48 protein-coding genes and 1 rRNA gene are annotated in these 50830 nt (G+C 62.5%); 35 read left to right on the top strand and 14 right to left on the bottom strand.

The genetic code is table 11. From position 1 onward, the window contains the following. The 4 genes from ACYP01_RS17110 to ACYP01_RS17095 form a co-directional block, all read left to right on the top strand. Nucleotides 1-295, top strand: a 295-nt coding sequence (locus ACYP01_RS17110; RefSeq protein ID WP_459681396.1) for an isocitrate/isopropylmalate family dehydrogenase, incomplete at its 5' end; no start/stop codon positions are given. Between the two features lie 206 nt (nt 296-501). Continuing rightward, a complete protein-coding gene (locus ACYP01_RS17105) occupies nt 502-1374 on the top strand; it encodes an ABC transporter substrate-binding protein (protein ID WP_024487476.1) in 873 nt (290 codons plus the stop codon). Then, nucleotides 1374-2330: an amino acid ABC transporter permease gene (locus ACYP01_RS17100; protein WP_019748635.1), complete on the top strand. Its 957-nt coding sequence runs from the start codon at nt 1374-1376 to the stop codon at nt 2328-2330. The genes ACYP01_RS17105 and ACYP01_RS17100 overlap by 1 nt, the downstream gene beginning before the upstream one ends. Next, nucleotides 2327-3088 carry an amino acid ABC transporter ATP-binding protein gene (locus ACYP01_RS17095; protein WP_019748634.1) on the top strand — a complete coding sequence of 254 codons (762 nt, stop codon included), beginning with the start codon at nt 2327-2329 and terminating at the stop codon, nt 3086-3088. Before ACYP01_RS17100 ends, ACYP01_RS17095 begins: the two co-directional genes overlap by 4 nt. 3 nt (nt 3089-3091) lie before the next feature. Here ACYP01_RS17095 and ACYP01_RS17090 read toward each other — a convergent pair whose 3' ends face one another. Beyond that, nucleotides 3092-3937: a class I SAM-dependent methyltransferase gene (locus ACYP01_RS17090; protein WP_459681393.1), complete on the bottom strand. Its 846-nt coding sequence runs from the start codon at nt 3935-3937 to the stop codon at nt 3092-3094. A gap of 337 nt (nt 3938-4274) precedes the next feature. Between ACYP01_RS17090 and rpsA the strand changes: the two genes are divergently transcribed. Next, nucleotides 4275-5762 (top strand): 30S ribosomal protein S1, encoded by a 1488-nt coding sequence (gene rpsA, locus ACYP01_RS17085; protein WP_003944095.1) that lies wholly within the window; start codon nt 4275-4277, stop codon nt 5760-5762. Nucleotides 5763-5941: 179 nt separating this feature from the next. On the opposite strand, the gene ACYP01_RS17080 is transcribed toward rpsA, so the two are convergent. Beyond that, on the bottom strand, nt 5942-6157 hold the full coding sequence (locus ACYP01_RS17080; RefSeq protein ID WP_003944056.1) for a hypothetical protein: 216 nt from the start codon (nt 6155-6157) through the stop codon (nt 5942-5944). Between the two features lie 159 nt (nt 6158-6316). Here ACYP01_RS17080 and coaE point away from each other — a divergent pair, with 159 nt between their 5' ends. Then, nucleotides 6317-7531: a dephospho-CoA kinase gene (gene coaE / locus ACYP01_RS17075; RefSeq protein WP_459681390.1), complete on the top strand. Its 1215-nt coding sequence runs from the start codon at nt 6317-6319 to the stop codon at nt 7529-7531. Nucleotides 7532-7535: 4 nt separating this feature from the next. On the opposite strand, the gene ACYP01_RS17070 is transcribed toward coaE, so the two are convergent. Continuing rightward, nucleotides 7536-8054 (bottom strand): ribonuclease FAU-1 family protein, encoded by a 519-nt coding sequence (locus ACYP01_RS17070; protein ID WP_054187412.1) that lies wholly within the window; start codon nt 8052-8054, stop codon nt 7536-7538. A gap of 86 nt (nt 8055-8140) precedes the next feature. On the opposite strand from ACYP01_RS17070, the gene uvrB reads away from it, so the two are divergent. The 3 genes from uvrB (at nt 8141) to ACYP01_RS17055 (ending at nt 11865) form a co-directional block, all read left to right on the top strand. Then, nucleotides 8141-10303: an excinuclease ABC subunit UvrB gene (gene uvrB, locus ACYP01_RS17065; RefSeq protein ID WP_007728743.1), complete on the top strand. Its 2163-nt coding sequence runs from the start codon at nt 8141-8143 to the stop codon at nt 10301-10303. 45 nt (nt 10304-10348) lie between these two features. Further along, a complete protein-coding gene (locus tag ACYP01_RS17060; protein ID WP_459681387.1) occupies nt 10349-11224 on the top strand; it encodes an SCO6745 family protein in 876 nt (291 codons plus the stop codon). Between the two features lie 188 nt (nt 11225-11412). Further along, complete coding sequence (locus ACYP01_RS17055; protein ID WP_003944055.1) at nt 11413-11865, top strand: universal stress protein; 453 nt, start codon at nt 11413-11415, stop codon at nt 11863-11865. A 1-nt stretch (nt 11866) separates the two neighbouring features. Here the strand turns inward: ACYP01_RS17055 and ACYP01_RS17050 are convergent, their stop codons facing one another. From ACYP01_RS17050 to ACYP01_RS17040, 3 genes are all read right to left on the bottom strand, one after another. Beyond that, entirely contained in the window at nt 11867-12328 is a 462-nt protein-coding gene (locus ACYP01_RS17050; protein WP_003944104.1) for a DUF732 domain-containing protein, read from the bottom strand. An 83-nt stretch (nt 12329-12411) separates the two neighbouring features. Next, nucleotides 12412-14694 (bottom strand): HelD family protein, encoded by a 2283-nt coding sequence (locus ACYP01_RS17045; RefSeq protein ID WP_003944077.1) that lies wholly within the window; start codon nt 14692-14694, stop codon nt 12412-12414. Nucleotides 14695-14826: 132 nt separating this feature from the next. After that, complete coding sequence (locus ACYP01_RS17040; RefSeq protein ID WP_003944048.1) at nt 14827-15759, bottom strand: DoxX family protein; 933 nt, start codon at nt 15757-15759, stop codon at nt 14827-14829. Between the two features lie 245 nt (nt 15760-16004). Here ACYP01_RS17040 and ACYP01_RS17035 point away from each other — a divergent pair, with 245 nt between their 5' ends. Next, nucleotides 16005-16571 (top strand): DUF2716 domain-containing protein, encoded by a 567-nt coding sequence (locus tag ACYP01_RS17035; protein ID WP_459681383.1) that lies wholly within the window; start codon nt 16005-16007, stop codon nt 16569-16571. A 28-nt stretch (nt 16572-16599) separates the two neighbouring features. Here the strand turns inward: ACYP01_RS17035 and ACYP01_RS17030 are convergent, their stop codons facing one another. Then, nucleotides 16600-17286 (bottom strand): MBL fold metallo-hydrolase, encoded by a 687-nt coding sequence (locus tag ACYP01_RS17030; protein WP_030536735.1) that lies wholly within the window; start codon nt 17284-17286, stop codon nt 16600-16602. A 174-nt stretch (nt 17287-17460) separates the two neighbouring features. Here ACYP01_RS17030 and uvrA point away from each other — a divergent pair, with 174 nt between their 5' ends. Then, nucleotides 17461-20421, top strand: coding sequence for an excinuclease ABC subunit UvrA (uvrA, locus tag ACYP01_RS17025; RefSeq protein ID WP_024487477.1), 2961 nt, complete (start codon nt 17461-17463; stop codon nt 20419-20421). 71 nt (nt 20422-20492) lie between these two features. Here the strand turns inward: uvrA and ACYP01_RS17020 are convergent, their stop codons facing one another. Further along, nucleotides 20493-21200, bottom strand: coding sequence for an alpha/beta fold hydrolase (locus tag ACYP01_RS17020; RefSeq protein WP_030536734.1), 708 nt, complete (start codon nt 21198-21200; stop codon nt 20493-20495). A gap of 80 nt (nt 21201-21280) precedes the next feature. On the opposite strand from ACYP01_RS17020, the gene ACYP01_RS17015 reads away from it, so the two are divergent. Then, complete coding sequence (locus ACYP01_RS17015) at nt 21281-21991, top strand: helix-turn-helix transcriptional regulator (RefSeq protein ID WP_047270467.1); 711 nt, start codon at nt 21281-21283, stop codon at nt 21989-21991. 5 nt (nt 21992-21996) lie between these two features. On the opposite strand, the gene ACYP01_RS17010 is transcribed toward ACYP01_RS17015, so the two are convergent. After that, nucleotides 21997-22413: a DUF1801 domain-containing protein gene (locus ACYP01_RS17010; protein ID WP_003944044.1), complete on the bottom strand. Its 417-nt coding sequence runs from the start codon at nt 22411-22413 to the stop codon at nt 21997-21999. Nucleotide 22414: 1 nt separating this feature from the next. Continuing rightward, complete coding sequence (locus ACYP01_RS17005) at nt 22415-22783, bottom strand: DUF1844 domain-containing protein (protein WP_007736262.1); 369 nt, start codon at nt 22781-22783, stop codon at nt 22415-22417. A 369-nt stretch (nt 22784-23152) separates the two neighbouring features. On the opposite strand from ACYP01_RS17005, the gene infC reads away from it, so the two are divergent. The 6 genes from infC to pheT all read left to right on the top strand — a co-directional run bounded on the left by infC (nt 23153) and on the right by pheT (nt 29178). Then, a complete protein-coding gene (gene infC / locus ACYP01_RS17000; RefSeq protein ID WP_003944008.1) occupies nt 23153-23845 on the top strand; it encodes a translation initiation factor IF-3 in 693 nt (230 codons plus the stop codon). 43 nt (nt 23846-23888) lie between these two features. Next, nucleotides 23889-24083 (top strand): 50S ribosomal protein L35, encoded by a 195-nt coding sequence (rpmI, locus tag ACYP01_RS16995; RefSeq protein WP_003944043.1) that lies wholly within the window; start codon nt 23889-23891, stop codon nt 24081-24083. A 63-nt stretch (nt 24084-24146) separates the two neighbouring features. Continuing rightward, nucleotides 24147-24536: a 50S ribosomal protein L20 gene (gene rplT / locus ACYP01_RS16990; RefSeq protein ID WP_003944011.1), complete on the top strand. Its 390-nt coding sequence runs from the start codon at nt 24147-24149 to the stop codon at nt 24534-24536. A 23-nt stretch (nt 24537-24559) separates the two neighbouring features. After that, the gene (locus ACYP01_RS16985) at nt 24560-25390 is read left to right on the top strand and encodes a TrmH family RNA methyltransferase (protein ID WP_007736261.1); all 831 of its coding nucleotides are present in this window, start codon (nt 24560-24562) and stop codon (nt 25388-25390) included. A 170-nt stretch (nt 25391-25560) separates the two neighbouring features. Further along, nucleotides 25561-26631: a phenylalanine--tRNA ligase subunit alpha gene (gene pheS, locus ACYP01_RS16980; protein WP_003944109.1), complete on the top strand. Its 1071-nt coding sequence runs from the start codon at nt 25561-25563 to the stop codon at nt 26629-26631. 60 nt (nt 26632-26691) lie between these two features. Continuing rightward, nucleotides 26692-29178: a phenylalanine--tRNA ligase subunit beta gene (gene pheT, locus ACYP01_RS16975; protein WP_459681376.1), complete on the top strand. Its 2487-nt coding sequence runs from the start codon at nt 26692-26694 to the stop codon at nt 29176-29178. Nucleotides 29179-29236: 58 nt separating this feature from the next. Here pheT and ACYP01_RS16970 read toward each other — a convergent pair whose 3' ends face one another. Continuing rightward, a complete protein-coding gene (locus ACYP01_RS16970) occupies nt 29237-30298 on the bottom strand; it encodes an Lrp/AsnC family transcriptional regulator (RefSeq protein WP_459681373.1) in 1062 nt (353 codons plus the stop codon). Between the two features lie 56 nt (nt 30299-30354). Between ACYP01_RS16970 and ACYP01_RS16965 the strand changes: the two genes are divergently transcribed. The 14 genes from ACYP01_RS16965 (at nt 30355) to ACYP01_RS16900 (ending at nt 46106) form a co-directional block, all read left to right on the top strand. Next, entirely contained in the window at nt 30355-31674 is a 1320-nt protein-coding gene (locus ACYP01_RS16965; protein ID WP_007736253.1) for a flavin-containing monooxygenase, read from the top strand. After that, the gene (locus ACYP01_RS16960; RefSeq protein WP_459681371.1) at nt 31674-32585 is read left to right on the top strand and encodes a bile acid:sodium symporter family protein; all 912 of its coding nucleotides are present in this window, start codon (nt 31674-31676) and stop codon (nt 32583-32585) included. The genes ACYP01_RS16965 and ACYP01_RS16960 overlap by 1 nt, the downstream gene beginning before the upstream one ends. After that, nucleotides 32582-33517, top strand: a complete 936-nt coding sequence (locus ACYP01_RS16955; protein WP_162114720.1) for an SDR family oxidoreductase — start codon at nt 32582-32584, stop codon at nt 33515-33517. Before ACYP01_RS16960 ends, ACYP01_RS16955 begins: the two co-directional genes overlap by 4 nt. Before the next feature lie 117 nt (nt 33518-33634). Further along, a complete protein-coding gene (locus ACYP01_RS16950; protein ID WP_058227037.1) occupies nt 33635-34096 on the top strand; it encodes a hypothetical protein in 462 nt (153 codons plus the stop codon). A 38-nt stretch (nt 34097-34134) separates the two neighbouring features. Next, nucleotides 34135-35205: an N-acetyl-gamma-glutamyl-phosphate reductase gene (gene argC, locus ACYP01_RS16945; RefSeq protein WP_042450492.1), complete on the top strand. Its 1071-nt coding sequence runs from the start codon at nt 34135-34137 to the stop codon at nt 35203-35205. Between the two features lie 32 nt (nt 35206-35237). Then, nucleotides 35238-36476 carry a bifunctional glutamate N-acetyltransferase/amino-acid acetyltransferase ArgJ gene (gene argJ / locus ACYP01_RS16940; protein WP_050656537.1) on the top strand — a complete coding sequence of 413 codons (1239 nt, stop codon included), beginning with the start codon at nt 35238-35240 and terminating at the stop codon, nt 36474-36476. After that, nucleotides 36473-37396 (top strand): acetylglutamate kinase, encoded by a 924-nt coding sequence (gene argB, locus ACYP01_RS16935; RefSeq protein ID WP_007736229.1) that lies wholly within the window; start codon nt 36473-36475, stop codon nt 37394-37396. The genes argJ and argB overlap by 4 nt, the downstream gene beginning before the upstream one ends. Beyond that, entirely contained in the window at nt 37393-38592 is a 1200-nt protein-coding gene (locus tag ACYP01_RS16930) for an acetylornithine transaminase (RefSeq protein WP_007736227.1), read from the top strand. Before argB ends, ACYP01_RS16930 begins: the two co-directional genes overlap by 4 nt. Beyond that, nucleotides 38589-39539 carry an ornithine carbamoyltransferase gene (gene argF / locus ACYP01_RS16925; RefSeq protein WP_021334039.1) on the top strand — a complete coding sequence of 317 codons (951 nt, stop codon included), beginning with the start codon at nt 38589-38591 and terminating at the stop codon, nt 39537-39539. The genes ACYP01_RS16930 and argF overlap by 4 nt, the downstream gene beginning before the upstream one ends. After that, nucleotides 39536-40015, top strand: a complete 480-nt coding sequence (locus ACYP01_RS16920; RefSeq protein ID WP_007736224.1) for an arginine repressor — start codon at nt 39536-39538, stop codon at nt 40013-40015. Before argF ends, ACYP01_RS16920 begins: the two co-directional genes overlap by 4 nt. Nucleotides 40016-40062: 47 nt before the next feature. Next, entirely contained in the window at nt 40063-41262 is a 1200-nt protein-coding gene (locus ACYP01_RS16915) for an argininosuccinate synthase (protein ID WP_003944066.1), read from the top strand. A 3-nt stretch (nt 41263-41265) separates the two neighbouring features. Continuing rightward, complete coding sequence (argH, locus tag ACYP01_RS16910; protein WP_459681365.1) at nt 41266-42708, top strand: argininosuccinate lyase; 1443 nt, start codon at nt 41266-41268, stop codon at nt 42706-42708. Nucleotides 42709-42878: 170 nt separating this feature from the next. Then, complete coding sequence (locus ACYP01_RS16905; RefSeq protein ID WP_459681363.1) at nt 42879-45860, top strand: acyl-CoA synthetase; 2982 nt, start codon at nt 42879-42881, stop codon at nt 45858-45860. A gap of 39 nt (nt 45861-45899) precedes the next feature. After that, nucleotides 45900-46106 (top strand): Trm112 family protein, encoded by a 207-nt coding sequence (locus ACYP01_RS16900; protein ID WP_003944045.1) that lies wholly within the window; start codon nt 45900-45902, stop codon nt 46104-46106. Here ACYP01_RS16900 and ACYP01_RS16895 read toward each other — a convergent pair. The 3 genes from ACYP01_RS16895 to ACYP01_RS16885 are packed head-to-tail and all read right to left on the bottom strand — an operon-like array spanning nt 46103 to nt 48203. Continuing rightward, on the bottom strand, nt 46103-46720 hold the full coding sequence (locus ACYP01_RS16895) for a TetR/AcrR family transcriptional regulator (RefSeq protein ID WP_042450497.1): 618 nt from the start codon (nt 46718-46720) through the stop codon (nt 46103-46105). The two genes, ACYP01_RS16900 and ACYP01_RS16895, sit on opposite strands and share 4 nt — an antisense overlap. Further along, complete coding sequence (locus ACYP01_RS16890; RefSeq protein ID WP_042450499.1) at nt 46717-47472, bottom strand: ABC transporter permease; 756 nt, start codon at nt 47470-47472, stop codon at nt 46717-46719. Before ACYP01_RS16890 ends, ACYP01_RS16895 begins: the two co-directional genes overlap by 4 nt. Next, entirely contained in the window at nt 47469-48203 is a 735-nt protein-coding gene (locus tag ACYP01_RS16885; protein ID WP_287976530.1) for an ABC transporter ATP-binding protein, read from the bottom strand. Before ACYP01_RS16885 ends, ACYP01_RS16890 begins: the two co-directional genes overlap by 4 nt. An 86-nt stretch (nt 48204-48289) precedes the next feature. On the opposite strand from ACYP01_RS16885, the gene ACYP01_RS16880 reads away from it, so the two are divergent. From ACYP01_RS16880 to ACYP01_RS16870, 3 genes are all read left to right on the top strand, one after another. Continuing rightward, nucleotides 48290-48898, top strand: coding sequence for a DNA-3-methyladenine glycosylase (locus ACYP01_RS16880; RefSeq protein ID WP_003944023.1), 609 nt, complete (start codon nt 48290-48292; stop codon nt 48896-48898). A 19-nt stretch (nt 48899-48917) separates the two neighbouring features. Continuing rightward, entirely contained in the window at nt 48918-50195 is a 1278-nt protein-coding gene (gene tyrS, locus ACYP01_RS16875; protein ID WP_007736194.1) for a tyrosine--tRNA ligase, read from the top strand. Between the two features lie 573 nt (nt 50196-50768). Continuing rightward, nucleotides 50769-50830 (top strand): 16S ribosomal RNA (locus ACYP01_RS16870); the annotation flags it as partial.

Here is a 50830-nt window from a genome sequence, read left to right as displayed (position 1 = left end):
CCCGTCGATCAACGCTTCCGAGACGCGGGTCATGGCTCAGGCTGCGCACGGTGCCGCACCCGACATCGCCGGGAAGAATCGGGCGAACCCGACGGCACTGTTCCTCTCGAGCGCAATGATGCTCGACTGGCTCGGTGATGCGCGTGGCGATCGGTTGTTGTCTGCGGCAGCACGCCGGATTTCAGACGCGGTTCGCACGACCATCGCGTCGGGCATCGCGACCGCCGACCTCGGCGGTTTGGCATCGACCAGCGAATTTTCCGAAGTCGTGTACGCACACACTCTGCGTCGCTGATTCTTGTACGACAGGCCGGAATCTTGCGAAGTCGGCGACGGTGGAACTCCTGCCGTAACCTACCGTTCGACTGAATTTCGGATGGACGTTGCAAGTGCGGCGATCGACGAGTGGAGAGCAGAGTCGTGGTCGATGAAAACGCACGGGCACCAAGGCCACGTGGCGTGAGTTATGGCTCGAGCAGTGGCGGGCGTATCCGCGCCAACGTGGTGCGAGTCCTGTTGGTGGGCTTGATCGTCGCATTGTGCGGCGGATGTGTCACCAACAACGAGGGTCTCGTTCCGGAAGGGCCGCCACTTGATGTCCAGAAGGTGCCCGAGATCGCCGCACTTCTGCCGTCCAAGGTCACGGATTCGGGCAAACTGCAGGTCGGGGTCAACATTCCTTACGCGCCAAACGAATTCAAGGACGCGGACGGCAACATCGTCGGTTTCGACGTCGACCTGATGAATGCCGTTGCCGCCGTGCTCGGGGTCGAAGCTGTCTTCAACCAAGCCGACTTCGACAAGATCATCCCCGCTATTCAGTCGGGAAGCTACGACCTCGGCATGTCTTCGTTCACCGACTCCAAGGAGCGCGAGAAGACGGTCGACTTCGTCACGTACTACAGCGCGGGTATCCAGTGGGCCCAGCGGCCGGACAAGCCAGTCGATCCGAACAATGCGTGCGGGCTTCGGGTGGCGGTGCAGACCACGACCACCGAGGACATCGACGAGGTGCCCGCCAAGAGCGAGGCCTGCGTGGCCGAGGGCAAACCCCCGATCGACAAGATCAAGTACGACAGCCAGGACGACGCGGCCAACGCGCTCATTCTCGGTCGAGTCGACGCGCTGTCCGCTGATTCACCAGTGACCGGCTATGCGATCAAACGGAGCAAGGGCCGGATGGAAGCTGCGGGAGAACCCTTCGATTCGGCGCCTTACGGCTGGCCGATCGTGAAGGGCTCCGCCCTCGGTCCCGCCCTGCAGCAGGCAATGCAGTACCTGATCGACAACGGTGTCTATCAACAGATCGCGCAGACCTGGAGTGTCGAGGCCGGCGTCATCGAAGTATCCAAGATCAACGGCGCGGAAAGCTGATGAACATGACAACAACTGAGACCGGCGATCCGGTGCCGATCAAGGCAATTCCACTACGCAGACCTGGTCGTTGGATTGCCGCGGTCGTCGTCGTGGTCCTCTTCGGACTGTTCGTTTACGGCGCGGCGACCAACGAAGCCTTTGCATGGGGGACTTACGGTCAGTATCTGTTCGACAAACGCATCTCCGCTGGTGCGTGGACAACGATCCAGCTGACGGTGCTGGCAATGGTGATCGCGATCGTCCTCGGTGTGATTCTGGCAGTCATGCGACTCTCTCCCAACCCGGTGCTTCGCGCCGCGGCTTGGGGCTATCTGTGGATCTTTCGAGGAACACCTGTCTACGTGCAGTTGGTCTTCTGGGGCCTGTTCCCGTCGATTTACAAGAGCATCGATCTCGGTATTCCCTTCGTACATCAGTTTGCGCACATCAATCTCCAGGACTTGCAGGCAGCGTTTCTGTTTGCCGTGATCGGTTTGGCATTGAACGAGGCCGCCTACATGGCCGAGATCGTCCGCGCCGGCGTGAGTTCGGTCAACGAGGGCCAGACCGAAGCATCTGTTGCATTGGGTATGACGTGGAGTCAGACGATGCGACGAACCGTTCTACCGCAGGCGATGCGCGTCATCATTCCGCCGACCGGTAACGAGGTCATCAGCATGCTCAAGACCACCTCGCTCGTGACGGCGGTCCCTTACAGCTTCGAGTTGTACGGTCGAGCGCGCGATATCTCGGGCGCCAACTTCGAGCCGATTCCCCTGTTGATGGTGGCGGCGACGTGGTACCTCGCAATCACGAGTCTGCTCATGATCGGGCAGTACTACGTCGAGCGTCACTATTCGAAGGGCGCAACCCGAGCACTGACCACACGCCAACTTCAGGCACTGGCCGACGCGCAAGGAAAAGCTACGGTAGTGGAAACGCTTCCGGATACCCCCGGAGGAGAACGCAAATGACACCCATGGTGAAAGCAGACCGAGTTTGTAAGAACTTCGGCGCATTGGAGGTCCTGAAAGGGATTTCGCTCGAAATCGACCCCGGTCAGGTCCTGTGTCTCGTCGGGCCGTCCGGGTCGGGCAAGTCGACGTTCTTGCGCTGCATCAATCACCTCGAGCAGGTCAACGCCGGCCGACTGTACGTCGACGGCGACCTGGTGGGCTACTCGGAGAAGAACGGAAAACTGTACGAACTTCACCCGCGAGCAGCGGCCAAACAACGCCGCGACATCGGGATGGTGTTTCAGCACTTCAATCTGTTCCCGCACCGCACCGCTCTCGAGAACATCATCGAAGCGCCGACGCAGGTGAAGCGCGTCAGTAAGAAGAAGGCTGTCGAACGAGCGAAGGACCTCCTCGATCAGGTCGGGTTGAGCGCCAAAGCCAACGCCTACCCGGCCCAGTTGTCGGGTGGTCAGCAGCAAAGAGTTGCCATCGCCCGCGCTCTCGCGATGGACCCGAAGCTCATGCTGTTCGACGAGCCGACGTCCGCGCTCGACCCCGAACTGGTCGGTGAAGTTCTCACCGTGATGAAGCAGTTGGCCAAAGAAGGCATGACGATGGTGGTCGTCACCCACGAGATGGGTTTCGCCCGCGAGGTCGCCGACCAGTTGGTCTTCATGGACGGGGGAGTTGTGGTCGAGGCAGGCGAGCCGCGGGAACTCCTGGCCAATCCTCAGCACGACCGGACCAAGGCTTTTCTGTCGAAGCTGCTGTAGCCGTCAGGGTTTGACGGCGCTGAAAATTGCAGTGCCCGGAAAGAGTTGGCCGCGTAGGGGACTCCACTGTCCCCATTCGCGGTCCAACCACTCCGGCCATTCGGGCTCGATGATGTCGCGCACCTGAAGTCCGGCCGCGACGATCTCACGAACCCGGTCGCCGATGGTGCGGTGATGCTCGACGTAGGTGGGGACTCCGTTGTCATCGACCTCGACATACGGGGTGCGGTCGAAGTAGGGGAGGGTCGCGGTCAAGCCTTTCGGCCCGGGATCGTCGGGGAAGATCCATCGAATCGGATGGTTGACGGCAAAGACCCACGATCCGCCGGGACGGAGAACCCGGGCGACCTCGTTCATCACTCGCTGCGAATCGGCAACGAACGGGACGGCGCCGAACGCGGAACAGACGATGTCGAAACTCCCGTCGGCAAACGGCAGGAGTTCCGCACTTGCCTGAATCAACGGGACTGCCGGCCCGCCGGCACTCATCGCGTCCTGCCCGCGGGCGAGCATCCCCATCGAGATGTCGAGACCGACGGCCCGAGCACCGTGTCCGGCGAGCCATCGGGCACACGGCGCCGAGCCGCAACCCACTTCCAATATGTCTTTGTCGACTATGTCGCCGAGCAAGTGGTGATCGCCCTCGTGCAGCCCTTCGGGGCACCAGACGAATTCACCTTCCGCGCTGTTCACGCCCAGAAACTCGCCGTGGGTTCGGTGGTAATCGTCGGCGTCGGCGTCCCACCACGCACGGCTGGCGCGGTCGCTGGCACTCGAATCGACACGGACTCGGCCGACGCCGCTGGTACCGAGAATGGAATTGGCAGCGGCATGGCGCTCGTCAGACATGAACAACACAGTAGAACGGGTGATGCGGGCGCAGGGTACCCGGGTTTGCCCGGCAAGATAGCCGACGCGTAGTCTTACTCACGCGAGTGTCTGTCATCCGACCGATTGTCTATACGAGATCTTTACCAAGGTCTCGGAATCAGTCGGACCGAGGGAGCTCGCGGTGCGCTTCCGCGGTGTGGAATGTGATCCGGTATTCGGTTGTTCGTTATTGATGCAGCTGGGTACTTCGATCTAGTACTTCACAAAGTACTTCCAACATTTGTACGCCACAGTTGCGCATCTCGTCCGACAAAATCCATCAACCGACCACAACTCGTCCGGAGCAATTCAACATATGCCCTCCACAACCGTCACCTCGCCGCAGGTTGCCATTAACGACATTGGCTCCGCCGAGGACTTCCTCGCCGCCATCGATGCCACGATCAAGTACTTCAACGATGGCGACATCGTCGAAGGAACCATCGTCAAGGTCGACCGCGACGAGGTTCTGCTCGACATCGGTTACAAGACCGAAGGCGTCATCCCTTCTCGTGAGCTCTCCATCAAGCACGACGTCGACCCCAATGAGGTCGTCTCCGTGGGAGATGCGGTCGAGGCTCTCGTCCTCACCAAGGAGGACAAAGAAGGTCGACTGATCCTGTCGAAGAAGCGCGCTCAGTACGAGCGTGCCTGGGGCACCATCGAGGAGCTCAAGGAGAAGGACGAGGCCGTCAAGGGCACCGTCATCGAGGTCGTCAAGGGCGGCCTCATCCTTGACATCGGTCTTCGTGGCTTCCTCCCCGCTTCGCTCGTCGAAATGCGTCGCGTCCGCGACCTCCAGCCGTACGTCGGCAAGGAGATCGAGGCCAAGATCATCGAGCTCGACAAGAACCGCAACAACGTGGTCCTGTCGCGCCGCGCATGGCTCGAGCAGACTCAGTCCGAGGTTCGCAGCGAATTCCTGCACCAGCTCCAGAAGGGCCAGGTCCGCAAGGGCGTCGTGTCCTCCATCGTCAACTTCGGTGCATTCGTGGACCTGGGCGGCGTAGACGGTCTGGTTCACGTTTCCGAGCTGTCTTGGAAGCACATCGATCACCCGTCCGAGGTTGTCGAGGTCGGCACCGAGGTCACCGTCGAGGTTCTCGACGTCGACCTGGACCGCGAGCGCGTCTCCCTGTCGCTCAAGGCAACGCAGGAAGATCCGTGGCGTCAGTTCGCCCGCACGCACGCCATCGGCCAGATCGTGCCCGGCAAGGTCACGAAGCTGGTTCCGTTCGGTGCATTCGTGCGCGTCGAAGAGGGAATCGAAGGCCTCGTTCACATCTCGGAGCTCGCTGAGCGCCACGTCGAGGTTCCGGACCAGGTTGTCGGCGTCGGCGACGATGCACTCGTCAAGGTCATCGACATCGACCTCGAGCGTCGTCGTATCTCGCTGTCGCTGAAGCAGGCCAACGAGGATTACAACGCCGAGTTCGATCCGTCCAAGTACGGCATGGCCGACTCGTACGACGAGCAGGGCAACTACATCTTCCCCGAGGGCTTCGATCCCGAGACCAACGAATGGCTCGAGGGCTTCGACAAGCAGCGTGAAGAGTGGGAGAACCGCTACGCCGAGGCTGAGCGTCGCCACAAGATGCACACCGCTCAGATGGAGAAGACCGCTGCAGACGAGGCCGCTGAGGCTGCCACCGCTGCTGCCGGCTACTCCTCGGAGACGGCTGCTGCAGACGACGCCGAGGCTCCGGCTGCTGCCGGCTCCGCTCCGGCCGAGTCCGCTGGCGGATCGCTTGCCAGCGATGCACAGCTCGCCGCACTTCGCGAGAAGCTGTCGGGCAACGCATAAGGATTACCGCTTGATCTGATCAGGCGAGATCTGTGAAGAACCCCGCCCCTGCACGTGCAGGGGCGGGGTTCTTCTCTCTGCCAGGTGTCACTTGCGAGCGAAGAATCAATTAAGTGAGTGAACACAAAAATGACCGGCACCGAAGGGTTGCCGGTCATTTTGTACTTCGTGAAGAGAACTCAGTTTGCGGGAGCAGGCACCCAGTAGGTGGCGGTCGCTTCGGCTGTGCGCTTACGCATCGACGCGAAGCTGTGTCGGCCTTGGCTCACGAGCATCGTGAACCACGTACGACGGTGCTCTGCCAGGGCAAAAGCAACTTCGGGAAACTCTATGCAGTGCACGCCGTTCGGCATTCCGAGGCGGTGCTGACCGTGATGGTCGCGATCTGCTCGCATGGCGTCCACTTTCTCGAGAAGGTGCAGGTACAGGTGCGTTCGCTAGAACATAACCGCACGGTCACCGAAATTGTGGTATTTGAGCCTCGAACGCCCCGGCGTGTTCGATCAGTAGGCGTGTCTGAATCTCTCGGGCGCGGAGATGAGAGACTGTCGAGTGTGTTGAGAGTTGGCCTCACTGGAGGCATCGGAGCCGGTAAGTCGACAGTGTCGAAAATCCTCAGCGAACTGGGAGCCGTCATCGTCGACGCCGACCTGATCGCCCGAGAAGTGGTCGAGCCCGGTACTCCGGGACTTGCCGCTCTGGTCGATGCATTCGGCGTCGGGATTCTGTCCGAGGACGGCAGCCTCAACCGACCCGCGCTGGCGTCGTTGGCGTTTGCCGACGACACGTCACGCGGAACTCTCAACGGCATCCTCCACCCACTGATCGGTGCGCGGACGATGGAGCAGATTTCGTCTGCGCCGTCGGATGCAGTGCTCGTTCAAGATATTCCGCTGTTGGTCGAGGGGTCGATGGCGCCGGCATTCAATCTGGTCGTCATCGTCTACGTCGACGAGGAGGAACGAGTTCGACGCTTGGTGGGCTCGCGCGGCATGCCTGAATCCGACGCTCGTGCGCGCATCGCAGCGCAGGCAAATGACGATCAGCGTCGTGCTGTTGCCGACGTGTGGCTCGACAACAGCGGAGAGCCGGGTTCACTCGACGACGTGGTCCGCGACTTGTGGGCGAATCGACTTGTTCCCTTCGAGAAGAACCTCCGCGAGGGCACGGTAGTGCGCGCACTGCCCGAGCTGACTCCAGCCGACCCGTCGTGGCCGGCGCAGGCCGAACGAATCATCGGCCGGTTGTCGTTGGCGTCCGGTGACCGCGCGCGCCGTATCGATCACATCGGATCGACCGCAGTGCCTGGTCTCGATGCCAAGGACGTGATCGACATTCAGATCACTGTCGAGCACCTCGGCGTTGCCGACGACCTCGCGGAAGATCTGGCCGCTGCCGGGTTCCCCCGGATCGAGCACATCGTCGCCGACGACCCGAAACCGTCGTACCTCGGTGGCGAGACCGATCCGGCGGTGTGGGCGAAGCGGATCCACGGGAGTGCCGATCCAGGGCGCCGCGCGAACATTCACATTCGGGTGGACGGTTGGCCCGGTCAGCAGTTCGCGATCCTGTTCCGCGACTGGCTTCGCGCCGATGCGTCGGCGCGTGCCGAATATGCCGAACTCAAGGTCAAGGCAGCCGAGAGTGCCGCCGGCATCGACGACTACGCCGCTGCGATCGACGCCTACCTGGGAGTCAAGACGCCGTGGTTCGACGCCGCTTTCCACCGGGCATGGGAGTGGGCCGAGAAATCAGGCTGGTCCCTCTAACCACTCAGCGCCACGTGACCGGCATGCCCACCGAGGTGAGCCAGGCGTCGAGATCGTGACCGTGGGCGGCGATGCCGTCGATAGCGCGGGCCGCGTTCAGCATCGCACGCTCTGACGTCTTCGGGTCGAGAATCCCGGCGGTGTTCGCCTCGAGCAATTCGTCGACGTCGAGCAATTCGACGCTGCGTCCGGTCTGCACGATCAGGTCGAGGTAGTGGTCCTCGGACGTCCAGACCTGGTCGCCGCGGATGAAGTCGCCGATGTCGACATAGAAATCCCAGTCTCGGATGTGTTCCGGGGTGAAGTGCAGGATCGACGCCCGAATTCCGAGTTCGGGAATGATCCAGGACTCCAGGTAGTGAAACCGGGGATGGTCGGCGTGGCGCGCCATGTACAGCCCCCACGGTTCTTCGCGGTAGTGCTCGACCGGGCGAACGAAGCCCTTGGGATCGACGTTGGTGCGAGCTGCGATGTCGAAGGTTTCGACCTTCGGCCGGTGAATGTGGGGACGTTCCTCGCTCATGGTCGAAGAACCTACCGCCGAACTGCATTTTCGGCTGAACGCGGACGAGCGGGCATTGTGTCGGTAGGTGCGCTTACCCTGGTTTCATGGCGTTTGCTTCCGAACATCCCGTGGTCGCGCATTCCGAGTTTCGGCCGGTTGGTGACATCGAGCGCTCAGACGCGCGCTTCGAGGTCGTCAGCCCGTACGAACCGGCAGGCGATCAGCCGGCAGCTATCGCCGAGCTGGAGAAACGGATCAACGAGGGGGAGAAGGACGTAGTCCTCCTCGGTGCGACCGGTACCGGTAAGTCGGCCACGACTGCGTGGTTGATCGAGAAGCTGCAGCGCCCGGCTCTGGTGATGGCTCCGAACAAGACTTTGGCGGCTCAGCTCGCGAACGAGCTTCGGGAAATGCTACCCAACAACGCGGTCGAGTACTTCGTCTCGTACTACGACTACTACCAACCCGAGGCGTACATCGCCCAGACGGACACCTACATCGAGAAGGATTCGTCCGTCAACGACGATGTCGAGCGGCTGCGCCACTCGGCGACGTCCAGCCTTCTGTCACGACGGGACGTGGTCGTGGTGGCATCGGTGTCGTGCATCTACGGCCTCGGTACACCGCAGTCGTACCTCGATCGCTCGATTCAGCTGGACGTCGGTGTGGAGGTACCGCGGGATGCGTTCCTGCGTCTGCTCGTCGACGTTCAGTACAACCGCAACGACATGGCGTTCACGCGAGGTTCGTTCCGCGTGCGCGGCGACACGGTCGAGATCATTCCGTCGTACGAAGAGCTGGCGGTCCGCATCGAATTCTTCGGTGACGAGATCGAGGCACTGTACTACCTCCATCCACTGACTGGTGACATCGTTCGCCAGGTCGACACGGTTCGTATCTTCCCGGCGACGCACTACGTCGCCGGCCCTGAACGCATGGAGCGTGCCGCCAAGGACATCGAGGCGGAACTCGAAGAGCGACTCGCCGAGCTCGAAGGCAAGGGCAAGCTCCTCGAGGCTCAGCGTCTGCGCATGCGTACGCAGTACGACCTCGAGATGATCAAACAGGTCGGATTCTGCTCCGGCATCGAGAACTACTCGCGCCACATCGACGGCCGTGGCCCTGGAACTGCCCCCGCAACCTTGATCGACTACTTCCCGGAAGATTTCCTTCTGGTCATCGACGAGTCGCACGTGACGGTTCCTCAGATCGGCGCCATGTACGAGGGCGATATGTCGCGCAAGCGAAACCTGGTCGAGTTCGGATTCCGGCTACCGTCGGCAACAGATAACCGCCCTCTGACTTGGGAAGAATTCAGTCAGCGGATCGGTCAGACCGTCTACTTGTCGGCGACACCAGGTAAGTACGAGTTGGGTCAGTCCGGCGGTGAGTTCGTCGAGCAGGTGATCCGCCCGACCGGATTGATCGATCCCGAGGTCATCGTCAAACCCACCAAGGGACAGATCGACGATCTCGTTCACGAAATCCGCGAGCGAGCGGAACGTGACGAGCGTGTGCTGGTTACGACGTTGACCAAGAAGATGTCGGAAGATCTGACCGATTACCTGCTCGAACTCGGTATTCGCGTCCGCTACCTGCACTCGGATATCGATACGCTCCGGCGAGTCGAGTTGCTCCGTCAGCTCCGCCTGGGGGAGTACGACGTGCTGGTCGGCATCAACCTCCTGCGTGAGGGACTCGACCTTCCCGAGGTGTCGCTGGTCGCGATTCTCGATGCCGACAAAGAAGGTTTCCTGCGTAGCTCCACCAGCCTCATTCAGACGATCGGCCGAGCGGCTCGAAATGTATCCGGTCAAGTGCACATGTATGCGGACAAGATCACCGCTTCCATGGCGCAGGCCATCGAGGAAACCGAGCGACGACGCGAGAAGCAGGTCGCCTACAACGAGAAGATGGGCGTCGACCCACAACCTCTACGCAAGAAGATCGCGGACATTCTCGATCAGGTGTACGAGGAGGCAGAGGACACTGCGGCGTCGGTGGACGTCGGTGGTTCGGGTCGCAATGCGACGCGTGGTCGGCGTGCGCAGGGTGAGGCCGGTCGTGCGGTCAGTGCGGGTGTGTACGAGGGGCGCGACACCAAATCGATGCCTCGGGCCGAATTGGCAGATCTGGTCAAGGAACTCACCGATCAGATGATGAACGCTGCACGCGACCTTCAGTTCGAGTTGGCTGGGCGATTGCGAGACGAAATCTCGGATTTGAAGAAGGAGCTTCGAGGAATGGACGCCGCGGGTCTCAAGTAGGTCGCCTCGCGTGCGTTCGTGCTTTCGACCGCTACGGTTTCAGGTATGGATGCACAGACTGCAGGCAAGACCGCGCGGACTCTCGAACTTCTCCATTCCTTGGCTTACTTCGTCCCGGAGACGGAGAAGGAACTTGTCGGCGTCGGGTTGGAGCCTGGCCGAATGGTGTACTTTGCAGGGCGATCAGCTCCGCTCGGCGCTCCACCCGCGACTGTCGTCACGGCCACCTTCTTCAACTTCAATCCTGAATTGATCGCCAGTGTCATCCCACGTGCCTGGGAATTGGCAAGGCCCACAGAGGTTGTCGCCGCGCGGTATCGGGCAATCGACGCGGCGTACGTCCGCCTGCTCGGTGCAGACGTGACAGGTTCGGCGGACATGGCCGAGGCCGCCGAACTCGTGTCGATTGCTGCCCAGAACATTCCTGGAGTGGACGGCCGCCCTCTGTACGCGGGTTGGGCGTCGCTCGACTGGCCGGCCGAGCCGCACCTGCGTTTCTGGCACGCGCTGACACTGCTGCGTGAGTATCGCGGTGACGGCCACATTGCGGCCCTTCAGACCGCGGGATTGAACGGCCTGGACGCGTTGATCACGCACACCGCGACGGGAATCGGGTTTCAGCGCAAATTCGCACAGACTCGCCGCGGATGGTCGCAGGATCAGTGGGACGAGGCCGTCGAGAGTTTGAAGGATCGCGAACTGCTCGATCGTTCGTCCGGCGCGCTGACCGAGGACGGGCAGGACTTGCGTGACGTCGTCGAAGACCTGACGGACGACCTCGCTTTGGCTCCGTGGGATGCGCTGGGTGAGGAGGGTGCCAAGCGGTTGCTGGAATTGGCGACGCCGTGGCGTACCGCCCTGGTCGAGCAGGAAGTATTTCCGGCGGCGCTGTTCGGGCCCCGCTTCGGCAAACTTCGCTGAGTGGTCACCACCGAACAAATGTGTCTGTGACGAAGAATCACATTCACTGTGGGCTTGTGGCGTGTACTGCAAATAACACTATCCGCGGCACAATCCCGCTAATGTCAGCGCAGCGGTTGTCGAGCGGGCGCAACAGCGTTGCGCCCGGTGCCGGCCGTACCGTCCGTCCCGTAACCATGGAGGAATGAATGAGTGCCTACCGGACCGTTGTCGTAGGAACCGATGGCTCCGAGTCGTCACTGAAGGCAGTCGACAGAGCTGCCGCCATTGCCAGTGGCTCGGACGCTCAGCTCGTCATCGCGTGTGCGTACTACCCGGCTGATCCCAAGGACGTGAGCGCTGCCGCTGATGCGTTGGGTAACGAGGCCTACCAGGTCACCGGTTCCGCTCCGACCTACGAGATCCTTCGCACCGCTCGTGAGCGCGCACATGCCCAGGGGGCAAAGGATGTTGTCGAGCGCGCCGTCGTCGGCGCTCCCGTCGAATCGCTTCTCGCTTTGCTCGACGAGGTGAAGGGCGACTTGCTGGTCGTCGGAAATCGCGGATTGAACACGTTGACCGGGCGTCTACTCGGATCGGTGCCTTCCGATGCCGCTCGCAAGGCGACGTCCGATGTCCTGATCGTGCACACCGTTCGCTGAACTACCGGCAGTAGTCGGCCTCGGCCGCATCGACGAACACTTCAGCCAGCTGATCGGCGCTGGGGGGTGTTGTCGATGCGGCCGAGCCGTTTCCGGAGGTGACCATTGGTTCGCTTGCTCCGTTCAGCGATACCGCCCGCAGATTCGCGATGATCATCGCTCGATCCGTTCCGGCCGCGAGCTGCTGGCAGACGCCGTCACCGAGCGCCTGCAACATGTCGTCGGAAAAGGCGGGCGTGACCCCGGTAGACGCAAGCGCCGCCCGCAGCCTTTCTGCCTCGTCTACCGGTTTTTCGGTCGGTGCGGCAGCAACAGCAGCGATGTCGTCGCTGCCTGCAGCAGCCGTCGAACTCGAATCATCCTCTGAGCAACCGGCTGTCACTGCCGCAAGCATCCCGACGCCGATCACCACGCGAGCGATCTTGCGGATGGGTGCGGCGGAACTTGCGGGCAGGCCAAGCACGAGGGGTCATTCCTTCAGTCGTCGACACAAATTGGAGTGACACCACCATTCGTGGTGTCACGCACGAACCTACTCCGTGATGCTCACGAATCGAAGGCCAACTCTGCTGCTTCGACGCCGTCGAGAACCGCGGGGAGCGACTCGACGTGAATGATGCCGAGCCTCTGGGTAGCGCGGGTCAATGCGACGTAGAGGTCGTTCATTCCGCGTGGTGACTCGTCGAGAATGTCGGCTGGTTCGACGATCAACACGGTGTCGAACTCGAGTCCCTTGACGTCCTTGACGGACAGGACGCTTACGGTGTCACTCGCAATGCCCGCCAGATCGGCAACGACCTCGGAACCGGCGATCACTGCGGTGATACCGGGATGCGACTCGGACTCGATGCAACGGCGCACGGTCGATTCCAATTCTTCGGCCGTGGTCTTGAGTGCCCACGGCGCGAATCCGCTGTCGCGTACCGACCGGGGCACGGATTGCTCCGGGTCGATCTCTTCGAGTACACGGTGCGCGACATCCATGATCTCCGAAGGAGTTCGGTAGTTGACGGTCAGTTCGGTGAGCTTCCAGCGCTTGGCGACGTAAGGCTCGAGAATCTTCTGCCAGGACGAGGTTCCAGCCGGATCCCCGGTCTGGGCTGTATCGCCGACCAACGTCATCCAGCGATTCGGTATGCGCCGCATCAGCATTCGCCACGCCATTTCGGAGAGCTCTTGGGCTTCGTCGACGATCACGTGACCGTAGGTCCACGTCCGGTCGCCGGCAGCGCGTTCCGCCGTCGTCTGACGCTGACCTTGATCGTGGCGCTGGGCGAGTTGGCTGGCGTCGATCAAGTCGTACGCCATCAAGATCTCGGGATCCATCTCGTCCTCGAGATCCTGTGGTGCAGAGCCGGTGAGGATGTCGAGGGCGCCCTGGGCATCGGCGATCTGCGCGCGCCATTCACGTTGTGCGCGTTCGCGTTCGGCGGCGTCGTCGACACCGAGAATCTCGGCCAGTTCGTCGAGCAGGGGAGCATCGGCCGCACTGAAACCCGGTCCGACGCTCTGCAGAAGCTCGTCGCGTTGGGCGTCGTCGAGTTGCGGCGCTGCCTTGGCCAACCTCGCCGGCGACGTCCACAGTTCCGCCAGGATTTGCTGCGGCGACAATTCGGGCCAGAGCTTCGCGATGGCGGACATGATGTCAGGGTCCTCACGCATCTCGTCGCGAATGTCGGCGATGTCGTCCCGACTGAGGAGTGACCCACCGTCGACGAGGTTTCCGCCGATGAGTTCGGCCATCTGCAGTGCCAACGCCTCGATGACTGCTGCCACGAAGATCGGGCGCGCCAGGTTGTGTGGGCGACGCGACGACCGAGCACGCCCGCGCGCCTTCGTGACAGTCTTTCGATCCAGCTTCAAGTCGTACGTGTCGAATCGAAGGGTAATCGGCTTCGACGGAACTTCCTGCCGATCCCGGACGGCGTTCTTGAGCACGTCGAGGATCGCGAGGGAACCCTTGATCTCACCGGCGGCGAGGGAATCCGTACGAGTCGCACGCACTCCGGGATACAGGTCCCCGATCGTCGAGAGCAGAACTCCGGTCTCGCCGAGTGAAGGAAGGACCTGGCTGATGTAGTCGAGGAACGTCGCGTTCGGCCCGATGATGAGAACACCGGCCTTGGCCAGTTGCTGACGGTAGGTGTAGAGCAAGAAGGCGGCACGGTGAAGGGCGACTGCGGTTTTACCGGTACCCGGACCGCCCTGGACGACCAAAACGCTCTTGTGCTCGGAGCGGATGATGGCATCCTGCTCACTCTGAATGGTCTCGACGATGTCGTTCATCTGACCCGTACGCGCTGCGTTCAGAGCGTCCAGGAGAGCGCTCTCACCGGCGACGCCGCCGGCTTCGGTCACCACGCCCGCGGCGCGGGCTGCGTCGAGGTCCAGATATTCGTCGTTGATGCCGGTGACGGTGCGGCTCCGACTGCGAATATGGCGTCGCCGCTTCACGCCCTCAGGTGCCGCGGGCGTCGCCAGATAGAACGGGCGTGCCATCGGAGCTCGCCAGTCGAGGAGCAGCGTTTCGTAGTCGTTGTCGGTGTCCAGGATTCCCAGTCGGCCGACGTAGCGTCGCTCGTCGTCGAAGTCGATGCGTCCGAAACACATTCCGTTCTCGGCTGCGTCGTACTTGGCGAGATCCTCGGTGTACATGGCGTTGAAGGATTCGCGTTCACTGCGTGCTTGCGGGGTTCCGCCGGTCTCGAGGAGGACCGTGCTCAAGCGAGTTTGGGCATACTTTCGAAGATCGTCGAGACGGGAGTACAACATCGTCACGTACTGCTGCTCGAGCTCTTGCTCGTTCAGTGACGGGTCCGCGTCGGGCAAAGGATCTCCTAGGCTTGATGAGAAATTCACGCGCTGCAAAAGCGCCAAGACAGTCTAGTTCCCCCAGATGAACTGCCGCATAGATACAGGTCAGGCCACCCGAAGGTGGCCTGACCGTGTTTTTCGGTGCACTCAGTGCGTCAATTCGTCCTTCTTGGCGCGAGCCTTTTCGAGCGCCTTCTCGGCGCGCTTTCGGGCACGCTTACCCAGCACCTCGGTCTGCTCCGACGCCGTTTCGGCCCACTCGTTGCTCTTCTCGAGGGCGAGTTCGGCGAACTCAGAGCTGCGCTTGCTCGCCAGCTCTGCCAGTTCGGCGCTGCGCTCGCGTGCGGTCTCGGCCAGTTCGGAGCCGCGCTTCTGCGCGACTTCGAGGATGTCCGGGCCGCGTTCTTTGGCGACCTCTCCGAATTCCGCGGCTCGCTTGCTCGCGATCTCCGCAAACTCGGAGCTGCGCTCCTTCGCAAGTTCGAGCCAATCCGTGCCGTGTGCCTTCGCGGTTTCGGCAAGCTCGGAACCGCGTTCGGACGCCACCGACAGAGCATGCTCGACGCGATCGCTCGTGTGATCGGTCTGCGATGCGACCAACGGAAGTGCTGCGGCGATAGACGCCTGGGCTTTCTTCGCGGCGCGACGGCCGCGCCAGCCGAGCGACGGCTTGCCCTCGGTGTCGACGGAGGCGATCATCAGTCCGCCGAGCAAGCTGACGTTCTTGATGAAGTTGGTGCGCTGCATCGCTCGCAGTGACGGATCGGTTTCGTTCCAGAAGTCGTGACCGGCAAGCGTGGTCGGTACCAGGCTCCCCGCGAGCACCAACGACGCGAGCCGCGGCGCCTTGCCGGTGGCCAGCAGGGCACCGCCGCCGATCTGGACGGCGGCGTTGATCTTGACGAGTGTTTCCGGATCAGCAGGCACCTTCTGCGTCACTGCTCCTGGCAGCGTCTCGACGGATTTGTCGATCAGCGGTGACGCTTTGGCTGCTCGCTGAGCAGGGTTGCGCAAAGCATCGATTCCCCCGGCGATGAAGATCGTGGAAAGCAGTGGACGAGCAATTCGACGTACCAGCATGTTTCAAGCCTCCCGATGTAGGTTCGTTTTCCACCCTAGCGATCTCACAAGGAATTGGTCCGGTTCGGCGATCCCGGCACGCCTGACCCGGTTGACGGATTCCTGGTCGCCGAAACGCGCTGTACTGCGACGATGACTTCTCCACTGATCCGGACACACCGTTCTGAAGTATCCGTTACCGCGTATCCGCATACGGCGTGTTCGAAGGTGTCACAGTATGCGCACCGTTCGAGCACGATGGTGTTGTGACCACCAAGATGACTCAGAACTTCGGCTCGACCCTTCCCACCGGCTGGGGACAGCTGTCGGACGAGGAGAACGAGAGAAACTGGGCGATCTTTCGTGACCGCTTTGGGTTCACGCCCGGCATCGACGCACGATCTTGGCCCGCCATCGCCGAGCCCATCCCGTCCGTGGTCTTCGATTTGGGTGCGGCGCCAGCTGCGACTCCAGGGGCGTGGGCCGCTCGCGTGGATGCGATCAACGCCGAAGCGTTGCGCTGTTTTGTCACCGATAGGAACGACGATCCCAACTTCGTCGTTCTGGATTGGCAGCATCCGGGCTACACCTTCGACGCGGAGGCACACGCTGCTGCGAAGGAGCTTGCGGAGTGGCGTGTCCCGGTCTATCCGAACGGTGACTACTACATATTCAGTCGGGACGACTTCACGGAAGGGACCTTCGGCCATCCGTGGGAACGCACGCTGTGTGTGTTCGGGGAACGGATGGTCGAAGGACTGGGCCGGACTCTGTCGACCTGGCTTCCGCGACTTCGAGTCAACGGTGAACAGGTCGACAGCCAAGTCGGTTAGCGGGGTCCAGTACGGAACAGGTGAAACGTCACCAACCGCGTTCGCGCCACTCCGCCAGGTGCGGGCGCTCGGCGCCGAGCGTCGTGTCCTTGCCATGCCCGGGGTAGACGACGGTCGCGTCGTCGTACCTTCCGAACAGCTTGTTTTCCACGTCGTCGAGCAGAGAAGTGAACTTCTCGGGGTCGGCGGTCTTGCCTACTCCGCCGGGGAAGAGTGAGTCGCCGGTGAAGAGGTGAACCTGTCCGCTCGGTTCGGTGAGAGCCAGCGCGATGGAGCCGGGCGTGTGGCCGGACAGGTGAATGACGTCGAGGCTCAAGTTGCCAACGGTCACCTTGTCGCCGTCTTCGAGGAGCACGTCCGGGGTGACGGGAAGGACCTCTGCGTCGAGGGGGTGCGCGGCGGTCGGCACCTTGGTTGCGGCGTGAACGTCTTCGAGGGCCAACCAGTGATCGCCGTGCTGGTGGGTGGTGACGATGGAATCGAAAACAGGTGCTTCCTGTTCGATAAGCGCGATGATCTTCTCGGCTTCGTTGGCCGCATCGATCAAGAGAGATTTCCCGGTCGTGGAACAGACGACGAGGTAAGTGTTGTTGTCCATGGGGCCGACCGACATCTTCGTGATGACGGCGCCTTCGACTGTGCGCCGCTGAGGGGCAGAATCGGGGGAGACCTGACCGGTGTAGGAGTCGTCGATCACGATGGGCTGATTCGTCATGAAACGCAGGCTACCTTCGAATAGGGGCAGGTAGAGCGATGGGCTCGCCTGGTGAGAAAAACGTGTCGGTGGCTCGGCCTACGATGACGATCGCTCGAGGACTCGCGTTTGCGAGGCCACTCGAGACTTCTCCGGGGGGACGGCCCCGGACGATTGACAATGAAGGGAATTGGTGTGGCGGATCGCCTGATCGTGCGGGGTGCGCGTGAGCACAATCTGCGAGGAGTCGATCTCGACCTCCCGCGAGACAGCCTGATCGTCTTCACCGGGTTGTCCGGCTCCGGCAAGTCCAGCCTCGCGTTCGACACGATCTTCGCCGAAGGTCAGCGCCGCTACGTCGAGTCGCTCTCGGCATACGCGCGTCAGTTCCTCGGTCAGATGGACAAGCCGGATGTGGACTTCATCGAGGGATTGTCTCCTGCGGTGTCGATCGACCAGAAGTCGACCAACCGCAACCCCCGTTCGACGGTGGGCACCATTACCGAGGTCTACGACTACCTCCGACTTCTCTATGCCCGCGCAGGTTCGGCGCACTGCCCGGTGTGTGGTGAGAAGATCGCACGTCAGACGCCCCAGCAGATCGTCGACCAGGTGCTCGAGATGGAAGAGGGCATCAAGTTCCAGGTCCTCGCACCGGTAGTCCGTACTCGTAAGGGCGAGTTCGTCGACCTTTTCGATCAGCTCAACACCCAGGGCTACTCGCGAGTGCGCGTCGACGGTGTCGTCCATTCGCTGGCGGATCCGCCGAAGCTCAAGAAGCAGGAAAAGCACGACATCGAAGTAGTGGTCGACCGATTGCAGGTCAAGGCGAGTTCGAAGCAGCGCCTGACCGACTCGGTCGAGACCGCACTTCGCTTGGCTGAAGGCATCGTGGTCCTCGACTTCGTCGACCGTGAAGAAAATGCACCTGATCGTGAGCGTCGTTTCTCCGAGAAGCTGGCCTGCCCGAATGGCCACGCACTCGCGATCGACGATCTCGAACCGCGCTCGTTCTCCTTCAACTCGCCCTACGGCGCCTGCCCGGAATGCACCGGCCTCGGTATCCGCAAGGAGGTCGACCCGGATCTGGTGGTTCCCGATCCCGACCTGAGTCTCGAAGACGGAGCGATCGCGCCGTGGTCGATGGGCCAGAGTTCGGAGTACTTCGGACGGTTGCTCTCCGGCCTCGGCGACATCCTCGGTTTCGACATGAAGACGCCGTGGAACAAGTTGCCGGCGAAGGCCCGCAAAGCAATCCTCGAAGGCAGCGAGGAGCAGGTTCACGTCCGGTACAAGAATCGGTACGGCCGTACCCGTTCTTACTACGCGGAGTTCGAAGGTGTGATGCCGTTCCTGCATCGCCGGCTCGAGCAGACCGAATCGGATCAGATGAAGGAACGGTACGACGGGTACATGCGCGACACGCCGTGCCCGGCGTGTGGTGGTGCTCGCCTGCGCCCGGAAATCCTGTCGGTAACTATCGCGGCTGGAGACTTCGGCAGTAAGTCCATCGCCGAGGTCTGTGAACTGTCGATCTCCGATTGCGCGGACTTCTTGAACAGCCTCACCCTCGGTTCGCGCGAAGAGGCGATTGCGGGTCAGGTCCTCAAGGAAGTTCAGGCACGACTCGGGTTCCTGCTCGACGTCGGCTTGGAATACCTTTCCCTCTCGCGTGCCGCTGGCACGTTGTCCGGTGGCGAGGCCCAGCGAATCCGCTTGGCAACGCAGATCGGTTCCGGACTCGTCGGCGTGCTGTATGTACTCGACGAGCCGTCCATCGGCCTGCATCAGCGTGACAATCGACGACTGATCGAAACCCTGACGCGCTTGCGCGACCTCGGCAACACGCTGATCGTCGTCGAGCACGACGAAGACACTATCCGCACGTCCGACTGGGTAGTCGACATCGGACCGTACGCCGGCGAGCACGGCGGCAAGGTCGTCCACAGCGGGCCATACGAAGAACTGCTGACGTGTGAAGAATCTCTGACCGGCGCCTACCTGTCGGGTCGCAGCTTCATCGAGGTTCCGGCCATTCGTCGGCCGGTGGATCGCAAACGCCAGGTCACGGTCGTCGGAGCTCGCGAGCACAATCTCGACGGCATCGACGTGAGTTTCCCGCTGGGTGTTCTCACCGCTGTCACCGGTGTCTCCGGTTCGGGCAAGTCGACGTTGGTCAACGACATTCTCGCGACCGTCATGGCGAACAAGCTCAACGGTGCACGCCAGGTGCCTGGCCGTCACACACGAATCAACGGACTCGATCAGCTGGACAAGCTCGTGCAGGTCGATCAGTCTCCGATCGGCCGGACTCCGCGATCGAATGCGGCGACGTACACCGGTGTGTTCGACAAGATTCGAACCCTGTTCGCGGCCACGACGGAAGCGAAAGTCCGCGGTTACCAGCCCGGCCGATTCTCGTTCAATGTCAAGGGTGGACGCTGCGAGGCGTGCTCCGGCGACGGAACCTTGAAGATCGAGATGAACTTCCTGCCGGACGTGTACGTGCCCTGCGAGGTATGCCACGGCGCTCGGTACAACCGCGAAACGCTCGAGGTCCACTACAAGGGCAAGTCGATCGCCGAGGTACTCGACATGCCTATCGAGGAAGCAGCCGAGTTCTTCCAGCCGGTCACCTCAATTCACCGGTACCTCAAGACGCTGGTCGACGTCGGCCTGGGCTATGTCCGACTGGGTCAGCCGGCTCCGACTCTGTCCGGTGGTGAAGCGCAGCGCGTCAAGCTCGCCGCCGAATTGCAGAAGCGGTCCACCGGTCGCACGGTGTACATCCTCGACGAGCCCACCACGGGTCTGCATTTCGAGGACATCCGAAAGCTCCTGATCGTGATCAACGGTCTGGTCGACAAGGGCAACAGCGTGATCGTGATCGAGCACAACCTCGACGTGATCAAGACGTCGGACTGGGTCGTCGACATGGGACCCGAGGGTGGATCCGGCGGCGGAACCGTTGTGGCGCAAGGTACGCCGGAAGACGTTGCCGCGGTCCCCGAGAGCTACACGGGCAAGTTCCTCAGTGAGGTTCTCACCGCACAGCACGCGCCGGTCAAGGCCAAGCCGATCACCAAGAAGCGTGCGACGAAGGCAGTTGCCGCAAAGAAGGCCGCGCCACGGAAGAAAGCCGCTTCCGTGAGCTAGTAGAACGTGAGCAAGTAGAAATCGGTCAGTGATGCCGGGTCGGAATCGACCCGGCATCACTGCTTTGTCGATCAGGAAGTGCTGGTCTCGAGAATTACGTTGGCGACCTCTTCGGGGCGCGACCACATCGGCCAATGGCCGGTCGGGAGGTCGACGTACGTCACGGGGAGTTTCGCCAGTTCGGCGGCCATCGGATGACCTCCGTCGGCCATCTGGGCGATCACCGCGGAGGGGAACGTGCTGCAAACGACGGTTGACGGCACCTGGTAGCGCTTTTCGTTCGTCAGGACAATCGGCTCACGCGCGGGCCCAGCCGGTTCGGGTACCGCGTTGGCGCGGAACGTCTCCAGAGCTTTCTCGTCGAGTCCTTCGAGGCTGCTGCCGTCCGCTTCGAGCTCTGCCCACGTGGGGAGCGGAATCTCGATGACATCGGAGGCCAGATCCGGTCGCAGCGCTGCGCCGTCGGGCATGGGGCCCGAGTCGACGTAGACGATCCGAGCGACGCGATCCGGGATGCGATCGGTGACGGCGTACCCCACCGGGCCAGCGCCGCTGTGTACGACCAAGACCGTGCGCTCGTCGGAGTCCGATACGGCGTCGACGACTGCACGGACGTGAGCGTCGAAGGTGACCGCTGATCGATCTGTGTCTACTGCGTCGAGCCCGGGCAGTGTCAGGCTGGTCACGCGGGTGTCGGAACGTTCGAGGTGTGGGAGTACTGCATCCCAAGCCCATGAACCGAGCCAGAATCCGGGAACAAGAACGATGTGAGTTTTCATGTACTCACAGTGCACCCGGGTTGGTGACAACAGAGTGTCACCAATTATGTCACCGTTTGGTATCGGAATCTGAGACACTGGTGAACGTGAATCGAGCTGCGAGATTGCATGCTCTCGTCGAGGAACTTCGGCGACAGGGCGATCGAGGGACTACGTGCTCCCGATTGTCCGAGGAATTCGGTGTCACCACCCGGACGATCAAGAGGGATATCGAGACGCTGATGATGTCGGGTGCGGCGATCGAAGCGCGCTCAGGCCCCGGGGGTGGTTACCGACTCGTAGGTCGCGCCACGCTTCCGCCGGTGAATTTCACTGTTCCGCAAGCAGTTTCGATCGCGTTGGCCTTGACGGCGATGGGTGATGCTCCGTTTGCGCCGGATGGACGAGCAGCGCTGGCGAAACTGCTCGATGTGATGGACGAGGAGAGTCGTCGCAAGGTCGCGGAGCTCGGTGGCCGCGTGTGGATTCGCGGTGACGGCGGGGCTCTGACGGATTCGCGCGCGAACCGGCAGGCCGTCGAGCAAGGTCTCGAGCAGAGTCGCGTCGTGTCGTTGCACTACGTGGATGGGGACGGTGCGGAGACGGTGCGGGCAGTTGAGCCGCACATTCTGGCGCAGGACCGTGGGCAGTGGTTTCTCATCGGCTGGTGTCGCCAGCGCGACGCGGTGCGGTGGTTTCGACTCGATCGAATGCGTCGGGCCACGCTGACGAACGATCACTTCACACCACGCGATTCGACCGTCTTCGGGCAACCGCCCGAAGACGCTCGGCCTGTTTCTCCCCGTAGGTGAGTGACTCAGTCGATCATGTTGCGGGCTGCGGCAACGGAATCCGTGATCAGTTCGGTCAGGGCCGTCATATCGACGTCGCTCAGCCGTTTGACGTACAGGCAGCCCTTGCCGATTTTGTGCTTGCCGAGGCGAGCGAGCGTGTCGGTGTAGTCGTCGAAGTTCAGCGACAAGTACAACGTGAGCGCGGTGGCCCTGGGGGAGAACCCGATCAGTGGGGTGTCACCTTCGTGGCCACTCGCATATCGGTAGTGCCGTGCCCCGAATCCGATGATGCTCGAGCCCCACATGACAGCAGGCTCGCCGGTTGCGGCCGACAGCAGGGAGATCAGCTCCACGGCGTCGGCGCGTTTGCGGTCGTCGACGCGTGAAATGAATGCGTCGACGTCCTCGGGCGTCGGTTGAGTCTTGTTGGCGGTTGCCAACTCAGTAGACCGGACCGGTGAACTTCTCGCCCGGTCCCTTTCCTGGCTCGTCCGGGTGCGAGGACGCCTCACGGAATGCGCGCTGCAGGGCTTGGAGGCCTTCACGGATGGGTCCGGCATGAGGGCCGAGGTATTCGACCGACGCAGTCACGAGTCCGGCAAGTGCCGTGATGACTCGACGCGCTTCGTCGAGGTCCAGGTAGGGGCTGGAAGACGGATCGGCGTCGGAGAGGCCGAGTTTTTCGGCAGCCGAACTCATAAGCATCACTGCAGCGCGGCTGATGACCTCGACCGCGGGAACTTCGGAGAGTTCGCGGACGTCGGGGTTCGCGCCGTCGGTGTTCTGTTCTGCCTCGAAGTTCTCACTCATGGATGTAAGGATTCCATCAGGCCGTGACGGTGTTGAATCGGGCCTCTCCCGGCAGCACTGGGAGCGGCACCGATTTCTTTCATCTGTGGCGACCTGTTACTCTTGTTGCAACGACCGCCTCCGACTTGTTCGGGGGCAGCAAGTGGAGTCCGACTCCCACCTCTGCGCGGCAGGTGAAACTGCAGTTCAGTGGTTCCGGTCACCTGTTGTCGGAGATCATTCTTCGTCAGGTTCCTCGCTCAGTCGAGGAGATAGGTTTCGGCGTGAGCTGGATCTTATGTGATCGGTCGACATCGGGCCCCGCGGATGAGCAATCATCACAGCGGGGCTTTTTTGTTGGGGTGCGGGCGGTACGGGCTGCGTGCGGTCATGAAGACCGCACCGTTCAACCTAGGAGGCCCCATCAGCACTGAGACCCGCATCAACGATCGTATCCGCGTTCCCGAGGTTCGTTTGGTCGGACCTGGCGGCGAACAGGTAGGCATCGTGCGTGTTGAAGATGCACTCCGCTTGGCCCTTGAGGCCGACCTCGACCTGGTCGAGGTAGCTCCTGACGCCCGTCCACCGGTCTGCAAGATCATGGACTACGGCAAGTTCAAGTACGAGGCTGCACAGAAGGCACGTGAGTCACGTAAGAACCAGCAGCTGACGGTCATCAAGGAGCAGAAGCTCCGACCCAAGATCGACGACCACGACTACGAGACCAAGAAGCGCAACGTCGTTCGCTTCCTCGAAGCCGGTTCCAAGGTCAAGGTCACGATCATGTTCCGCGGACGTGAGCAGTCACGCCCCGAACTCGGCTACCGCCTTCTGCAGCGTCTGGGAGCAGACGTCGCAGATCTCGGATTCGTCGAAACCTCGGCAAAGCAGGACGGCCGAAACATGACGATGGTCCTGGCGCCGCACAAGGGCGCCAAGACTCGTGTCAAGGCGCAGGAGAGCGCTCAGGCGCCAGTGGCTCAGGCTGCTCCGCGTCCGGCTCCGGCCGCACCGGCTTCCAGTGAAGCAGCTCCGGAAGCACCGGCGACCGGCGATGCCGCTCCCGAGGCTCCGGCCAGCTAGTCGATTTCCCAAGATCCACCACGTAACAAGAACTGAGGACTCCATGCCCAAGATGAAGAGCCACAGCGGCGCCTCGAAGCGATTCAAGGTGTCCGGCAGCGGAAAGCTCATGCGCCAGAAGGCCGGCCGTCGCCACCTTCTCGAGCACAAGTCCAGCAGGGTTACCCGTCGTCTCGACGGTGTCGCTGTTGTCAGCCCTGACGACGCTCCGCGCATCAAGCGCATGCTCGGCATCTGAGTCGCCCCCTTACTGACCACCCGGGGCCGTACTTTCAGCCCCTAGATTGACAGGATTTTTCAAGTGGCACGCGTAAAGAGGGCGGTCAACGCCCAGAAGAAGCGTCGTTCAATTCTTGCTGCATCCAGCGGCTACCGTGGACAGCGTTCGCGTCTGTACACCAAGGCCAAGGAGCAGCAGCTCCACTCGCTCACCTACGCGTACCGCGACCGTCGTGCGCGCAAGGGCGAGTTCCGCAAGCTGTGGATCACGCGTATCAACGCTGCAGCTCGTGCAAACGACATCACGTACAACCGCCTCATCCAGGGCCTGCGTCTGGCAGAGGTCGACGTCGACCGCAAGATCCTGGCCGAGCTCGCTGTCTCCGATGCCGAGGCCTTTGCCGGCCTGGTCGCACTCGCGAAGGCCGCTTTGCCGGCTGACGTGAACGCTCCTGCCGGAGAAGCAGCCTGATTCACGCATCACAGCAACGGCCCGTGGACCCGCTCACCGAGCGGACTCCGCGGGTCGTTTCTGCTGTCAAGCTCCTGCGCACAGCAGAACGACGCAAAGCAGGACGTTTCCTCGTCGAGGGCGAGAACTCGGTCACCGAACTGTTGAACGGTGCACTCTCGAATGGCGAGGCCCGCCCGGTACACGACCTCTTCTACACCGAGGACGCAGCCGAGCGCTATCAGCACGTCATCGATCGGGCGCTGACCGCTGGAGTTCGTGTTGCTCTTGTGACCGATCGAGCAATCAAAGCTCTGAGCGATACCGTCACGCCGCCCGGACTCGTTGCCGTCAGCGATCTACTGGATGTACCGCTGAGCGCAGCCGTCCATCAGGAGACCCGCCTGCTCGCAGTGCCGGTCGAGGTCAACGAACCAGGTAACGCGGGCACCGTCATTCGCATCGCCGACGCAGTGGGTGCCGATGCGGCAATCCTCGCCGGCGACAGCGTCGATCCGCACAACGGCAAGGTCGTTCGTTCGTCAGCGGGCAGCCTCTTTCACCTGCCAGTCGTCCGCGATCGAGACACGGTGTCGGTGATCGAGCAGATTCGCGCAGCCGGCATTCAGATTCTCGCGACTGCAGCTGACGGCGAGGTCGATCTCGACGAGGCCGACGAGTTGCTGAGCAAGCCGACGGCCTGGCTGTTCGGTAACGAAGCGCACGGTCTCGATCCGGCGATCGCCGCACAGGCTGATCATCGGGTCAGGATTCCGATCCATGGTCGCGCCGAAAGCTTGAACCTCGCGACAGCGGCGGCAATTTGCCTGTACGCAAGCGCGCGGGTGCAAAACCGCGCCACCGATCACGGCTGAAAACGCACGCGAAGACCTCACGGAATCCCATTTGCGGAAGCCTGAGACAATACAAGAGCAGAGACAATGCTCGAGCGAGTTCGAATGCTCGCTCGCAGTACAAGAAGTAAGCAGTACAAGAAGCAAGCAGTACGAGAAGTAAACCGAGAAGCGACAGGAGCGTCACAGCCGTGGCCAAAAATGAGGGCGCGACACCGCCGGAGGTCGACGCGAGTGTACTCACCGAAGAGGCGTTGACCGCTGCGGCTGAGAACGCCGAGAAGGCGCTGGCGGACGCCGCTGACCTGGATGCGCTGGCGCACGTCAAGGTGGAGCACCTGGGGGACAAGTCCCCGATCGCCCTCGCTCGCCGGGGACTCGGCAGCCTTCCGGGCAAGGAAAAGGCGGACGCCGGTAAGCGCGTCAACATCTTCCGCACTCGGATCAACAACGCGTACGACGCTCGTCGTGAGGTCCTCCTCGCCGAGCGTGACGCCGCGGTGTTGGTTGCCGAGGCAATCGACGTCACTCTGCCTTCCGATCGTCACCCCGTCGGGGCGCGTCACCCGATCAGCCTGATTTCCGAGCAGGTCGCCGACGTATTCGTCGCGATGGGTTGGGAAGTTGCCGAGGGTCCGGAGGTGGAGACCGAGCACTTCAACTTCGACGCACTCAACTTCTTGCCGGATCACCCTGCCCGTACGATGCAGGACACCTTCCACCTGGCACCCGAGAACTCGCGCCAGGTGCTGCGTACCCACACCTCGCCGGTGCAGGTCCGCACGATGCTCTCGCGTGAGGTGCCGATCTACGTGGTGTGCCCGGGCCGCACGTTCCGCACCGACGAACTCGATGCGACGCACACGCCTGTCTTCTCGCAGGTCGAGGGCCTGGCCGTCGACAAGGGCCTGACCATGGCCAATCTGCGCGGAACTCTCGACGCGTTCGCTCGCGCCCTTTTCGGCCCCGAGACGCGTACCCGTATGCGCCCCAACTACTTCCCGTTCACGGAACCGTCGGCAGAGGTCGACGTCTGGTTCGCGAACAAGAAGGGCGGCGCAGGCTGGGTCGAGTGGGGCGGCTGCGGCATGGTCAACCCGAACGTTCTGCGCGCCAGCGGTATCGATCCCGACGAGTACTCGGGTTTCGCATTCGGCATGGGCCTCGAGCGGACCCTGCAGTTCCGCAACGGTATCCCGGACATGCGCGACATCGTCGAAGGTGACGTGCGTTTCACGCTGCCCTTCGGTGTCGCAGGCTGACCGATCCGGTCCGCGGAACCTTCACAAAGACTTATCGACAAACGAGAGAGCTGAGCAGACGTGCGAGTAGCGCAATCCTGGCTGACCGAGATCCTGCAGCGGGCAACTCCGGACTGGGAGGTGACCCCGGAAGAGTTGGACGCCGGGTTCGTCCGGGTGGGACTCGAAGTCGAGGAACTCGACACACTCGAGGCGATCGACGGCCCGTTGGTCGTCGGCAAGGTCGTCTCCATCACCGAACTGACCGAGTTCAAGAAGCCGATCCGCTTCTGCCAGGTCGAGGTCGGCGAACCCGAGCCTCGCGGCATCGTCTGTGGCGCGCGCAATTTCAACGAGGGTGACCTCGTCGTCGTTGCGCTGCCCGGCGCGGTGCTGCCCGGCGGATTCGAAATCGCCACTCGCAAGACGTACGGCCAGGTGTCCGACGGCATGATCTGCTCCGTCTCGGAACTCGGTATCGGCAAAGACCATTCGGGCATCTTGGTGCTCGAGCCCGGCACCGCCGAACCCGGCGCCGACGGCAACGAGTTGCTCGGTCTCGGTGACACGATCATCGAACTGAACATCACCCCGGACCGTGGCTACTGCTTCTCGGTCCGCGGTCTCACGCGAGAGCTCGCGTGCGGCTTCGATCTCGAATACGCCGATCCCGCGTCGGTTCCCGCGCACCCGGCTGAGGGTGAAGCCTGGCCGGTGCGCCTCGAACCGGAGTCCAAGGCTTCGCGTTTCGTGATGCGGAAGATCACGGGTATCGATCCGCAGGCAGTGAGCCCGTGGTGGCTGCAGCGTCGACTTCTGCTCTCGGGTGTTCGCCCGATCTCGCCGGCCGTCGACGTCACCAACTACGTGATGCTCGAACTCGGTCAGCCTCTGCACGCGTTCGATGCGACCGCAGTGCAGGGCGACCTGGTGGTCCGTCGCGCCAAGGCGGGGGAGAAGCTGACGACGCTCGACGACGTCGAACGCACGCTCGATCCCGAAGACGTTGTCATCGCCGACGATTCCGGAGTCATCTCGCTGGCTGCCGTCATGGGCGGCGCAACCACCGAGGTGGGAACGGCAACGACGGACATCCTCCTCGAAGGAGCTACCTGGGATCCGCTCGCAGTCTTCAAGACGGCGCGCCGGCACAAGCTGCCGAGTGAGGCGAGCAAGCGTTTCGAGCGCGTCGTCGATCCGGCGATTCCGCTCGCGGCCGTCGACCGCGCAGCCGCTCTGCTGGTCGAGATTGCCGGCGGACGGATCGAACCGGTCCTGACCGACGTGGGCGATGTTGCCCCTCGCGCTGCCATTCGCATGGATATCGACCTGCCCGACCGTGTCGCCGGAGTCACGTACCCCAACGGCACCGCAGCTCGCCGCCTCACCCAGGTTGGCTGCAACGTCGAGGTCGGCGTCAGCGAAGAGGGACACGGCCAGTTGGTCGCGACGCCGCCGTCGTGGCGTCCGGACCTGGTGCAGCCTGCGGACCTCGTCGAGGAAGTTCTTCGCCTCGAAGGTCTCGAGCAGATCCCGTCTGTGCTTCCCGCCGCTCCGGCTGGACGCGGATTGACTCCGTCGCAGCGGCGGAAGCGCACGGTGTCGAAGGCCGTGGCTCACGCCGGTTACGTCGAGGTCCTTCCTCCGGTCTTCCTGCCGACGAACGTCTTCGACGTCTGGGGCCTCGACGCGGATGATCCGCGCCGCAACACCAGCAAGGTCCTCAACCCGCTCGAAGCCGATCGTCCGGAGTTGGCGACCACGCTGCTCCCGGGTCTGCTGGAGATCCTGGCTCGCAACGCTTCTCGCGGTCAGCGTGATCTGTCGCTGTACGGCATCGCACAGGTCGTCCTGCCGGGCCCCGACACCAAGCCGGTGGATGCATTGCCGGTGGATCGTCGTCCGACGGACGAGCAGATCGCGAACCTGATCGCGTCGTTGCCGGCTCAGCCCGTGCACATCGCTGCAGTGTTGAGTGGTTTGCGTGAGCCGAGCGGCCCCTGGGGCCCTGGCCGTCAGGCCGAGGCTTCGGACACTTTTGCAGCAGTGCGGGTCATTGCAGCTGCAGCAGACGTCGAGGTGGAACTGCGTGCGGCGCAGTACCTGCCGTGGCATCCCGGCCGTTGCGCCGAGGTTGTCGTTGACGGCAACGTAGTCGGTCATGCGGGCGAACTGCATCCGGCTGTTCTCGAGCGTGCGGGATTGCCTGCGCGCACTTGTGCACTGGAGATCGACCTCGACGCTTTGCCGTTGGTCGAGAACCTGCCGGCGCCGCGCATTTCGCCCTTCCCCGCAGTGCTCCAGGACGTGGCGGTTGTTGTCGATCGCGATATTCCTGCGGCGAAGGTCCAGGAAGCTCTGCGTTCCGGCGGCGGCGAACTTCTCGAAGACATTCGCCTCTTCGACGTCTTCGAGGGCGAGCAGGTCGGTGAAGGCCGCAAGTCGCTCGCGTTCGCGTTGCGATTCCGTGGTGTCGACCGGACGCTGACCGAGGACGAGGCCAGTGCCGCGCGTGATGCGGCAGTGGAGGCGGCTTCCAAGGCCGTCGGTGCGCAGATGCGCGGCTGATTTCCTCAACTGATCACAGAGCCCACGTCCATCCCAGGTGGTCGTGGGCTCTGTCGTGTTATCGGCTTTTCGACTGAGGTGAATCGGAAAGCCACACATCTGGCGCAACGGTGTCCGTCCGTCGCCCTTGCTGGTCGAGCACGTGGCCGAGCAGTTTGCGCAGATACAGCACGATGGATCGTTCCGTGACGCAAAGACCCGGAATCTCCTTGCGCAGACGAGTTTCGAATGCATCGAGTTCTGCAGGAGAATGCAGCCACAACTGAACCACCAGGTTGTCGGGGCCGACTACAGCGAAGCAGTTTCGAACTTCCGACGCCCGACTCAGCACTCGTCCCGCCGTATCGAGAAGCTCGGGTTCGACGCGGCACCACAAAGTGGCGAGCACGGGAAGGCCGGCCAGCGGCCGCGCGAATTCACACCGCAGCGCCACCAACCCCGAAGACGTGAGCCGGTCGATCTGGCGTTTGCACGCAGCGGGACTGACACCGATCGCGTCGGCCAACTCCTTCATGGGAGTGCGCCCGTCGTAAGCGAGCTTCGTCAGAACCTTGCGATCCTGTTCGGATACCCCGGTCGGCCGAGCGCGCACGGCAGGACGGTTTTCGCTGGTGGTCAGCACACCCTTCTCGGACGGTGCCAGCGCATTGAGTCTCCATCGCCCACCTTCGGTGAACCAGCGTGTGATGATCGAGGTTCGTGTCGCCAGTACACCGTCGATCGTTGCGACGTCTTCCGAGATGAAGCGCGACATCGACGCCAGATCCGCGGTACCGGCTGTGACGAGCAGATCTGCTCTGCCCGTTGATGCTTCGATGGTCACGGCGTGGGCCGAGCGAGTCAGCCGTGCCGCGATGGTGTCGAGAAGAGCAGGTGAGCAATCGATTTCGATGATCGCTGTGACGATGCTGCCCAGCACCTGTGGCCCTGGAGTGACCGTGACCCAGGCCAACGACGATTCGGAGAGTCGATTCCAACGACGGGCGAGAGTCGCGGCGTCGAGTTCGAGTGGTTCGGCCAACGAAAGCCACTTCGATCGCGGTGCGAGCTGGAGCGCATTGATTATCCTCAGATCGATTTCATCTATCCTGCGACCGTTGCCGGCATCTGGTGCACTCATAACGTCATTATCCGGCATATTGCTGCAAGATTCGGACTATCTGCGACGCTCGACGGATGATCACAGAGGAGAAGTACGCGCTGATCGGAGCGGGCCCGTCTGGATTGGCCGGCGCGCGAAACCTCGATCGGGCCGGGATAGCGTTCGACGGCTTCGAGAGCCACGACGACGTCGGTGGGCTCTGGGACATCGACAACCCGCACAGCACCGTCTACGAGTCGGCGCACCTCATCTCTTCGAAGGGCACCACCGCATTCGCGGAGTTCCCGATGGCTGATTCGGTGGCCGACTACCCGAGCCACGTCGAACTTGCCGATTATTTCCGCGACTACGCCGATACTCACGATCTTCGCAGGCACTTTGCCTTCGGCATTACCGTCGTCGACGTTTCGCCGGTCGATTCGCTATGGCAGGTCACCACGCGCAGTCGCAGCGGTGAGACAACAGTCGCGCGGTATCGAGGCGTGATCATCGCGAACGGAACGCTGTCGAAGCCGAACATGCCGACTTTCCGGGGCGACTTCACCGGCACGTTGATGCACACGAGCCAGTACCGCAGCGCCGAGATCTTCCGCGGGAAGAAGGTACTGGTCATCGGAGCGGGCAACAGTGGATGCGACATCGCCGTCGATGCCGTCCACCAGGCCGAGTGCGTCGACCTGAGCGTTCGGCGAGGCTACTACTTCGTCCCCAAGTATCTGTTCGGCCGACCCTCGGACACCTTGAATCAGGGAAAGCCGTTGCCGCCGTGGATCAAACAACGCGTCGACACCTTGGTACTCAAGCAGTTCACGGGTGATCCGGTGCGGTTCGGATTTCCGGCACCGGACTACAAGATCTACGAATCGCATCCGGTCGTGAACTCGTTGATCCTGCACCACATCGGGCACGGTGATGTGCACGTGCGCGCCGACGTCGACCGGTTCGAGGGGAAGACGGTGCGGTTTGTCGACGGATCGTCTGCCGACTACGACCTCGTTCTCTGCGCCACGGGGTATCACCTCGACTATCCCTTCATCGCGCGCGAGGACTTGGACTGGTCGGGCGCTGCCCCGGACCTGTTCCTCAACGTCGCGAGTCGCCGCCACGACAATCTCTTTGTTCTCGGCATGGTCGAAGCATCCGGTCTCGGGTGGCAGGGCCGTTTCGAGCAGGCCGAGTTGGTGGCCAAATTGATCACCGCACGTACCGAAGCCCCCGCCGCGGCGCGGGAATTCTCGGCGGCGGCGGCCGGTCCTCCTCCCGATCTGTCCGGGGGATACAAGTACCTGAAGTTGGGACGAATGGCCTACTACGTGAACAAGGACGCCTACCGATCGGCGATCAAGCGACACATCGGACTGCTTGATGCCGCTCTGACGAAGGGAGGACAGTGATGCCGATCGACGACGTGGTGCTCAACTTCAACCCGGGATCGTTGATTATCCTCAACGTGGTGCTGGCCGCGATCATGCTGGGGATCGCCCTCGACACTTCGGTCGACGACTTTCGTCGTGCGCTCACCAAACCCAAGGCGATGGCGGTGGGTATTGCTGCGCAGTTCGTGCTGTTGCCGGCAGTGACTTTTCTCCTGACGCTGATTCTCTCGCCGGCTCCGTCGGTAGCACTCGGCATGATCCTGGTGGCGTGCTGCCCGCCAGGGAACATCTCGAACGTCCTGACTCACCGGGCGGGCGGCGACGTCGCACTCTCGGTGTCCATGACGGCGGTGTCGAACGTCCTCGCGATCTTCCTCATGCCGCTCAATCTTGCGTTCTGGGGGAGCCGACGCCCGGAGACCGACGCTCTGTTGCAGTCCGTGAACCTGAATGCGCTCGAGATGGTCGCGCAAATCGCCCTGATCATCGGTGTGCCGTTCGTTCTCGGCATCTGGGCGGCACGAAGGTTTCCGGAGATCGCCGCGAAAGCGCAGCCTTGGGTGAAAAACGGTTCGTTGGTGGCGTTGTTGATCTTCATCGTCGCGGGGGTGTCGGGGAATGCGTCGTACTTCGTCGACTACATCGGGGTGGTACTGCTCGCGGTCTTCCTGCACGACACGGTTGCCCTCGCACTGGGATACTTCTGCGGCGCCGTCACCGGGTTGAACGAATACAGCCGTCGCGCCGTCTCTTTCGAGGTCGGCATCCGCAATGCGGGGCTGGGGCTTGGCCTGGTGTTCACGTTCTTCGACGGGCTCGGTGGCATGGCCATCGTGGCCGGCTGGTGGGGAATCTGGGACATCATCGCCGGGTTGGCTCTGGCGACGATCTGGTCCAAGCGACGCGCCCGAAAGGCGGTACCGGCATGACCGTCGCACTCGTCACGGGCGGGAACGGGTTCCTGGGTACCGCTGTCATCGACGCACTGATCGCGCAGGGCATCGCCGTCGTCTGTGTCGACCTCACGGTCAAGGACACGCCGGACGATCGCATCCGCCGCGTCAGGGCGGACGTCTGCGACCCCACAGAGTTGGGGCGGGTGTTCGGTCAGTACCGACCGAACGTCGTGATCCACCTTGCGTCCATCGTGAATCCCGGCAAGAACACGACAGCAGAGCAGGAGTATCGCGTCGACGTCGACGGGACACGAAACGTGCTCGCGGCCTGCGTCGAACACGGGGTTGGACGGATCGTCGTGTCTTCGTCCGGAGCGGCGTACGGCTACCACTCCGACAGCCCACCGTGGATCACCGAGGACGTACCTGTCCGAGGCAACGACGAATTCACATACAGTCGCCACAAACGCCTGGTCGAAGAGATGCTCGCCGAATATCGCGTCGAACACCCGGAGTTGGAACAGGTTGTCTTCCGGATCGGCACGATCTTGGGTGAGAGCGTCGACAATCAGATCACCGCGTTGTTCGATCGCCGCAAGCTGCTCAAGGTTGCCGGGAGCGACAGCCCCTTCGTCTTCGTCTGGCACACCGATGTCGCGGGCGCTTTTGCGGAGGCCGTGACCGGAAACCAAGTGGGCATCTTCAATGTCGCGGGCGACGGCTCGTTGACCGTCGACGAGTTGGCTTCCCGGATGGGCAAGAGCACGGTGACGCTTCCTGCATGGTTGTTGCGAGGCGTTCTACGCGTCGGACGGCGATTGGGCGTAACGGAACACGGTCCGGAGCGCGTCGGATTTCTCCAGTACCGACCGGTTCTCGACAATCGGCGGCTCAAGGAACAGTTCGGATACGTCCCCGAATATTCGAGCGAGGAAGCGTTTGCCGCGTATCTCGCGTCACGCTGACCCCTTCGACGGACGGTCGTGGAAGGATCGGAATTGTCCGTCGGCGTTTTCGAGAAGGGACTGACAGTGTCACGAAATGATGGGCCCGAACATGATGGGTCCGAGCACGATGGTTCCGTGCACCAGGTAGTCGAGGCCGCCAGTGCACTCGACGACAAGGACTTCCTCGCGGTCGTCCGCGCAGTGGTCGAGCGTCGTCCGAGTTTGTCGGTCCTTCTTTCCGTGGTGGACACCGCTGCCGCGAGCCTCGAGCCGAACCGCGTCGAGGACGAGAACGAGATCACCGACGCCGAAGAAGTCGAACTGCCCGACACCGTTGTGGAGGTCGACGAGATCATCGACGTCCCGGTGGTACTTGCGACCGATCCGAGAATTCCCGAACCCGACTACACCGAAGGCGGAGTGCCCACTTTCGACCGCGTTCGGGAGAAGATAGAGGGGCGCTTCGGTACTTCAATAGGTTCGTCCGAACTGGCGCACGAGAGTCCTGCCGGAAAGTCCGTGGACGAGCGGTGGGACGAGCGCCAGAAGGCCGCAAAGGCCAAGCTCGAGGAGATCCGGCGATCCATGGGTAAGTAATTATGCATTCCGATGCACAATGATGCATACTGTGTGACATGACTGAAGGTGGTACGACCGAGAACGCACGCAAGCCGATCAGAGTCGCCGTTGCCGGCGCCAGTGGGTACGCCGGTGGTGAGGTTCTGCGTCTGCTCCTCGGGCACCCCTCCTATGCCGACGGCAGTCTGGTGATCGGTTCGCTGACCGCCGGTGGCAACGCCGGTTCGACGCTCGGTGAGCATCATCCGCACTTGCTTCCACTCTCTTCGCGGGTACTCGAAGAGACCACTGTCGAGATCCTCTCGGGTCACGACGTCGTCTTCCTCGGTCTCCCACACGGAAATTCGGCTCAGTACGCCAAGTTGCTGCCCGAGTCGACGGTCATCATCGACTGCGGCGCGGACTTCCGGCTGCAGGATCCCGCAGCCTGGGAGAAGTACTACAAGAGCGCTCATGCCGGCACCTGGCCCTACGGTCTTCCTGAATTGCCCGGTGCCCGTGAGAAATTGGTAGGCGCAACCCGCATCGCCGTTCCGGGCTGCTACCCGACGGCAGCGAGCCTCGCGCTGGCCCCCGCCGTTGCCGCGGGGATCGTGGACTCACACGTGAACGTAGTTGCGGTCAGTGGCACTTCGGGCGCCGGCCGGGCACCGAAGGCTGATCTGCTGGGTTCCGAGGTCATGGGCTCCGTCCGTGCGTACGGCGTCGGCGGCGTCCATCGCCACACCCCTGAGATCATTCAGAATCTCTCGGCCGCAGGCGGCAAGGACATCAGTGTCTCCTTCACTCCGGTGCTCGCGCCCATGCCGCGCGGCATCCTCGCGACCTGCACGGCAGCCACCACGGCCACCGAAGAGCAGGCACGCGAAATCTACGAAAAGGCATACAACGACGAGCCGTTCATTCATGTGCTGCCTGCCGGCATCTTCCCGCAGACCGGCGCTGTGATCGGATCCAACGCCGTGCAGATCGGGGTCACCGTGGACGCCGACGCCGGTCAGCTCGTTGTCATCTCGGCAATCGACAATCTCACCAAGGGCACCGCCGGTGGCGCGGTGCAATCGATGAATCTCGCCCTTGGCCTACCCGAGACCGCAGGTCTCTCTACCGTGGGAGTAGCTCCGTGAGCACCGACAATCCGCAGCAGATCGACAACGCAATCGAGCCTGACGCGACCGTTGCAGACGTGGTTCACGTCGCCGGGGGACGTCTGCTCCGCACGCAGGGCGTCACCGCACCTGCCGGATTCCGCGGTGCCGGAATTGCTGCCGGTATCAAGAAGAGTGGCAAGTCGGACCTCGCATTGGTGCTCAACGAGGGACCCGATCTGGCCGCTGCCGGCGTCTTCACCCTGAACAAGGTCAAGGCAGCTCCGGTGCTCTGGTCTCAGCAGGTCCTGACGACGGGCAAGCTGCGCGCGGTGGTGCTCAACTCGGGCGGCGCGAACGCCTGCACGGGCGCGGGTGGATTCCAGGATGCACACAAGACTGCCGAGGAAGTTGCTTCGGCACTGAGTAATTGGGGCACCGAGACGGGCGCGATCGAGGTCGCTGTCTGTTCGACCGGACTTATCGGTGACCGCTTGCCCATGGACAAGCTGATCCCCGGTGTCACCGAGGTGGTGCACGAACTGGCCGGCGGAATCTCCGGAGGCACCGACGCGGCATACGCGATCATGACCACCGATACCGTGCCGAAGCAGGCGTCGCTGCACCACGCGAACAAATGGAACGTCGGCGGAATGGCCAAGGGCGCAGGCATGCTCGCGCCTGCGCTGGCCACCATGCTGTGCGTCGTCACGACCGATGCTGTCGCAACGGCGGATCAGCTCGATACCGCTCTGCGCGCCGCCACCCACCTGAGCTTCGATCGCCTCGACGTCGACGGCGCCACGTCCACCAACGACACAGTGCTCCTGTTGGCCTCCGGCGCCAGCGGTGTCACGCCGACGCAGGACGAACTGAACGCCGCAGTGCTGGCCGTGTGTGATGATCTCGCGGATCAGTTGATGGCAGACGCCGAGGGTGTCACCAAGCGGGTCAAGGTGACGGTTCGCGGCGCGGCGTCCGAGTCCGATGCGTTGATCGGCGCCCGGACCATCGCCCGCGACAGCCTGGTCAAGACAGCGCTTTTCGGTTCCGATCCCAATTGGGGTCGCGTTCTCGCCGCAGTGGGTATCGCTCCCATCGAGCTCGATCCCGATCGAATCAGTGTGTCCTTCAACGGGAGTCCCGTCTGCATCGACGGCGTCGGTGCTCCGGGGGCGCGTGAGGTGGACCTGAGTGGGATCGACATCGAACTCGACATCGATCTGGGAATCGGCAACGAGTCCGTGAGCATTCGCACCACGGACCTCTCGCATGCTTACGTCGAAGAGAACTCGGCGTATTCGTCATGACCGAGACGTATCCCGTGATCAGCGAGCATCAGAAGGCGCATGTCCTCGCCGACGCGCTGCCGTGGCTGCAGCGATTCCGAGACAAGGTGGTCGTGGTCAAGTACGGCGGAAACGCCATGATCGACGAGACGCTCAAAACGGCATTTGCCGCCGACATGGCGTTCCTGCGGACTGTCGGCATCCATCCCGTCGTCGTGCACGGCGGTGGCCCGCAGATCAACGCGATGCTGGCACGCCTTGGCATGAAGGGTGAGTTCCGCGGTGGTTTTCGTGTGACGACGCCCGAGGTGATGGACGTCGTACGGATGGTGCTTTTCGGTCAGGTCGGCCGTGAACTCGTCGGCTTGATCAACGCGCACGGTCCTTACGCGGTCGGTATCTCCGGTGAAGATGCGCACCTGTTCACCGCTACTCGACGCACTGTTGCGGTCGAGGGGGAGCAGACCGACATCGGGCTGGTCGGGGACGTCACCACCGTAAACCCAGACGCGGTACTCGATCTCATTGCGGCAGGACGTATTCCGGTGGTCTCGACCATCGCACCCGACGCCGACGGTGTCGTCCACAACATCAACGCCGATACCGCTGCTGCCGCACTGGCCGAGGCGATCGGTGCCGAGAAGCTCGTTGTCCTCACCGACGTCGAGGGCCTGTACACCGATTGGCCGGACCGAGCCTCGCTGGCCACCGAGATCGACACCGACGCCCTGGCCCAGTTGTTGCCGAGTCTCGACGCCGGCATGGTGCCCAAGATGGAGGCCTGCCTTCGCGCGGTGCGCGGAGGTGTGCCGTCGGCGCACGTGATCGACGGTCGGCTCGAACATTCAGTCCTACTCGAACTTTTCACCGGTGAAGGAATCGGCACGATGGTCGTGCCGGGTTCCTCGGTCGCCGGTCCCCAGCAGGGAGCTATCTCATGAGCACGATCGATCTGCAGCAGCGGTGGTCCGCTTCGCTGATGAACAATTACGGCGTACCCCGGGTTGCTCTCGTCCGCGGTGACGGCGCCGTACTCACCGACGCCGACGGCAAGCAGTACGTCGACTTCCTGGCCGGAATCGCCGTCAACATCCTCGGACACGGACATCCGGCCGTCGTCGAAGCCGTGACTACTCAGTTGTCGACACTCGGCCACGTGTCCAACCTGTACGCCAGCGAGCCGGTCGTCGAGTTGGCGGAGCAGTTGCTCGCTCATCTCGGCAACGTCACCGGGCGCGCGTTCTTTTGCAACTCGGGTACCGAGGCGAACGAGGCTGCCTTCAAGCTCGCTCGCGCCACCGGCCGGAAGAAGATCATCGCAGCCGAAGGCTCCTTCCACGGTCGCACGATGGGCGCACTCGCTCTGACGGGCCAGCCGGCCAAGCGGGCGCCGTTCGAACCGATGCCCGCCGGCGTCGAGTTCGTGCCGTACGGCGACGTCGAGGCACTCGAGCAGGCCGTCGATTCCGACACCGCCGCTGTGTTCCTCGAACCGATCATGGGTGAGGGCGGCGTCGTGGTGCCACCCGAAGGATACCTCGTCGAGGCTCGGCGGATCACCGCCGAACGTGGTGCGCTGCTCGTACTCGACGAAGTGCAGACCGGCATCGGCCGGACCGGCTGGTTCTACGCACATCAGGCAGTCGGCATCGTGCCGGACGTCATCACTCTTGCGAAGGGACTCGGCGGCGGAATGCCGATCGGCGCCTGCATCGCGACCGGGGCAACGGCAGAGTTGTTCGGACCGGGCAAGCACGGTACGACGTTCGGTGGCAATCCGGTGTGCGCTGCGGCGGCGCTTGCCGTGCTGAAAACCATTGCAGCGGAAGACCTGATCTCACGCGCCGACAGCTTGGGCAAATCGATCTCGGCGGGCATCGAAGATCTGGGCCATCCGTTGGTCGACTACGTACGGGGATCAGGACTGTTGCTGGGTGTCGTGCTGACCGAGGACGTCGCGCCGGCAGTGGAAAACGCAGCGCGCGAAGCCGGGTACCTTGTGAATGCAGCGCAACCCGGAGTGATCCGGTTGGCGCCGCCGCTCATCCTCACGGACGAGCAGGCCGAAACCTTCGTGGCAGCACTACCTGCCATCTTCGACAGTGCACTATCGGCTGACCAGCCGGGGGAGAAGTGACTACCGTGGTGAAACACTTTCTCAGGGACGACGATCTGACTCCTGCGCAGCAGGCCGAAGTTCTCGAACTCGCAGCGATTCTCAAGAAGGACCCGTTCGCTCGGCGTCCGCTCGAGGGTCCCCGCGGAGTCGGTGTCATCTTCGAGAAGAACTCGACGCGTACACGTTTCTCGTTCGAGATGGGCATCGCACAGATGGGCGGTCACGCTGTCGTCGTCGACGGGCGCAGCACTCAACTCGGTCGTGAAGAGACCTTGGCGGACACCGGACGCGTTCTCTCCCGCTACGTCGACGCCGTCGTGTGGCGCACGTTCGGCCAGAAGCGCCTGGAGCAAATGGCTACGGGCGCAACGATTCCCATCGTCAATGCATTGTCCGACGAATTTCATCCCTGTCAGGTTCTGGCCGATCTGCAAACGCTGATCGAACAGAAGGGTGAGCTCAAGGGGCTGAAGCTGACCTACCTGGGCGACGGCGCCAACAACATGGCTCACTCGCTGATGCTCGGCGGAGTGACCGCAGGCATAGACGTCACCATCGCAAGCCCCGCCGGCTTCGAACCGGCGGACTGGGTCGTGGCAGCAGCACGCAAACGCGCCGAGGAAACCGGCGCGACCATCACCCTGACGCAGGACCCACAGGCCGGCGTCGTCGGCGCCGACGCGTTGGTCACCGACACCTGGACCTCGATGGGTCAGGAGAACGACGGACTCGATCGGGTCGGACCTTTCCGTCCGTTCCAGATCAACAAGGAGCTGCTCGCAAAGGCAGATCCGAAGGCCGTCGTCCTGCACTGCCTGCCCGCGCATCGCGGCGAAGAAGTCACCGACGAGGTTCTCGACGGGCCGCAGAGTGTTGTCTGGGACGAGGCGGAGAACCGTCTGCACGCCCAGAAGGCATTGCTCGTGTGGCTGCTGGAACAGCGAACCCAACTGGACCCGGCGTGAGCGTCGCTCCCACTCGGGCTGGTCGCCAGTCGCGCATCATCGCGCTTCTGGCGGCTCACCCTGTCCGAAGTCAGACGGAGCTGGCGGCCTTGCTCGGTGCCGAGGGCATCGAAGCAACGCAGGCGACGCTCTCGCGTGACCTCGAAGAGCTGGGAGCGGTGAAACTGCGTGCCGCCGACGGCGGCGCCGGTGTTTACGTGGTGCCGGAGGACGGGAACCCGGTACGCGGTGTGGCCGGCGGTACCGACCGCCTCTCACGGCTGTTGGGTGAGTTGTTGGTCTCCACCGATTTCAGCGGCAACATGGCGATCCTCCGGACACCGCCGGGAGCCGCGCACTACCTCGCGAGCGCACTGGATCGGTCCTCGATGCCGGACATCGTGGGCACGATCGCCGGAGATGACACCATCTTCGTAGTGGCCCGGGAACCGCTTTCCGGAGCGGAACTCGCGGCCATGATCGAATCGCTCGCCTGACCCCTTATTCTTTGATAGAGATTTTCAACCGAAGGAGCACAAAAACCATGGCCGATCGCGTCGTACTCGCCTACTCGGGCGGGCTGGACACTTCTGTTGCCATCAGTTGGATCGGTAAGGAGACGGGCGCTGAAGTTGTCGCCGTCGCCATCGATCTGGGGCAGGGTGGCGAGGACATGGAGGTCGTGCGTCAGCGCGCGATCGACTGCGGCGCAGTCGAATCCGTTGTCGTCGACGCCCGCGACGAGTTTGCGGACGAATACTGCCTGCCGACCATCGCGGCTAACGCCCTGTACATGGACCGCTACCCGCTGGTTTCGGCCATCAGCCGTCCGCTGATCGTCAAGCACATCGTCGAAGCTGCACGCTCGCACGGCGGCACCATCGTCTCGCACGGTTGCACCGGTAAGGGCAACGACCAGGTTCGCTTCGAGGTCGGATTCGGCGCCCTCGCACCCGACCTTCAGGTCATCGCACCGGTCCGCGACTACGCCTGGACCCGCGAGAAGGCCATCGCCTTCGCCGAAGAGAACAACATCCCGATCAACGTCTCCAAGAAGTCGCCGTTCTCGATCGACCAGAACGTCTGGGGCCGCGCCGTCGAGACCGGATTCCTCGAGGATCTGTGGAACGCGCCGACGAAGGACGTCTACGACTACACCCAGGACCCGACGGTCAACTGGAACGCACCCGACGAGCTCATCATCAGCTTCGACAAGGGCCGCCCGGTCGCCATCGACGGCCGCCCGGTGTCGGTTCTCGAAGCCATTCAGGAACTGAACAAGCGCGCAGGCGCTCAGGGCGTCGGCCGTCTCGACGTCGTCGAGGACCGTCTCGTGGGCATCAAGAGCCGTGAGATCTACGAAGCTCCCGGCGCCATGGTTCTCATCACCGCGCACCAGGAACTCGAACACGTCACCCTCGAACGCGAACTCGGTCGCTACAAGCGTCAGATGGAGCAGCGTTGGTCCGAGCTGGTCTACGACGGCCTCTGGTTCTCGCCCCTCAAGGACGCACTGGACACGTTCGTCGACAAGACGCAGGAGCGCGTCACCGGCGACATCCGTCTCTTCCTGCACGGTGGAGCCATCACCGTCAACGGTCGTCGTAGCCCCGAGTCGCTCTACGACTTCAACCTCGCGACGTACGACGAGGGCGACAGCTTCGACCAGTCCGCATCGAAGGGCTTCGTCGAGATCCACGGTCTGTCGTCGAAGGTCGCCGCGAAGCGCGATCTGGGACTCTGAGCCATGACGGCTCGCGGTGACGGAGACGCTCAAAAACACGGCACCAACGAAGGTGCGCTGTGGGGCGGGCGGTTCGAGTCCGGACCGGCCGCTGCCATGGCGGCGCTGAGCAAGTCGACTCACTTCGACTGGGTCCTCGCTCCGTACGACGTGCGGGCGTCGCAGGCGCATGCGCGTGTGCTGAACAAGGCCGGTCTGCTCAGCGAAGCCGACCTCGCGACGATGCTCGACGGTCTCGACCGTCTGGCGGCAGATGTCGCCAGTGGCGCCTTCGGGCCCAGTGATTCGGACGAGGACGTACACGGCGCACTCGAGCGTGGTCTGATCGAGCGCGTCGGGCCTGAGGTCGGTGGACGCCTGCGTGCCGGTCGTTCACGTAACGACCAGGTGGCCACGCTGTTCCGCATGTGGCTTCGCGATGCAGTCCGCCGCATCTCCACCGGAGTTCTCGACGTGGTCGACGCATTGGCGACTCAGGCCGGGGCGCATCCGGATGCCGTGATGCCGGGCAAGACGCACCTGCAGGCGGCTCAGCCGGTCCTGTTGGCGCATCACCTGCTCGCTCACGCACATCCACTGTTGCGGGACGTGCAACGCCTTCGCGACTTCGACGTGCGAGCTGCGGTGTCCCCGTACGGTTCCGGTGCACTGGCCGGTTCCTCACTCGGACTCGATCCCGAAGCGATTGCGACGGAACTGAAGTTCGACAGCTCGGCCGAGAACTCGATCGACGCAACGGCTTCGCGTGATTTTGCGGCCGAGGCAGCGTTCGTGCTTGCGATGATCGGTGTCGACCTCTCCCGCATGGCGGAAGAGATCATCATCTGGAGCACACCGGAGTTCGGCTACATCACGCTTGCCGACGCGTGGTCGACGGGATCGTCGATCATGCCGCAGAAGAAGAATCCGGATGTCTCGGAACTCACGCGCGGTAAGTCGGGTCGTTTGATCGGCAACCTGACCGGATTGTTGGCGACGCTCAAGGCTCAGCCGCTGGCGTACAACCGCGATCTGCAAGAGGACAAGGAACCGGTTTTCGACTCGGTTGCGCAGCTCGAGATGCTGCTCCCGGCCATCACCGGTCTGGTGCAGACGCTCGAGTTCCACACCGAGCGCATGGCGGAACTAGCTCCGGCAGGGTTCACGTTGGCCACCGACATCGCGGAGTGGATGGTGCGCCAGGGCGTGCCGTTCCGGGTTGCACACGAGGCTGCTGGAGCGTGTGTGCGTGTCGCCGAAGCGCGAGGCGTCGGACTCGAAGATCTCACGGACGAGGAACTGGCCGGCGTCGACAGCGCGCTGACACCCGCTGTTCGTGAGGTGCTGACAGTCGAGGGTTCCATTGCTTCGCGCAACGCGCGAGGCGGCACTGCGGGGGTGCGGGTTGCCGAGCAGCTGGACGGAGTCAAAGCAGTGGCGCAGTCACTGCGGGAATGGACCCTGTGACCTCGCGGTCACGAGTGTTGTCGCTCTCTTTTCGGCAGTAGTCCTTCGATCGTACGCGGTCAGGTAGCAGAATTTGCTCCCTGACCGCGTACGCGTATTCGTCGTCAGTAGGCTTGTCGCGCGCGGGAAAAATGAGACTGACGTCACATGGTGAGTAACTTGGGAGTGAAATGGTGGGATTGAATTCCAAGTCTGTGCTGGGCCCGATTCGTCGGGTGGTTGCGACAGCACAAAACGGCCTCGAGGTCGTCCGGTTGGGTGGGCTGGAAACGGATGCGACCACGTCGCCGTTCGAGATCGTCGAACGCGCAGCGATGTATCGGCTACGGCGCTACTTCCCGGACAGTGACCCGGAAACCGTCGGCGCACCGATCTTGCTGATCCCGCCGATGATGATGTCGGCGAACGTGTACGACGTGACCCGTGACCAGGGCGCTGTGGGAATTCTGCACGAGATGGGCCTTGATCCCTGGGTCGTCGATTTCGGTTCGCCCGACTCCGAAGAGGGCGGTTGGGATCGTAACCTCGCCGATCACATCATCGCTCTCAGCGACATCGTCGATCACATCCACCGTCACACCGGAAAAGATGTTCACATCTCCGGTTATTCGCAGGGTGGCATGTTCGCCTATCAGGCTGCCGCGTATCGGCGTAGTCGAAACATCGCCAGCGTCATAACCTTCGGCAGTCCGGTCGACACACTCGCCGCGCTACCCTTCGGCATCCCGGCGGGATTGGCAACCAAGGGTGCAGATTTCCTCGCCGATCACGTCTTCAATCGCCTGGCGGTCACCGGTTGGATGGCCCGTACCGGGTTCCAGTTGCTCGATCCCGTGAAGACGCTGAAGATGCGCGTCGACTTTCTGCTTCAACTGCACGACCGGGAGGCGTTGCTTCCGCGGGAGCAGCAACGACGCTTCCTCGCGACCGAGGGTTGGGTCGCGTGGTCGGGGCCCGCGGTAGCCGAACTGCTCAAGCAGTTCATCGTGCACAACCGAATGATGACCGGTGGGTTCGTCATCAAGGATCAATTGGTCTCGCTCGCCGAGATCACCTGCCCCATCCTGGCATTCGTCGGCGAGGTCGACGACATCGGCCAGCCGCAAGCGGTTCGAGGCATCAGTCAAGCCGCTCCGCGGGCGAAGGTCTACGAATCTACCTTGCGTGCAGGTCATTTCGGTTTGGTTGTCGGTTCCACCGCGGCCAATCACACCTGGCCGACCACCGGTGAATTCGTGCAGTGGACCGAGACGGGTGGACCCCTCCCGGACCGTATCGCGAGCATGGTCTACGGCGCCGACCTCGAAGACCAGACCGGTGTGTCGATCAGCAATCGGATCATCCACACCGTCGCCTCGGTCGCTGAAGTAGGTGCAGGAGTCACCAAGGGAATCAGTGACCTTGCCGCCGGTGCGTTGCGCGGCACTTTCGAATTGTCGGGAGAAGCGGCACGAGCGTTGCCACGTCTGGCTCGACTCAACCAGATTCAGCCGCACACCAAGATCTCGCTGAGCCAGTTGCTGGCGGAGCAGCGTCGAAAGGCGCCGAACGGCGAGTGCTTCCTCTTCGACAATCGCGTGCACACGTATGAAGCGGTCAACGCGCGTATCGACAATGTCGTGCGTGGATTGATCTCCGTGGGAGTGCGTCCGGCAGCGCATGTCGGTGTCCTGATGGAGACCCGCCCCAGCGCACTCGCGGCCATCGCGGCCCTGTCGCGACTTGGTGCCGTCGCGGTCATGCTTCCGCCAGGCTCCGACATCACGGCGGCGGTCAAGCTGGGGTCGGTCGATCGGATCATCACCGATCCGGAAAACGTCGATGCTGCAGTGGTTACCGGTCGGCCGGTACTGGTGCTCGGCGGCGGCGATGCCCGTGGCCTCGAGGTGGATCCGTCACACGACGTGATCGATCTCGAACAAATCGATCCGACGAAGGTCAATCTGCCCGGGTGGTACCGACCGGATCCCGGTGTCGCCCGCGAACTCGCCTTCATCATCTTTGCGGAATCCGGCGGTGTGCTCGAAGCCAAGCAGATCACCAACTACCGGTGGGCATTGTCGGCCTTCGGCACGGCCACGGCGGCAGATCTCGATCGCGGTGACACCGTGTACTGCCTTGCGCCACTCCATCATTCGTCGAGTCTGCTCGCGACCATCGGTGGTGCCATGGCCGGTGGCTCACGCATTGCGCTCTCACGTGGACTGAACCCCGCGAGGTTCGTCGAGGAAATCCACCGCTACGGCGTGACGGTCGTGAGTTACACGTGGTCGATGATGCGCGAGATACTCGACGAGGATCTTCTTCTCATCGACGGTAGTCATCCGGTCCGCCTGTTCATCGGTTCGGGCATGCCCCATGGTCTCTGGAAGCGGACAACGGAGGCGTTCGACCCCGCGCAGGTACTCGAGTTCTATGCGTCGACCGAAGGCGACGTGATTCTTGCCAATGTTGCAGGCTCCAAAGTTGGTTCCAAGGGGCGCCCACTGCCGGGTAGCGCGCAGGTGCGGTTGGCGGCATACGACCCGCTGAGTGGTCGGCTCCTCGAGAACGGAAACGGATTTGTCCGTGAGTGCGCCGAAGACGAGGTCGGATTGCTGCTCGGGCGCGCGGGATTCACCGCCGATCTCTCGGGCGGAGCCATGCGAGGTCTCTTCCAAGCCGGCGATTCGTGGATTCCCACCGAAAATCTCTTCCGCCGGGACGCCGACGGCGACTACTGGCTGATCGACCACAAGAACACGGTCATTTCCACGGTCCGCGGTCCCGTGTTCACCCAGCCGATCGTCGACGCGTTGTCGAGTGTGGCGCGGGTGGATCTTGCCGTCGCATACGGAGTCGGTGACGCGCCGCATCAGCTCGCGGTCGCTGCCGTGACATGGCGTCCGGGGCGGCAGTTCCGTTCTGCCGAGCTTGCAGAGGCCCTCTCGCGCATCGCTTTCGACGCTCGTCCGGATATCGTGCACGTGGTTGACGAGATCCCGGTGGGTTCGTCGTACCGTCCGAGCTCCACTGCGTTGGCTGCGGCCGGATTGCCGGCGCCGGGGCCACGGACCTGGTTCCTCGATTCCGAGGCGCAGTCGTACAAGCGGCTGACCAAGGCAATTGCCGCGCAGTTGATGCCGACGAGGGTGAGCACCGGAGCACGGTAGCCTGAGGACATTCTGTTTGATCGGTTCGAGAGGACACACGTGGCTATTGATTCGACGTTGCTCAGCATTTTGGCCTGCCCCCAGGACAAAGGCCCGCTGTTGCTGGTCGGGGACGAGTTGCTCTACAACCCGCGCCTGCGTCGTGCCTACCCGATCGAGAACGGCATTCCCGTTCTGTTGATCGACGAGGCACGCGATGTAGCGGACGACGAGCACGAAAAGTTGCTCGCACGGGCTGAAGGCTAGATCGGCAACTCACCGGTCAGGTACCGCTGGAGGTTCGGAGCCACCAGCGGTACCAAAGCGTCGACGCTCAATGATGCGAGTGGTTCGAGTCCGAGCACATATCGCGTGACAAGCAGTCCGGCCATCTGAGATGCCACCAATTCCGCTCTGATCAAGCCGGTACCAGGTGGTGTGTCCACCCGCGGAATGATGTCGCGCAATACGACATCGAGCAGAAAGCTCTGGATCAACTGCGATCCGTCGCCGGAAATGGCTGATCGAAAAGCCGCCAGAATCGCCGGCTGGTGTTCCGAATCCCATAGCCCGATCACCGCCCGGAGAAGGCTTTCGCCGAGGTTTTCGGTCGGGGAGGTGTGAACCGGTCCCAGTACCTTTGCTGGATCGATCGGTAGCGCGATCGCAGCGGTGAACAACTGCTCCTTGCTCCCGAAATGGTGATGAATCATAGCCGGATCGACGTCAGCGGCCGCAGCTATCGATCGAACGGTTGTTCGTCGAAAACCGTTCTGGGAGAACGCCCGTCGCGCCGAATCGAGAATCTGCGCGCGAGTCTCCGACTTGCCCGGTCGTCGCCCCGAACGAGTCGGCGTCGGCGCGGTGCTGTCGTCGGTCATGGAGTGCGGCGATCGAGTGTGGCCGCGGCCAGCGATAGCGCGGCGGCGGCGAAGCCCGCCATGACGGCGAGATCACGCCACATCTGACCCGTCGCGTCGGCATGAATCGACACTTGCTGAAGTGCGTCGACGGCGTAGCTCAAGGGGAGGACGTTGCTGATCCATTCGAGCCAGGTCGGCAATTGGTCGCGCGGTACCAGGAGTCCGCAGAGGAAGAGCTGTGGAACCACAACTACCGGCATGAATTGCACCGCTTGGAACTCAGTCTTCGCGAATGCGCTGGCCAACAGGCCTAGCGCAACGCCCAGTATTGCGCCGAGAACTGCAATGACGATGACCCAGGCAAGACTGCCGGCGATGGTGAGTCCCAGGAATCCGAAAGCAACCGCGCACGCGAGGGCTGCCTGAGCGGCGGCGGAGAGCGAAAATGCCGCCCCGTATCCGGCGAGAAGGTCGAGTTTGCCCATCGGTGTGGTGAGCAGGCGTTCGAGTGTGCCTGAACTGCGTTCGCGTTGCATCGCGATGGACGTGACCAGGAACATGACGACAAACGGCAAGATTCCCAACATCGTGATCGCCACTCGTTGGAAGAGCGAAACCTGGCCGGGTGGCGTCGGTACGTCTTGGTAGAGGAAATACAGCAAAATCATCAACAACGACGGGACCAACAAGATCATGGCCACCGTGCGATGGTCCTGGCGGAGCTGAAGCAGAATGCGGACGGTCGTAGCACCGAAGATCCTGATGCTCATGATATTTCGCCTCCGACGGGTGAAGTCCGAATCAGCTCGAGAAAGGCGTCCTCTAGCCGTTCACATCTGGTTATGGCGCGCAATTCATCGGGTGTGAGTTGAGCGAGGAGATGCCCGTCTCGCATCAGGATCAGTTCAGCGCAGTGGTCGGCCTCATCCATGACGTGGCTGGAAACCAACAGGGTGGTTCCGCTGCGAGCAAGGTCGGCAAATCGTTCCCACAATTCGACACGAAGCACCGGATCGAGGCCGACGGTGGGTTCGTCGAGGATCAACACATCAGGTGACGCCACCAACGCGCAAGCCAGCGAGACTCGCCCGCGTTGACCACCAGACAGATCGGCGGCGGTCTGGTCGGCGTATCGGCTCAATCCGACGGCGTCGACCGCTGCTGCGACGTCGGCGCCGGACTTGCCGTACAGAGCGCCGAAGTACTGGACGTTTCGAGTGACCGTCAGGTCGCCGTACACGCTGGGGGATTGGGTGACATATCCGACCCGGTGGCGAAGAGCAACGGAACCGGCGAGGTCGCCCAGCACTCTGACCTCACCACTTTCGACGATCTGTGTTCCGACAATCGCGCGCATCAGGGTTGTCTTGCCGCAGCCGGACGGGCCGAGCAGTCCGGTGATCGATCCTGCTGATACCTGCAGGTCAAGCGAGTGAAGAACTTCGTGCTTGCCGCGAATGACTCGTAGTCCGCGGATATCTATTGCCGGCGTTGTGGTCACGGTTTGCCTCGTTTCAATAATTCATCACTTGTTGAATTATGTGACTCGGCCGACCGATGAGTCAACGGCGTGGGCACAATCGAAGGGTGAGCATCGAGACCTTGGAAAATGTGGAGAACCCGTTGGAAGCGGGCCTGACAATTCTCGGCTCGACCCTGACCGTCGACGACATCTCGCTGAGGATCGTCGAGGTCGAGGCGTACGGAGGGGAGAAGGACGGGCCATGGCCGGATCCGGCAGCACATTCGTATCGGGGGAGAACGCCGCGGAACAGCGTGATGTTCGGGCGGGCGGGGCGTCTCTACGTCTACCGCAGCTATGGAATGCATTTTTGTATGAACATCTCGTACGGCCCGGATGGTGTTGCGGGTGGTGTTCTGCTCCGAGCGGCCGAAATCGAGGCCGGTCACGATGTGGTGTCTGCTCGGAGATCGCCGGATCGACCATCTCACCAATGGGCCAGAGGGCCGGGTAATCTCGGTGCTTCTGTCGCAATCACGTTGGCGGACAACGGAACAGACGTGTTCAACCCTGCCTCGCGGATTCGGCTCGAATTGGGGGAGTCGAAGGAATGGGTCAGTGGACCGCGGGTGGGGGTCAGTACCGCGGCGGAGGTTCCGTGGCGCCTGTGGATTCCGGACTCGCGAGCGGTGTCCGCGTATCGCCGAAGCCCGCGAGCGCCGGTCATTTCGTGAAGATGGGATGATCGAGTCCGTGACTGAGAATATTCTCGACGAACTGACCTGGCGCGGGCTGATCGCCCAATCAACCGATCTCGACGCTTTGCGTAAAGATCTCGAGGCCGGACCGGTCACGTTGTATGCGGGCTTCGACCCGACAGGACCGAGCCTGCACGCAGGTCACCTGGTTCCGCTCCTCGCGCTCAAGCGGTTTCAGCGCGCCGGCAACCGCCCGATCGTTCTTGCCGGCGGTGCAACGGGCCTGATCGGAGACCCCCGTGACGTCGGGGAACGGACGATGAACTCCGCCGATACCGTCGCGGACTGGGCAGGTCGCATCCGTGGTCAGCTCGAACGATTCGTGGATTTCGACGATTCGCCGACGAGCGCGGTCATCGAGAACAACATGAACTGGACCGGCAAGATGTCGGCCATCGACTTCCTGCGTGATGTCGGTAAACACTTCTCCGTGAACGTCATGCTTGCGCGTGACACCGTGAAGCGTCGTCTCGAGTCGGACGGGATGTCGTACACCGAGTTCAGCTACATGCTGCTCCAGGCCAACGACTACCTGCACTTGCGACGCGATCTCGGCTGCACTCTGCAGGTCGGCGGGTCCGATCAGTGGGGCAACATCATTGCCGGCGTCGAACTCAACCGTCGTGTCGACGGTGAAAGCGTTCATGCAATGACGGTTCCGCTGGTGACCTCGGCCGATGGCAAAAAGTTCGGAAAGTCGACCGGTGGCGGAAGTTTGTGGCTCGACCCCGAGATGACCAGCCCGTACGCCTGGTACCAGTACTTCGTGAACACTGGCGACGCCGACGTGATCAAGTACCTGCGCTGGTTCACCTTCCTGACTGCGGACGAACTCGCGGAGCTGGAGACTGCAACAGCGGAGCGGCCGCATGCGCGAGAAGCGCAGAAGCGACTTGCCGCGGAGATGACGACCTTGGTTCACGGGGAACACAACACCCGTGCTGTCGAGCTCGCCAGTCAGGCGTTGTTCGGCAAGGCGGAGCTGGCGGAACTCGACGAGTCGACGCTAGCCGCGGCGCTGAAAGAAGCATCGGTCAGCGAATTGGCGCCGGGGGAGCCGCGCACGATCATCGATCTGCTCGTGACGAGCGGCTTGTGCGAGAGCAAGGGGGCCGCTCGACGCGCCGTGAAAGAGGGCGGTGCTTCGGTGAACAACCAGAAGGTGTCGGCCGACGACTGGGAGCCCACCGCATCCGATCTGCTTCACGGCAGCTGGTTGGTCGTCCGGCGCGGAAAGCGCAACTTCGCCGGCGTGAGAATCCTTCCGAACTGACGTGTGTGGGGTCACAGTTGTCTAGCGGGGCTCCTGTGGCCGCTGGTGGCCCGCCTCCGGGCGGGCTACCAGCGGATTTAACCTGTCGAACATCTGCGACCTGCACGTTTGACGCTCAGTTTTCATTCGCGTAACTTTGTCCAAGTCAGAGCGACACGGACACCAACCCCGACCGACAGGCCGGGGAAACGCGGTTGGACGAAGTCGGAGACAATCACGCTCAGCGGGAACTTGCTTCCCTGGAGCGAACAAGCTAAGATTGTAACCCTTGCCCCGGAGCTTTCAACCTGGTTGAAGTGATGGTGTGTGCGTGTTCTTTGAGAACTCAACAGTGTGTCGATGAATGTCAGTGCCAAAATTTTTTTTGGTACTTCACATCCGCGAATGATCAACCGCCTCTTGGGGTTTGGTTGGTTTGTGTGTGGTGTGAGTATTTTTCGTCGGTGATTGTTCATTCTTCCGTCTGAATGGTTGCCGACACATTTTTTGCTAGTTGAGTTTTTTTGCTAGTGATTTGACTCTTTTTGTCTATGACTGATTGGCCGGCCTTCGGGTTGGTGATATCTAGAGTCTTCAACGGAGAGTTTGATCCTGGCTCAGGACGAACGCTGGCGGCGTGCTTAACACATGCAAGT

Source organism: Rhodococcus sp. no. 34, from assembly GCF_054589475.1.
Note: the sequence above shows the minus strand (reverse complement) of the source record. Positions and strands in the feature narration are given on the sequence as shown.

Coding starts and splice junctions, on each gene's coding strand:
- ACYP01_RS17100 (WP_019748635.1), top strand. CDS start 1,374: ATGAACATGACAACAACTGAGACCGGCGATCCGGTGCCGATCAAGGCA.
- ACYP01_RS17095 (WP_019748634.1), top strand. CDS start 2,327: ATGACACCCATGGTGAAAGCAGACCGAGTTTGTAAGAACTTCGGCGCA.
- ACYP01_RS17090 (WP_459681393.1), bottom strand. CDS start 3,937: ATGTCTGACGAGCGCCATGCCGCTGCCAATTCCATTCTCGGTACCAGC.
- rpsA (WP_003944095.1), top strand. CDS start 4,275: ATGCCCTCCACAACCGTCACCTCGCCGCAGGTTGCCATTAACGACATT.
- ACYP01_RS17080 (WP_003944056.1), bottom strand. CDS start 6,157: ATGCGAGCAGATCGCGACCATCACGGTCAGCACCGCCTCGGAATGCCG.
- ACYP01_RS17070 (WP_054187412.1), bottom strand. CDS start 8,054: ATGAGCGAGGAACGTCCCCACATTCACCGGCCGAAGGTCGAAACCTTC.
- uvrB (WP_007728743.1), top strand. CDS start 8,141: ATGGCGTTTGCTTCCGAACATCCCGTGGTCGCGCATTCCGAGTTTCGG.
- ACYP01_RS17060 (WP_459681387.1), top strand. CDS start 10,349: ATGGATGCACAGACTGCAGGCAAGACCGCGCGGACTCTCGAACTTCTC.
- ACYP01_RS17055 (WP_003944055.1), top strand. CDS start 11,413: ATGAGTGCCTACCGGACCGTTGTCGTAGGAACCGATGGCTCCGAGTCG.
- ACYP01_RS17040 (WP_003944048.1), bottom strand. CDS start 15,759: ATGCTGGTACGTCGAATTGCTCGTCCACTGCTTTCCACGATCTTCATC.
- ACYP01_RS17030 (WP_030536735.1), bottom strand. CDS start 17,286: ATGACGAATCAGCCCATCGTGATCGACGACTCCTACACCGGTCAGGTC.
- ACYP01_RS17020 (WP_030536734.1), bottom strand. CDS start 21,200: ATGAAAACTCACATCGTTCTTGTTCCCGGATTCTGGCTCGGTTCATGG.
- ACYP01_RS17005 (WP_007736262.1), bottom strand. CDS start 22,783: ATGAGTGAGAACTTCGAGGCAGAACAGAACACCGACGGCGCGAACCCC.
- infC (WP_003944008.1), top strand. CDS start 23,153: ATGAAGACCGCACCGTTCAACCTAGGAGGCCCCATCAGCACTGAGACC.
- rpmI (WP_003944043.1), top strand. CDS start 23,889: ATGCCCAAGATGAAGAGCCACAGCGGCGCCTCGAAGCGATTCAAGGTG.
- ACYP01_RS16970 (WP_459681373.1), bottom strand. CDS start 30,298: ATGAGTGCACCAGATGCCGGCAACGGTCGCAGGATAGATGAAATCGAT.
- ACYP01_RS16965 (WP_007736253.1), top strand. CDS start 30,355: ATGATCACAGAGGAGAAGTACGCGCTGATCGGAGCGGGCCCGTCTGGA.
- ACYP01_RS16960 (WP_459681371.1), top strand. CDS start 31,674: ATGCCGATCGACGACGTGGTGCTCAACTTCAACCCGGGATCGTTGATT.
- ACYP01_RS16955 (WP_162114720.1), top strand. CDS start 32,582: ATGACCGTCGCACTCGTCACGGGCGGGAACGGGTTCCTGGGTACCGCT.
- argC (WP_042450492.1), top strand. CDS start 34,135: ATGACTGAAGGTGGTACGACCGAGAACGCACGCAAGCCGATCAGAGTC.
- argB (WP_007736229.1), top strand. CDS start 36,473: ATGACCGAGACGTATCCCGTGATCAGCGAGCATCAGAAGGCGCATGTC.
- ACYP01_RS16930 (WP_007736227.1), top strand. CDS start 37,393: ATGAGCACGATCGATCTGCAGCAGCGGTGGTCCGCTTCGCTGATGAAC.
- ACYP01_RS16915 (WP_003944066.1), top strand. CDS start 40,063: ATGGCCGATCGCGTCGTACTCGCCTACTCGGGCGGGCTGGACACTTCT.
- argH (WP_459681365.1), top strand. CDS start 41,266: ATGACGGCTCGCGGTGACGGAGACGCTCAAAAACACGGCACCAACGAA.
- ACYP01_RS16905 (WP_459681363.1), top strand. CDS start 42,879: ATGGTGGGATTGAATTCCAAGTCTGTGCTGGGCCCGATTCGTCGGGTG.
- ACYP01_RS16895 (WP_042450497.1), bottom strand. CDS start 46,720: ATGACCGACGACAGCACCGCGCCGACGCCGACTCGTTCGGGGCGACGA.
- ACYP01_RS16890 (WP_042450499.1), bottom strand. CDS start 47,472: ATGAGCATCAGGATCTTCGGTGCTACGACCGTCCGCATTCTGCTTCAG.